Annotated in this window: 39 protein-coding genes, 1 tRNA gene and 2 pseudogenes (2 of these 42 cut by a window edge); 28 read left to right on the plus strand and 14 right to left on the minus strand. The window is 68.5% G+C overall.

Annotated features, from left to right (window positions below; all coding sequences use genetic code 11):
• Nucleotides 1-493, minus strand: the 5' portion of a protein-coding gene (locus HMPREF9058_RS07990) for an alpha/beta fold hydrolase (protein ID WP_009406733.1). It extends 332 nt beyond the left edge of the window; 493 of the gene's 825 nt are visible here — the first part of the coding sequence; it begins with the start codon at nt 491-493; the stop codon falls past the left edge of the window.
• 40 nt (nt 494-533) lie between these two features.
• Between HMPREF9058_RS07990 and HMPREF9058_RS07995 the strand changes: the two genes are divergently transcribed.
• Both HMPREF9058_RS07995 and HMPREF9058_RS08000 read left to right on the plus strand, forming a co-directional pair.
• Nucleotides 534-1,016, plus strand: coding sequence for an S-ribosylhomocysteine lyase (locus HMPREF9058_RS07995; protein WP_009406873.1), 483 nt, complete (start codon nt 534-536; stop codon nt 1,014-1,016).
• Nucleotides 1,017-1,628: 612 nt separating this feature from the next.
• Nucleotides 1,629-2,597 carry a helix-turn-helix domain-containing protein gene (locus HMPREF9058_RS08000; protein WP_009406934.1) on the plus strand — a complete coding sequence of 323 codons (969 nt, stop codon included), beginning with the start codon at nt 1,629-1,631 and terminating at the stop codon, nt 2,595-2,597.
• A gap of 346 nt (nt 2,598-2,943) precedes the next feature.
• On the opposite strand, the gene HMPREF9058_RS08005 is transcribed toward HMPREF9058_RS08000, so the two are convergent.
• Nucleotides 2,944-5,292: an MMPL family transporter gene (locus HMPREF9058_RS08005; RefSeq protein ID WP_009406754.1), complete on the minus strand. Its 2,349-nt coding sequence runs from the start codon at nt 5,290-5,292 to the stop codon at nt 2,944-2,946.
• A gap of 129 nt (nt 5,293-5,421) precedes the next feature.
• On the opposite strand from HMPREF9058_RS08005, the gene HMPREF9058_RS08010 reads away from it, so the two are divergent.
• The 3 genes from HMPREF9058_RS08010 (at nt 5,422) to mtnN (ending at nt 8,424) form a co-directional block, all read left to right on the plus strand.
• Complete coding sequence (locus HMPREF9058_RS08010) at nt 5,422-6,045, plus strand: TetR/AcrR family transcriptional regulator (protein ID WP_009406823.1); 624 nt, start codon at nt 5,422-5,424, stop codon at nt 6,043-6,045.
• A 323-nt stretch (nt 6,046-6,368) separates the two neighbouring features.
• Nucleotides 6,369-7,322, plus strand: a complete 954-nt coding sequence (locus tag HMPREF9058_RS08015) for a hypothetical protein (RefSeq protein ID WP_009406780.1) — start codon at nt 6,369-6,371, stop codon at nt 7,320-7,322.
• Nucleotides 7,323-7,680: 358 nt separating this feature from the next.
• On the plus strand, nt 7,681-8,424 hold the full coding sequence (gene mtnN, locus HMPREF9058_RS08020; RefSeq protein ID WP_009406882.1) for a 5'-methylthioadenosine/S-adenosylhomocysteine nucleosidase: 744 nt from the start codon (nt 7,681-7,683) through the stop codon (nt 8,422-8,424).
• 110 nt (nt 8,425-8,534) lie between these two features.
• Here the strand turns inward: mtnN and HMPREF9058_RS08025 are convergent, their stop codons facing one another.
• Nucleotides 8,535-8,843 (minus strand): thiamine-binding protein, encoded by a 309-nt coding sequence (locus tag HMPREF9058_RS08025; protein ID WP_003788613.1) that lies wholly within the window; start codon nt 8,841-8,843, stop codon nt 8,535-8,537.
• A 29-nt stretch (nt 8,844-8,872) separates the two neighbouring features.
• On the opposite strand from HMPREF9058_RS08025, the pseudogene HMPREF9058_RS13130 reads away from it, so the two are divergent.
• Nucleotides 8,873-9,016: pseudogene (locus tag HMPREF9058_RS13130) on the plus strand (carboxymuconolactone decarboxylase family protein); the annotation flags it as partial.
• Nucleotides 9,017-9,260: 244 nt separating this feature from the next.
• On the opposite strand, the gene HMPREF9058_RS08030 reads toward HMPREF9058_RS13130, so the two are convergent.
• Complete coding sequence (locus HMPREF9058_RS08030) at nt 9,261-10,844, minus strand: aspartate:alanine exchanger family transporter (protein WP_009406719.1); 1,584 nt, start codon at nt 10,842-10,844, stop codon at nt 9,261-9,263.
• A 271-nt stretch (nt 10,845-11,115) separates the two neighbouring features.
• Here HMPREF9058_RS08030 and HMPREF9058_RS08035 point away from each other — a divergent pair, with 271 nt between their 5' ends.
• The 3 genes from HMPREF9058_RS08035 to HMPREF9058_RS08045 all read left to right on the plus strand — a co-directional run bounded on the left by HMPREF9058_RS08035 (nt 11,116) and on the right by HMPREF9058_RS08045 (nt 14,428).
• The gene (locus tag HMPREF9058_RS08035) at nt 11,116-13,506 is read left to right on the plus strand and encodes a carbon starvation CstA family protein (protein ID WP_043538001.1); all 2,391 of its coding nucleotides are present in this window, start codon (nt 11,116-11,118) and stop codon (nt 13,504-13,506) included.
• Nucleotides 13,503-13,790: a YbdD/YjiX family protein gene (locus HMPREF9058_RS08040; RefSeq protein ID WP_009406913.1), complete on the plus strand. Its 288-nt coding sequence runs from the start codon at nt 13,503-13,505 to the stop codon at nt 13,788-13,790. Before HMPREF9058_RS08035 ends, HMPREF9058_RS08040 begins: the two co-directional genes overlap by 4 nt.
• Before the next feature lie 89 nt (nt 13,791-13,879).
• Nucleotides 13,880-14,428, plus strand: a complete 549-nt coding sequence (locus tag HMPREF9058_RS08045) for a VanZ family protein (protein WP_254654105.1) — start codon at nt 13,880-13,882, stop codon at nt 14,426-14,428.
• A gap of 120 nt (nt 14,429-14,548) precedes the next feature.
• Here the strand turns inward: HMPREF9058_RS08045 and HMPREF9058_RS08050 are convergent.
• A tRNA-Leu gene (locus HMPREF9058_RS08050) sits at nt 14,549-14,632 on the minus strand.
• Between the two features lie 257 nt (nt 14,633-14,889).
• On the opposite strand from HMPREF9058_RS08050, the gene HMPREF9058_RS08055 reads away from it, so the two are divergent.
• The 8 genes from HMPREF9058_RS08055 to HMPREF9058_RS08090 all read left to right on the plus strand — a co-directional run bounded on the left by HMPREF9058_RS08055 (nt 14,890) and on the right by HMPREF9058_RS08090 (nt 25,514).
• A complete protein-coding gene (locus HMPREF9058_RS08055; protein ID WP_003788601.1) occupies nt 14,890-15,597 on the plus strand; it encodes a DUF3662 and FHA domain-containing protein in 708 nt (235 codons plus the stop codon).
• The gene (locus tag HMPREF9058_RS08060; protein WP_003788599.1) at nt 15,594-16,070 is read left to right on the plus strand and encodes an FHA domain-containing protein; all 477 of its coding nucleotides are present in this window, start codon (nt 15,594-15,596) and stop codon (nt 16,068-16,070) included. The genes HMPREF9058_RS08055 and HMPREF9058_RS08060 overlap by 4 nt, the downstream gene beginning before the upstream one ends.
• Entirely contained in the window at nt 16,067-17,488 is a 1,422-nt protein-coding gene (locus HMPREF9058_RS08065; RefSeq protein ID WP_009406819.1) for a PP2C family serine/threonine-protein phosphatase, read from the plus strand. Before HMPREF9058_RS08060 ends, HMPREF9058_RS08065 begins: the two co-directional genes overlap by 4 nt.
• 1 nt (nt 17,489) lies before the next feature.
• Entirely contained in the window at nt 17,490-19,187 is a 1,698-nt protein-coding gene (locus HMPREF9058_RS08070) for an FtsW/RodA/SpoVE family cell cycle protein (protein WP_009406895.1), read from the plus strand.
• Nucleotides 19,184-20,686, plus strand: coding sequence for a penicillin-binding protein 2 (locus tag HMPREF9058_RS08075; RefSeq protein WP_009406764.1), 1,503 nt, complete (start codon nt 19,184-19,186; stop codon nt 20,684-20,686). Before HMPREF9058_RS08070 ends, HMPREF9058_RS08075 begins: the two co-directional genes overlap by 4 nt.
• Nucleotides 20,683-21,810, plus strand: a complete 1,128-nt coding sequence (locus tag HMPREF9058_RS08080) for a serine/threonine-protein kinase (protein WP_009406845.1) — start codon at nt 20,683-20,685, stop codon at nt 21,808-21,810. Before HMPREF9058_RS08075 ends, HMPREF9058_RS08080 begins: the two co-directional genes overlap by 4 nt.
• Complete coding sequence (pknB, locus tag HMPREF9058_RS08085) at nt 21,807-23,852, plus strand: Stk1 family PASTA domain-containing Ser/Thr kinase (protein ID WP_009406930.1); 2,046 nt, start codon at nt 21,807-21,809, stop codon at nt 23,850-23,852. The genes HMPREF9058_RS08080 and pknB overlap by 4 nt, the downstream gene beginning before the upstream one ends.
• Nucleotides 23,853-24,332: 480 nt before the next feature.
• Nucleotides 24,333-25,514 (plus strand): Fic family protein, encoded by a 1,182-nt coding sequence (locus tag HMPREF9058_RS08090; RefSeq protein WP_254654106.1) that lies wholly within the window; start codon nt 24,333-24,335, stop codon nt 25,512-25,514.
• Between the two features lie 188 nt (nt 25,515-25,702).
• Here HMPREF9058_RS08090 and HMPREF9058_RS08095 read toward each other — a convergent pair whose 3' ends face one another.
• Both HMPREF9058_RS08095 and serC read right to left on the minus strand, forming a co-directional pair.
• On the minus strand, nt 25,703-26,893 hold the full coding sequence (locus HMPREF9058_RS08095) for a phosphoglycerate dehydrogenase (protein WP_009406788.1): 1,191 nt from the start codon (nt 26,891-26,893) through the stop codon (nt 25,703-25,705).
• 141 nt (nt 26,894-27,034) lie between these two features.
• Nucleotides 27,035-28,114 (minus strand): 3-phosphoserine/phosphohydroxythreonine transaminase, encoded by a 1,080-nt coding sequence (gene serC / locus HMPREF9058_RS08100; RefSeq protein ID WP_009406859.1) that lies wholly within the window; start codon nt 28,112-28,114, stop codon nt 27,035-27,037.
• Between the two features lie 388 nt (nt 28,115-28,502).
• On the opposite strand from serC, the gene HMPREF9058_RS08105 reads away from it, so the two are divergent.
• Together HMPREF9058_RS08105 and HMPREF9058_RS08110 are read left to right on the plus strand one after the other, a co-directional pair.
• Nucleotides 28,503-29,942, plus strand: a complete 1,440-nt coding sequence (locus tag HMPREF9058_RS08105; protein ID WP_254654107.1) for a DUF4832 domain-containing protein — start codon at nt 28,503-28,505, stop codon at nt 29,940-29,942.
• Between the two features lie 135 nt (nt 29,943-30,077).
• Complete coding sequence (locus HMPREF9058_RS08110; RefSeq protein WP_009406745.1) at nt 30,078-31,004, plus strand: ADP-ribosylglycohydrolase family protein; 927 nt, start codon at nt 30,078-30,080, stop codon at nt 31,002-31,004.
• A 740-nt stretch (nt 31,005-31,744) separates the two neighbouring features.
• Here the strand turns inward: HMPREF9058_RS08110 and HMPREF9058_RS08115 are convergent.
• The 3 genes from HMPREF9058_RS08115 to HMPREF9058_RS08125 all read right to left on the minus strand — a co-directional run bounded on the left by HMPREF9058_RS08115 (nt 31,745) and on the right by HMPREF9058_RS08125 (nt 36,107).
• Entirely contained in the window at nt 31,745-33,253 is a 1,509-nt protein-coding gene (locus HMPREF9058_RS08115) for a glycoside hydrolase family 36 protein (protein WP_009406828.1), read from the minus strand.
• A 156-nt stretch (nt 33,254-33,409) separates the two neighbouring features.
• The gene (locus tag HMPREF9058_RS08120; protein WP_009406727.1) at nt 33,410-34,609 is read right to left on the minus strand and encodes a Gfo/Idh/MocA family protein; all 1,200 of its coding nucleotides are present in this window, start codon (nt 34,607-34,609) and stop codon (nt 33,410-33,412) included.
• A gap of 10 nt (nt 34,610-34,619) precedes the next feature.
• The gene (locus HMPREF9058_RS08125; protein ID WP_043538005.1) at nt 34,620-36,107 is read right to left on the minus strand and encodes a CCA tRNA nucleotidyltransferase; all 1,488 of its coding nucleotides are present in this window, start codon (nt 36,105-36,107) and stop codon (nt 34,620-34,622) included.
• A gap of 203 nt (nt 36,108-36,310) precedes the next feature.
• On the opposite strand from HMPREF9058_RS08125, the gene HMPREF9058_RS08130 reads away from it, so the two are divergent.
• The 9 genes and pseudogenes from HMPREF9058_RS08130 (at nt 36,311) to HMPREF9058_RS08165 (ending at nt 49,246) form a co-directional block, all read left to right on the plus strand.
• Nucleotides 36,311-36,820 carry an NUDIX hydrolase gene (locus HMPREF9058_RS08130; protein ID WP_003788538.1) on the plus strand — a complete coding sequence of 170 codons (510 nt, stop codon included), beginning with the start codon at nt 36,311-36,313 and terminating at the stop codon, nt 36,818-36,820.
• Nucleotides 36,821-36,888: 68 nt separating this feature from the next.
• Nucleotides 36,889-37,674 (plus strand): annotated as a pseudogene (locus HMPREF9058_RS13835) (DUF6049 family protein); the annotation flags it as partial.
• 314 nt (nt 37,675-37,988) lie between these two features.
• Nucleotides 37,989-39,293: a DUF6049 family protein gene (locus HMPREF9058_RS13840; protein WP_254654108.1), complete on the plus strand. Its 1,305-nt coding sequence runs from the start codon at nt 37,989-37,991 to the stop codon at nt 39,291-39,293.
• Nucleotides 39,290-43,582 carry a lipid II flippase MurJ gene (locus HMPREF9058_RS08140; protein ID WP_009406803.1) on the plus strand — a complete coding sequence of 1,431 codons (4,293 nt, stop codon included), beginning with the start codon at nt 39,290-39,292 and terminating at the stop codon, nt 43,580-43,582. Before HMPREF9058_RS13840 ends, HMPREF9058_RS08140 begins: the two co-directional genes overlap by 4 nt.
• Before the next feature lie 87 nt (nt 43,583-43,669).
• Nucleotides 43,670-44,596: a thioredoxin-disulfide reductase gene (trxB, locus tag HMPREF9058_RS08145; RefSeq protein WP_009406790.1), complete on the plus strand. Its 927-nt coding sequence runs from the start codon at nt 43,670-43,672 to the stop codon at nt 44,594-44,596.
• A 109-nt stretch (nt 44,597-44,705) separates the two neighbouring features.
• Nucleotides 44,706-45,032 (plus strand): thioredoxin, encoded by a 327-nt coding sequence (trxA, locus tag HMPREF9058_RS08150; RefSeq protein ID WP_003788529.1) that lies wholly within the window; start codon nt 44,706-44,708, stop codon nt 45,030-45,032.
• Nucleotides 45,033-45,307: 275 nt separating this feature from the next.
• Entirely contained in the window at nt 45,308-46,747 is a 1,440-nt protein-coding gene (gene thrC / locus HMPREF9058_RS08155) for a threonine synthase (RefSeq protein WP_009406718.1), read from the plus strand.
• Nucleotides 46,748-46,976: 229 nt separating this feature from the next.
• On the plus strand, nt 46,977-48,290 hold the full coding sequence (locus HMPREF9058_RS08160; RefSeq protein WP_043538007.1) for a PLP-dependent aminotransferase family protein: 1,314 nt from the start codon (nt 46,977-46,979) through the stop codon (nt 48,288-48,290).
• Nucleotides 48,291-48,298: 8 nt separating this feature from the next.
• Nucleotides 48,299-49,246: an ATP-grasp domain-containing protein gene (locus HMPREF9058_RS08165; RefSeq protein WP_009406777.1), complete on the plus strand. Its 948-nt coding sequence runs from the start codon at nt 48,299-48,301 to the stop codon at nt 49,244-49,246.
• A 5,004-nt stretch (nt 49,247-54,250) separates the two neighbouring features.
• Here the strand turns inward: HMPREF9058_RS08165 and HMPREF9058_RS08170 are convergent.
• The 4 genes from HMPREF9058_RS08170 to HMPREF9058_RS08185 form a co-directional block, all read right to left on the minus strand.
• Nucleotides 54,251-55,828 carry a ParB/RepB/Spo0J family partition protein gene (locus HMPREF9058_RS08170; protein ID WP_009406798.1) on the minus strand — a complete coding sequence of 526 codons (1,578 nt, stop codon included), beginning with the start codon at nt 55,826-55,828 and terminating at the stop codon, nt 54,251-54,253.
• Nucleotides 55,828-56,730 (minus strand): ParA family protein, encoded by a 903-nt coding sequence (locus tag HMPREF9058_RS08175; protein ID WP_003788519.1) that lies wholly within the window; start codon nt 56,728-56,730, stop codon nt 55,828-55,830. The genes HMPREF9058_RS08170 and HMPREF9058_RS08175 overlap by 1 nt, the downstream gene beginning before the upstream one ends.
• A gap of 107 nt (nt 56,731-56,837) precedes the next feature.
• Nucleotides 56,838-57,482: a 16S rRNA (guanine(527)-N(7))-methyltransferase RsmG gene (rsmG, locus tag HMPREF9058_RS08180; protein WP_009406779.1), complete on the minus strand. Its 645-nt coding sequence runs from the start codon at nt 57,480-57,482 to the stop codon at nt 56,838-56,840.
• A 2-nt stretch (nt 57,483-57,484) separates the two neighbouring features.
• Nucleotides 57,485-57,671 carry the final stretch of a R3H domain-containing nucleic acid-binding protein gene (locus HMPREF9058_RS08185; protein WP_009406769.1) on the minus strand. It continues 428 nt past the right edge of the window, so the window shows 187 of its 615 coding nt (coding positions 429-615); the start codon falls outside the window, past its right edge — the gene reads right to left on this strand; the stop codon is at nt 57,485-57,487.

Raw genomic sequence — 57,671 nt, forward strand, 5'->3', positions numbered from 1 at the left:
GGCCGACGGCGGCCGGCAGGTCGGCCACCTCGGCGGCGCGGGCCCGCTCCCGGGCGGCGCCGCGGGCCAGGAGCTCGCGCGGGCTGCGGGTGCCGAAGCGGGCCGGGTCCTCCAGGACGACGCCGCAAAGCAGGTCGGGGCGACGGACGGCGGCCACCATGGCGGTGGCCGCGCCCATCGAGTGGCCGATGACCACTGGGGCGGGCGGCGTCGGCAGGCCCAGGGCGGCCCGGCCGCGCGAGGCTGCCTCCAACTCCTCCAGGACGGCGATGAGGTCCTCCACAAGGACCTCCCCGGCCCGCTCGAGCTGGGCCGGCTCCCACCGCGGGGACAGGCCGTGCCCGCGGGCGTCGGCCGCTATGACCCGGTAGCCGCGGCCCACCCAGTGGTCGATGGCCTCGGCCAGGGAGACCGCGGAGCCGGTGATGCCGTGGAGCAGGACCAGGGTGGGGGCGTCGTCGGGCCCCGCGATGATGCGCGCCAGTGAAGTCATGCCCCCATCCTGCCTCGTGACCGCCCCGTAGGCTGAGCCCATGAGCGAGACGAGCCAGCAGAGCACGCCGAGGATGAACGTCGAGTCCTTCAACCTGGACCACACCAAGGTGGCCGCGCCCTACGTGCGCGTCGCCGACCGCAAGGAGCTGCCCGGCGGGGACGTGCTCGTCAAGTACGACGTGCGCTTCTGCCAGCCCAACCACGAGCACCTGGAGATGGAGGCCGTGCACTCCATCGAGCACCTGAGCGCCGAGCTCATGCGCAACCACACCGACCGGCTCATCGACTTCTCCCCCATGGGCTGCCAGACCGGCTTCTACGCCCTCATGCTGGGGGTGGAGACCGAGGAGTTCCTGCCGCTGCTGGAGGCGACCTTCCGCGACATCCTCACTGCTCAGGAGGTGCCGGCGGCCAACGAGGTCCAGTGCGGCTGGGGGGCGAACCACTCGCTGGCCGCCGCCCAGGAGGCGGTGCGCGACTTCCTCGCCGCCCGCGAGGAGTGGACGCAGGTCATGGCCTGACGCAGCCGCGCGGCCCTGTGTCGCCCGGCCGGGGACACTCCCTCCCAGCCGGGGACAACCTGCGCGTGCGGGGACACTCCCTCCCAGCCGGGGACAACCTGCGCGTGCGGGGACATTCCCTCACGGCCGGGGACATCCTGCGCGCCCGGGGACACTCCCTCCCAGCCGGGGACAACCTGCGCGTGCGGGGACATTCCCTCACGGCCGGGGACATCCTGCGCGCCCGGGGACAGGATTCCGGTCCCCGACGGCGTCGAATGCCCCCGGCTGGAACGAGACGCACCCGGCCGCGCGGAATGCCCCCGTCGGCGGGACGAGGAGCCGGCACAACCAGGCGCCACCGAGACCAGGAACCACTGAGACCAGGCGCCACCGAGATCAGACACCACCGAGACCAGGAACCACTGAGACCAGGAACCGCGGAGAGGACAGTCCTCACAGTCTGGCAACACCGGGCCTGGCACAGTCATGGAGCGGGACGGCGCGCCGTCGCCGGGCTCCGACGTCGGGCCCGGTCCAACACCGACACCAACCGCATCCCGAATCGCACTCAGCCCCCGCCCACCCTGTGCCCGCGCCGCGAGGCACCGAGACGAAGAGAACCTGACGCACGTGGAGAGCATCGAGACCGTCACCATCACCAACCCTGCCAACCCCATCCTCATCTGGTGGGTCATCGCCCAGCCGCTGCTGCTCCTGCTGTCCTTCCTCGTGGGGCGGCTGACGCGGTTCCTGCTGCGCGGGCGAGTCTCCGTGTCGGGTGCGGCGGCCACGCTCATCGCGCTTGTCGGCCTGTGGCTGGGGCTGCTGCTGGCGGGGTGGATCTTCGACGAGGGCGACCTGTTCTCGTTCAAGATGCTGGCGACCTCCTGCGGCGTGGCGGTCGTGGTGCTGGTGGCAACCTCCGCGGTGCTGGCGCGCGTCCAGCACCATCCCACACTGCTGCCGATCGCGGAGGTCGCCCAGATGGGCGAGTCCGACCGCCTGGAGTTCAAGTCCTCGGCGCGCTGGAACCTGCGCACGGACAAGCGCGATGAGGCCATGGAGGAGATCGTGGCCAAGACGGTGGCGGCCTTCATGAACTCCGCGGGCGGCACGCTCCTGCTCGGCGTCGATGACGGCGGCAACCTCATCGGGCTCGGCCCCGACTACACGACCCTCAAGCAGCCCGACGCCGACCGTTTCGAGCTGTGGCTGCGCGGCATGTGGCGCACCCGCATGGGCACGAACGCGGCGGCACTGCCCCGGGTGGACTTCGCGCCCACCCCGGACGGGACCGCGGAGGTGTGCCGGGTGACCGCGCCCCCATCCCCACTGCCGGTCTACCTCAAGCCGGCCAAGGGGCGCGACGGGGCGGCGCTGTGGGTGCGGGTCGGCAACTCGACGCGGCACCTGGAGGTGGACGACGCGGTCGACTACGTCATGCTGCGTTGGCCGCGGATCAACCACGTGGCCTGGCCGATCCGGCTGGGGAACTTCCTGCTGCGCCGCGACCAGTCGCGCCGGGCACTGCCCATCAACCCGGCCGCGGCCGTCACCGCCGCCACGGGCTCCCGGGACGACGAGGGCGCGGGTCAGTAGGGCGTCGTAGACCATGGGGCACCGGAACACAGTGGGGCCCCGGACCTGGTGATGGGGTGCGGCAAGGCACGGCAGACACGGCAAAGCCCGGCAGTGGGGCGAAGCAGGACAAGGCCCGGCGGACGCGACGGACTGGCCCGATACGTACGGGGACATCTGCGCGTCCGGGGACACGTCCGCACCACCGGGGACATCCTGCGCCTGCGGGGACCGTATTCCTGTCCCCGACGGCGTCGAACGCCCCCGCCCGGAACGACACGCACCCGGCCGCGCGGAATGTCCCCGGCAAGGGCGGGCCGGCAGCGATCAACCTGCCCCGCCCTCGCCAGACCCCGCGAGTGCGGGCTCAGGACACGACAGCGGCCTGCCTGTCCTCGGCGTCCGCGGCGCCCTCAGCATCCTCGGCCTCATCGCCCGAGCTGTCCGTCACCGGTCGGGCGGACTCGCCTGCGGCGGCCTCCTCCTGCTCCAGTGCCTGCTCCAGGCCCTCCCCCTCGACGTCGACGACGGGGAGCAGCCGGTCCAGCCATGCCGGCAGCCACCAGGCCTTCTCTCCCAGCGCCGCCATGAGCGCAGGGATGAGGGTCATGCGCACGAGGAAGGCGTCGGCAGCGATCCCGACGGTCAGGCCAAGGGCGATGGGCTTGACGTACACGTTGTCGGTGTGGACGAAGGCCATGAAGACGCCGATCATGATGACGGCCGCCGCGACCACAACCTTCGCGCTGCCCAGGAATCCGGTCTCGACCGCCGCCACGGCCACCTCACGGCGAGCCTCAAGCGTCACATCAGTCGCGTCGCCGCGCCGTCGGCTCCACTCCTCGCGCATGCGTGAAACGAGGAAGACCTGGTAGTCCATGGCCAGCCCGAACAGGACTCCCATGACGATGACCGGCAGGAAGGAGATGACGGCGCCGACCTTGGAGACGGCCAGGAGGTCGGCAGCCCAGCCCCAGCCGAAGACGGCCCCCACGGCGCCCATGCCCGCGCCCAGAGACAGCAGGTACCCGAGGGTCGCGGTCACGGGAACGGCGATGGAGCGGAAGACCACCATGAGGAGGATGAGCGAGAGGCCCACCACCACGATGCCGAAGGGGATGAGGGCGGCGTTGAGCTCCTCGGCGACGTCGATCGCGACAGCGGTCTGACCGGTGACCATGACGTTGCTGAGCCCATAGCGGCTCTCATAGTCACCGGCGTGGGAGCGGATGTTGCGCACGAGCTCCATCGTGGAGGGGTCGGCCTGCGATTTCTCGGGGCGGAGCTGGACGAAGGCGAGGGTCCCGTCCTCGTTGGGAGTGGCCAGGGAGACACCCTCGACGCCGTCGAGCTGGGAGAGGTCACGGGCCAGACCCTGGACCGCGGCAACGGAGCCGGAGGGCTGAGAGATGTCAGCGATCACGACGATCGGAGAGTTGTAGCCCTCTCCGTAGGCCGCGGCGACGGCGTCGTAGGTCTCGCGCTGCTGCGATCCCTTCTCGGCAAAGCCGTTGTCGGTCAGGGCGAGGCGCAGGCCGCTGACGGGGACGGCGCACAGTCCCAGAAGGACGACGACGGCGCCGATGGTCACCCAGGGGCGACGGGTCACCGTGCGCACCCAGCGGGAGGCCGGCCTCCGGTCCACGTCCGCGCCGACGCCGGCGGCCCTACGACGCCGCGGGAGCAGGCGCTGACCGAGGAGGCCGATGAGAGCGGGCACGACCGTCAGCGCCACGAGCACGGCCACTGCCACGACCGCCGCCGAGGCCAGCCCCATCGTGGTCAGGAACCTGATGCCTGCCACGCTCAAACCACACAGGGCCACGATGACCGTGGTGCCGGCGAAGACGACGGCCCCTCCGGAGGTGGCGGTGGCCCGCCCCGCGGCCTCGGCCGGATCGACACCGTCGGCGAGGTACTCGCGCGCCCGCGAGACGATGAATAGGGCGTAGTCGATGCCGACCGCCAGTCCGATCATGACGGCCAGGACCGGGGTGGTGGAGTTGATGTCGGTGAAGCTTGCTGTCGCGAGGATGCCGAGCATGCCGACGCCCACGCCGACGGCGGCGGCGATGAGCGGGGTACCCGCGGCCACGAAGGAGCCGAAGGTGATGAGCAGGACGATCGCGGCGATGGCGACGCCGACGAGCTCAACGGCGGAGATGCCGATCCCCACCTCCTGGTCGATGTTGCCGCTGCGCTGGACCGTCAGAGACGGGTCCATGGCCTCGGCGCGCTCGGCGAGGGTGTCGAGGTCCTGGGCGACGGTCTTGGCCTTCGACGTGGTTCCGGTGGTGATGGAGCCGACCGAGGCGTCCGTCTGCACCTGGACGAGTACGTGGGTACCGTCCGCGGAGACGGATGACGCAACGCCGGCGGTCTTGTCACCGAAGGGCGGGGAAACCGTGGCGACGCCGTCGATCTGCGATGCCCGAAGAGCAAAGGCGTTGACCGCCGGGGCGTGGTTCTCGATGCGGCCGTTGGAGCTGGTGATGAGGACCTGCTCGCTGGTGCCCGCCGCCTGGGGAAGCCGATCGGTGAGGACCTCCAGGCCGCGCATCGACTCAGTGCCGGAAATGGTGAAGGTGTCGTCGAGCTGGATACCGGTGGTGGCGACGACGCCGCCGAGGGCAGCGATGAGCAGCGCCCAGGCCGCGAGGACCCGGGTGGCGTGACGAGCGCACCATCGCCCCAGGGATAAGAGGAAAGTGGACATGACGGACCTTTCAAAAGGTACGGAGATGATCGAATTCGATACGCAAACGTACTGGATACATTTATGTATTGAAACCCAGGACGTTGTGACTCCTCGCACCCCTATGGCGCCGGTAAGGTGGGCGGTCTCATGACACCGAGCACCGACCCGCCCGCCGCCGAGCGCACGCTGCGCAAGCGGGAGAACACCCGCGCCCGCCTCATCGAGGCGGCTGCGGACATCGTCGCCTCCAAGGGCATCGCCAGCACTCGCATTGACGACGTCGTCAAGCAGGCCGGCTTCACCCGGGGCGCCTTCTACTCCAACTACTCCTCGCTCCAGGACATCCTGACCGAGGCCATCGTCATGCGCTCCAACACCTTGCTGTCACGGGTCACGCAGGCCATCGACTCCTTCGAGGGCACCCCCACGATGGACTCGCTCGTGGAGCTGCTCGAGGCCATCCGCCCCGAGGCCCGCACCATCTACCTGCTGACCACCGAGTACTCCCTCTTCCAGCTGCGCAACCCCGACAGCCCGACGATCCCCGGGACGGCGCGCGCCGACTTCACCGCCAGACTGTCCGGAACGGTCGAGAAGGTTCTCGCCCGCATGGGGCGCCGCCCCACCGTCCCCACGGCGAGCCTGGCCGACCTCGTCAGCCTGCTCTTCATGGACTCGATCACTGAGAACACGGACTGCGACAGGCTGCGAGACCTCATCGAGGCGGTCATCACCGGGCTGAGCACGCCGACGCAGACCGGCGACGCCTGAGGTCGCTCCACACCAGAGCTTGCCTACTGGCGAAGCGAGGATTCCACCCCGACAGAAGGCCACCGCCCCACCGACCCCCACTGCACGCTCTCTACAGCGCCTCGACAGAGTTGCCGTGCGGCGAATCTGTCCAGATGGGACGACTTTGAATCACGGCACCCGCACCGCGGTCTACAAAAGCCCAGGTCATCGCCCTGTTACTTCCTGATAGTGGCTGCGATCGGCCGTCAAAGCCGTCCCCTCTGGACAAAACGGACACACCTCAGTCCACAACCCCCCACTCCAGCAAGGCGCGTTTTGATGATGTTTGACATCATTTAGGTATGGATAAGTCATCCAGGATCGAGGGACTGCTGGCGCGTCTCGCCGCTTACCAGGGAGCAGCGCGCCTGAGCACGCTGTGCAGCACGCGGACCGAGCGTCGTCTGGTTGCCCGAGCCGCCGCCGACGGGCTCGTCACTCTTCACCCGAACCACGTGGCCGCGCTGAAGGGCGCCGACCCTCGTTTCATCCTCTGCCGACGCATCAGGGGTGTCATCACCTGTGCCCACGCGATGCGGCACTACGGCCTACCGCTGCAATCAGCGCCCACAACGTTGCATATCGCCATCCCCTGCAACCAGGGTCACATACCGGACGCAATCGGACGCGTCGTCACCCATCGGTTGAGTGGACTCATTCTGCCCGCCGCAGATGCGGCACCGGTGGCACCCGTGGAGCCAGCACTCATCTGTTACCTGCGTTGTGCGGATGAGCTTGATGCACTCATCGCGCTCGATGCGGCCCTTCGACTTGGTCTGACGACCCGTTCTCAGCTTGAGAGCCTCCTACGGGGTCCGCGAAACCACCGCTCCCGCACGCTTGTGTCGCGGTCGCTCCCCGATGCCCGCTCTCTTCTGGAGACGATCGCTCGTTACGAGCTGGAAGAGGCGGGATACCGGCCGGCGACGGCAGTGTTCGTCCCGGGCGTTGGAGAGGTGGATCTGGTGCTGACAGCTCATCCACACGACCTCATCCCCGGTCTCACGCCCGACACCAAGGCGCTTCGAGCAGACAGTCACCCAGCACTTCTCATCGAGACGGACGGCTACGCCTTTCATTCCTCCCATCTCGACTGGGAGCACGACCACCTGCGCGACCAGGCCGCACTCACCGCGAGTCACGTTCCAGTGCGTCTGACTAGCCGACAGGTCCTCCAGCACAGCACGGTCGATATTGTCGCCCCCATCGCCATGCGCATGGGGATCACCCCGATCATCCCGCTCCAGGCAGGGTGATGGCACTCTTACCTCATAGGTTCCGAGTGCGACGGGCACGGCAGATGAACCGGAGGGAACCGTCACCTGGATCGTTGGCGGGCGCATCCCGCCGCATCTGCCCCGCCCAGGAACCAGACGCCCCAGCTCTTGACCCGCGGACGTATGACGGCAGCATGTCTTCAGAGCAACGACACCGGCAGAGTCACCATGCAGCGATTCTGTCCATCTGGGACGACTTTGAATCACGGCACCCGCACCGCGGTCTACAAAAGCCCAGGTCATCGCCCTGTTACTTCCTGATAGTGGCTGCGATCGGCCGTCAAAGCCGTCCCCTCTGGACACTTTCAGGGCTCGGCCGCCCCTGTAGGCTCGGCGCGTGAGTCGCACCAGTGCCGCGCCTGTCATCGTCTCCTGCGCCATGGCCGAGGAGGCCCAGCCCTTCCTGGACGCCCTGCCCAAGCGCGCGGCTGCCCAGGCGCCGACCCTGCCGGGGGCCGCACGCGCCTGGTCCCTCCAGCTTCCCGACGGCGAGCGCGAGCTCATCGTCGTGCGCAGCGGCATTGGGCTCGTGGCGGCCGCGAGCGCACTGGCGACGGTCCTGGCTCAGGTCCGCCCCAGCGCCGTCGTCTCGGCGGGAACCACCGGCGGGCTCAGCCGCCAGGTCGAGGTCGGCGACGTGTGCGCCTCGGCGACCCTGGCCTACACCGACGCCGACGCCACCGCCTTCGGCTACGCCCGCGGCCAGACCCCGGGCCAGCCGGAGACCTTCGCCGGAGATGCGGCCCTGCTGGAGCAACTGGAGCAGGTGGGCCAGGAGGCCCTGCGCGGCGCCACGGCGTCGTCGGGCTCGGCGCGACTGCGCGTCGGTCAGATGCTGGCCGGCAACTCCTTCGTGACGGCCGCGAACGTCGCCGACACCCGTGAGGTCTTCCCCGCGGCACTGAGCACGGACATGGAGTCGACGGCGCTGGCGCAGGTAGCAGCGGGCGCCGGCGTCCCCTTCGTCTCGGTGCGCGGCGTGTCCGACCTGTGCGGCCCCGAGGCGGGCCAGGACTTCCACATCGCCGCCGAGGAGGCCGCCGCCCGCAGCGCCGCGGTCGTCCTGGCCCTGCTCAGCTGAGTCGCTGACGCCGCCCGCGCCTCCCTCCCCACCCACACTTCGACAGAATCTTCAGAATCGACCCGGAGCCGCGTCGTTTCTGAAGTTTTGGTCGATTTGCCGGGCGCCGCTCAGTCGGCCTGGCGCAGGCGGGCCTCGACGCGCTCGACCTTCGCGGTCATCTGGCCGGTCCAGCCGGGGCGGATGTCGGCCTTGAGGACGAGCGCCACGCGCGGGCTCACCTCGGCGACCGCCTCGCAGGCCCGCTTGACCACGTCCATGCACTCATCCCACTCGCCCTCGACCGTGGTGAACATCGAGGTCGTCTCATAAGGCAGGCCGGAGTCGCGCACCACGCGCACGGCCCGGGCCACCGCCTCGGAGACAGACCCGTCGGGAGCGTCAGTGGTGGTCGGGGATACGGAGAAGGCGACAAGCATGCAGCCAGGCTAGCCCCGCGCCGCCGCCCGGGGCCGCCCTCAACGTGGGGCTGACCCGTGAGGAGATCGTCGAGGCAATCCTGCACGCCTCGGTCTACGCAGGTTTCCCGCGCGCACTCAACGCCACTTTCGTGGCCCGCGAGGTCTTCGCCGGGCGCGACGCGACCGACTGATCGTCCGCACCGCCCCGTCGCACGGCCACAGCAGGTCGCCAAAGAGGCGTGCGTGTCCACATCGGAGACAAAGGCGGGCTCCACGTGCACACCGCCGCCAAGAAACCGCATGATTCCGCGGTTCTATTGACGGCCTCATCGGGTCGCGGGCTTCTTTGTCTCCGATGTGGACATCGAGGGCTCACTCGGACCGGCTCCGGCGGCCCGGAGACGCTCCCCCTCCCACCGCCACCAGGTTCCGCGCCTACAGCGCCACGAGGACCTGAACCATGACGATCTTGACGACGATGGCCAGGGCGAACAGGGTCGCGTAGCCGGCCTCGATGCGCTCGTCATCGCGTTTGGACAGGGCGAAGGCGAGGATCGCGGGCTGCCCGACGAGTCCGGCCAGGCCACCGGAGGCGCGCTGCGCGGACACCCCGGCCCACCGCGCCCCGGCCAGCAGGACGATCGCGTTGACCACCACGATGAGCGCGGCGAGCACCCCCACCTTGAGCCCCGTCATCGAGAAGGCCGAGGCCGCGAAGTCCGGCCCCGAGGCCAGCCCGATCGCGGCCAGGAAGAACAGCAGCCCCAGCTGGCGAATGGTGGAGTTGGCGGCATGCGGCAGCCCCCACACGAAGGGCCCGGTGCGCCCCACCCACCCCAGGACCATGCCGACGACGAGCGGCCCGGCCGCCACCCCAAGCCGCAGCGTGATGCCACCGGGCAGCGGTATCGCCACCAGCCCCAGGAGCACGCCGAGCGCCATGCCTGCCCCGACGGAGAAGGCGTCGATCTGGGCGATGGAGCGCTCGGAGTCGCCGAACCAGTCGGCGGCCTTCTCCAGCTCGTCGCTGGGGACGACCGCCAGCACCCGGTCGCCGAGCTCCAGGACGAGGTCCTCGCGGGCCAGCAGGTCCAGGTCACCGCGCTTGACGCGGGTGATGACGCCCTGGAAGCGCCCGGGCATATCCACCTCGGCGATCGTGCGCCCGGCCACCCGTGTCGAGGAGACGGTCAGGCGCCGGAAGTCGACGGCGGTGCGGTCCTTGGCCAGGCAGTTGTGGAGCCCGGTGCCCAGGTCGTGCATGGCGGACTCGACGGCGGCCGGCGCCCCGACGATGACGACCTTGTCCCCGGGAAGCAGCTCCTCACCGGGGGCCACGACCCGGGTCTCGCCGTCGCGCTCCAGGTAGGATATGCGGATGCGGCCCTCCTTGAAGGCCTTCATCTCGCCCAGGGCCACCCGCTGCAGGAGGTAGACGCTGGTGGCGGTGATGCCGTCGGCGCTGGCGGGCCGCGGGTCGCGCCGCCCGGGCCAGGTGCGCCCCACGACCCCGGCCACGATGAGGATGGCGACGGCGACGCCCACGGGGTATGCCAGGGCGTAGCCGACGGCGGGCTCCTGAGTCCCGGCCGCCTCGATGGCGGCGTCGAGCACCGGTGAGGTCAGGGCCCCCGCGTAGGCGCCGGAGTCCATGGCGGGGTTCACCCCGGTCAGGTGGGAATAGAGGCCGCCCGCCGCGCCGGCGATCACGAGCGCGACGACGCACAGGGCCATGAGCGGCAGCTGCCTGCGCAGGTCGCGGAAGAAGGTGTTGCCGGCGGCCAGCCCCACGGTGTAGCAGAACAGGGCCAGGCCGAGGCTGCGCAGCAGGGTGAGGTCGGCGCCGAGCCGGGGGTCGAGGGCGCCCACCGCGAGGCCCACGAAGAGCGCCCCGGCGGCGCCGAAGCGGATCGGCCCCAGCGGGATCTGCCCGACGGCGGTCCCCAGGCCGATGACGAGGAAGACGGTGAGGATCGGCGCCTGCGCGAGGACGTCGAGAACGGGATGAAGCACGGACACGACGCCAGGTTAGCCGCAGGCCCCGGGCACCCCGAACCCCGAGCACCGGTCCCGACCCGGGCCCGCCGGCATCATGCGCGACGCCGCACAGCAGCCACCGGAAGCATTATTCGATGGGTGGGATAAATGGTGCTGATATCGGAGCAGAAAGACGAACGCCCCGCCGTTGGTCTCACGATTGCTTCCTTTCCGCCACCAGGAGGAATACCCTGGGAGAGTCACCGCAGACGATGACGTCACACCTTTTCTCGACGACGAGAACGGAATCCCGATGCCCCAGAAAGAAGCCTCTCTGCCGACCTACTCACCGGAGGAGGAGAAGCGGATCATCCGCAACGCCGACGGCGTCCCCGTCGGCATACGTCCTGACAATCGATGGACACCCGCTCGGATCGCCACATGGGTGGCCATCACCGCCCTGGGCGTCCTGGGGTGGTGGATGCTGGCGGTCGTGCGCGGCGAGCACGTCAACACCATCTGGTTCGTGGTCACCGCCGTGTGCACCTACGCGATCGGGTACCGCTTCTACGGCCTCTACATCCAGCGGCGCATCATGCGCCCCGACGACACCAACGCCACCCCGGCCGAGCGCATCAACAACGGGCGCGATTTCGACCCCACCCACCGCGTCGTCCTCTACGGCCACCACTTCGCGGCCATCGCCGGCGCCGGCCCGCTGGTCGGCCCGGTCCTGGCCGCCCAGATGGGCTACCTGCCCGGCACCCTGTGGATCATCATCGGAGTGCTCGTGGCCGGCGCCGTCCAGGACATGCTCGTCCTGTTCTTCTCCATGCGCCGCGGCGGCCGCTCCCTGGGCCAGATGGCCACTGACGAGATCGGCCGGATCGGCGGCATCGTGGCGACCATCGTCGTCTTCGTCATGCTCATGATCGTCCTGGCGGTCCTGGCCATGGTCTGCGTCAACGCCCTGGCCGCCTCCCCCTGGGGAGTCTTCTCGGTAGGCATGACCATCCCGATCGCCATCGGAATGGGCCTGTGGCTGCGCTTCGTCCAGCCCGGCAAGATCACCCAGGTCTCCTTCGTCGGCTTCGGCCTGCTCATCGCCGTCATCATCGGCGGGCGCTGGGTGGCCGAGTCCTCCTTCGGCCACTACCTGCACCTGTCCCCCAAGACCCTGGTGTGGGCCATGATCATCTACGGCTTCCTGGCCGCGGTCCTGCCGGTGTGGGTCCTGCTCACCCCGCGCGACTACCTGTCGACCTTCATGAAGGTCGGCACGATCACGATCCTGGCCCTGGGCATCATCATCGTGCGCCCCCTGGTGGAGATGTCCGCCGTCACCGAGTTCGCCTTCAACACCGCGGGCCCGGTCTTCGCCGGCACCCTCTTCCCCTTCCTGTTCATCACCATCGCCTGCGGCGCCCTGTCCGGCATGCACGCCATGGTCTCCTCGGGCACCAGCCCCAAGATGGTGGAGAAGGAGACCCAGGTCCGCATGATCGGCTACGGCGGCATGCTCATGGAGTCCTTCGTGGCGATCATGGCGCTGGCCGCCGCGGTCTCGCTGAGCCCGGGCATCTACTTCTCCATGAACACCTCGACGGCGACCATGAACAAGCTCGCCGGCCCCGAGACGGTGGCCGCGGCCCCCTGCAAGACCACCGACGACCCCGAGCACCACTGCGAGAAGCTCGCCGAGGTCGCCGTCGGCAACCTCGGTGTCACCGACGCCCAGGGCCACAAGCCCACCCCCAAGTGGGACTCCTGGGACGACAACGGCAACCCCAAGACCTACACGGGTGCCGAGGCCCTGGAGCGCCTGGCCAGCGACGTCGGCGAGCCCAACGTCGTCTCGCGCACCGGCGGCGCCCCCACCCTGTCGGTGGGCATCGCCCACATCCTCCACCAGATCGGCGGAGGCCGGGCCATGATGGGCTTCTGGTACCACTTCGCCATCATGTTCGAGGCCCTGTTCATCCTCTCGGCCGTCGACGCCGTCACCCGCGTGGCCCGCTTCCAGCTCTCCGACGCGCTGGGCAACGCCTTCCCCAAGTTCAAGGACCCGTCCTGGCACGTGGGCGCCTGGGGGACCACGGCGGTCGTCGTCGCCTCCTGGGGGGCGCTGCTCCTCATGGGTGTCACCGATCCGCGCGGCGGCATCCAGACGCTCTACCCGCTGTTCGGTATCGCCAACCAGCTCATCGCGGCCGTGGCGCTTCTGGTGGTCACCGTCATGGTGGTGCGCAAGGGCTACACGAAGTGGGTGTGGATCCCCGCGATCCCGCTGGTCTTCGACACGGCCGTCACCTTCACGGCCTCGTGGCAGAAGATCTTCTCCAGCGACCCGCTCGTGGGCTACTTCCAGCAGCATCAGGAGGCCGTGGCCAAGCTGGGCACGCTCACCGACCCGGCCAAGATCGAGGAGACCCGGGCGATCGTGCGCAACACGATGATTCAGGGGACGCTGTCGATCATCTTCCTGGTCATGGTGGCCTTCGTCATGGTCTGCGCCCTCATCCGTATCGTCCAGACGCTCCGCAACCGGGACACGACGACGTCGGAGGACCCGTACCAGGAGTCCAACTTCTACGCGCCCGAGACGATGATCGCCTCCTCGCTCATGAAGAAGGTCTCCCGGGAGTACGAGCAGGTGGGCGACCCGGCCCTCATCCCGCACAAGGCCCACGCGGAGAAGTCATGACACCTTCTCCTTCGACGCCGCAGCAGGCGGATCGGGCAAGCGCCCGACATCGGGTCCGCCAGGTCCTGACCCGAGCCCGCACCCTGTGGCGGGACATGACCGGGGAGTCCGCCTATGACCGCTACCTGGAGCGCTACGCCCGCGAGCACGCGCAGTGCCCCCACGGACACGGGGGCGCCCACGGTTCTGAGCACGGCTCGGGGCACGGTCCCATGAGTGAGCGCGAGTTCTGGCGCGCCCGGGCCAAGCAGGCCGAGACGGAGATCAACGCCAGCTGCTGCTGAGCCGGGACACGTTCCTGCGCCCCGATGTGCTCTGATCGTTACCGCCCGCCTTCCGGGGTTCCCGGAGGGCGGGCGGTAGCGTCGTGAGCGTGCCCGCCCAGCAGCCCGTGCCCGACGCACTGACGTCCGCCGAGTCCCCTGACACCTCCTGGGGGACATCACCGGCGTCGGCCGCTTCGCCGTCGGCCGGCCGCGCCACGGACCTCCAGCCCTCCAAGACTCATCCCCCGGACCGGGCCTCCTACGAGCGGATCGCCCGTGTCGCGGCGGTCATCCTCCTGGCCATCGTCTGCGTGGCGGTGGTGTGGCCCTCCGGGCGCGAGGTCGCCGAGCTCAAGGACACCATGGGACCGGGCTTCCTCAGCTCCGAGGGCAAGGACATCGTTCTCAACCTGGTGATGCTGGCGCCGGCCACCTTCTGCGCGGTCGTGGGCTGGCGGGACATCCCCTGGTGGATGTGGGCGCTGGTCGGCTGCGTGGTCGGGCTGAGCGCCGAGGTGCTCCAGAGCCTCCTGCCGATGCTGGAACGGCGCCCCTCGCTGGCCAATGTCGGTCAGAACGCCGTCGGCGCCTGGATCGGGGCCCTGGCCGCCTGGTACCTCCTGCGCCGCCTGCACGCGCGCCCCGTCTCCGCCTGACTCCCCCGTCACACGGGAACGACGCCGCACCGTCCCGCAGCGGGCCCCGAACAAGGCGGCCAACCAGGAACCGGAGACAGCGAAAGGCCCGGACCATGTGGTCCGGGCCTTTCCGTTCTGTGCGCGGGGGGGGACTCGAACCCCCATGATCGTAAGATCACACGGACCTGAACCGTGCGCGTCTACCAATTCCGCCACTCGCGCGAGAAGCGAGCATGAGACTAGCCTGCCATCCCCGCCCGCGTCCAATCCTCACCGCCATATCCGGCCGTGAGACCGCTCACGACACAATTACCTCACACAGAGGGGGCCGTCTTCCCTGCGATGGCTTCGCTACCGTTACGATGGGAACGGTATCGGCCTGCACGCAGGTCCGTGCAGGCCCATAGCGAGGCGGGACAGTCCCGTCTCCCGGCTCCATCCCGGGGGCCGCCACACCATATTTGGGGGAGGTACTGTCCATGGGATTCCTGGACAAGTTCGAGAAGGGCGTCGAGAACGTCACGAACCGCGCCATGTCCCGTTTCTCGGACGACATCGAGCCCATCGAGATCGCCTCGAAGCTCCGCGAGACCATGGACAAGCGCGCCGCGTCCTTCGCCCGCGACCGCTCCGTGGTTCCCAACATCTTCCGCATCCACCTCACCCCGCCGAGTATTGAGCGCATCACCGCCTGGGGCCAGGACGAGATGGTGCGTCAGATGGAGGAGGTCGCCACCTCGCACGCCGCGGACCAGGGCTACTCCTTCGTCGGCCCGGTCGAGGTCTCCTTCCTCGTCAACAACAACCCCAACGCCCCGGCCATCGAGATCGAGTCCTCCACGCGACGCGGCGCCGCCGCCCCGGCCGCCTCCGCCACCGCCACCCCGGCGCACCCGATCGTCGACATCAACGGCCAGCGCTACCTGCTCACCGGGCCGGTCACCGTCATCGGCCGCGGCTCGGAGGCGGACATCATCGTCGACGACTCCGGCGTCTCCCGCCGTCACCTGGAGATCCGCCTGACGCACGGCAACGCCATCGCCAGCGACCTGGGTTCCACCAACGGCACCTTCGTCGAGGGCCAACGGGTCGACGCCGTCACGCTCGTGGACGGCAACACCCTCACCATCGGCCGCACCCAGATCCTGTTCTGGGATGGCACCCAGAACAGCGGAGTCAACGGTTGAGCGCACTCGCCTTCACGATCCTGCGGCTGGGCTATCTGGTCCTGCTCTGGTTCTTCCTGTACCTCATCGTGCGCGTCATGCGCCGCGATATGGCCGACTCCCCCGTCGCCGGCCCGTCACGTCGACGCTCCGCGGGCGGCTCCGAGCAGCCCTCGGGCCCACCCCCCAGGGGCCGACGCCGCAGCGCCACCCGCCTGGTCATCACCGAGGGCCCCCTGGCCGGCTCGACCGTGCCCCTGAGCCCCTCGTCGATCATCATCGGCCGCTCACCCTCCTGCACCCTGGTCCTCGATGACTCCTACGCCTCATCGCGCCACGCCCGCGTCTTCCCCAAGGACGGCGCCTGGTGGCTGGAGGACCTGGGATCCACCAACGGAACCATGATGGACGGCCGCCCCGTGCACGGCGCCGTGGAGCTCCCCATGAACATTCCTGTCCGAATCGGCCAAACGACGCTGGAGCTGCGCTCATGACCATCTCCCTGCGCTTCGCCGCACGCTCCGACGTCGGCCTGGTCCGCCAGTCCAACCAGGACTCGGGCTACGCCGGCCCCCACCTGTGCCTTCTGTGCGACGGGATGGGCGGACCTGCGGGCGGAGACATCGCCTCGGCGGTCGCCGTCGAGCACCTCATGCCCCTGGACGCCGACTCCCACCAGGCCGGTGAGCTGTTGGGCCTCATGCGCGACGCCGTCCAGGCCGCCCACACCGAGCTCGTCACCCTGTCCTCGCAGGACCCCGACCTCGCCGGCCTGGGCACCACCTGCATCGGCGTCATGCGCAGCGGCAACAAGCTCGCCATGGTCCACGTGGGCGACTCACGCGCCTACATGCTGCGTGACGGCACCCTCACCCAGGTCACCACCGACCACACCTTCGTGGAGTACCTCGTGGAGACCGGGCGCCTGACCCGGGACCAGGCCCGCCAGCACCCCCAGCGCTCCGTCCTCCTGCGCGTCCTGGGGGACACTGAGGGCGAGGTCCAGCTCGACGAGTCCATCCGCGAGGCCGTTCCCGGCGACCGCTGGCTGCTATGCTCCGACGGCCTGAGCGGCCCGGTGACCGCCGAGACCATCGGCGAGGTCCTGGCCGGCGTCGCCGACCCCGGTCAGGCCGCCGACCAGCTCATCGACCTGGCCCTGCGCGCCGGCGGACCGGACAACGTGACCGCCGTCGTCTTCGACGTCGTCAAGGACGACCCTGAGCCCCAGACCGTCCCGCAGGTGGTGGGCAGCGCCGCCACCGAGCGCCTCGCCCAGGAGCGCGCCGCCGCCGCCCACCGTGCCGGTGAGGAGCAGGCCGAGACCAAGGACACCGAGGCCGCCAGTCCCGCCGCCAAGGCCGCGGCCCTCATGGCCACCCTGGAGGACAAGCCCGAGGCCGCCTCCGCCAAGGAGTCCTCCGAGGTCGACGAGGCCATCGCCGCCGAGGCCGCCACCCAGGAGAAGGCCCGACGCCGCCACCGCCGTCGGGTCCTCGTGGGCAGCCTCGTCCTGCTGGCCACGCTCGTCGGCGCCAGCGCCCTGTTCTACCGCTGGACCCAGACCCGCTACTACGTCTCCACCTACAAGGGCGAGGTCGCCATCTACCAGGGGATCCCCCAGTCCGTCGGCCCGCTGAAGCTGAGCCACTCGGTCAAGACCTACGCGGACCTGCCCGTGGAGTCCCTCGATCACAACATCCGTGAGCGCCTGGAGGCCACCGTCACCCAGTCGTCGATGAGCGCCGCGGAGACCTACGTGGACAAGACGGTCCGCTCCTACCGCAAGCAGGCCCCCGCCCCGCAGGGCACCGCGAGCCCCACGGCCAAGCCCTCCTCCTCGTCCTCCTCCACCCCGTCGCCGGCCTCCGCCACACCGACCCAGCCCGCCAAGCCCGGGCAGGAGGGGTGAGATGACTGCTGCTCCCGGTCCCCTGGGCGCCCCCGCGGGCGTCGCGACCATCCAGCCCGCCGGCGTCGCCCGATACTCGGGACGCTGGGCGGAGGCGGCGCTGCTCGGCGTCGCCCTGGTCCTGGGGCTGGGCGGCTTCGTGCTCACCGCTCTCAACCGCACCGGCTCCTCCCCGGCGCAGACCGTGGGCGTGGCCATCGCCTTCCTCGTCCTGACCGTCCTCATGCACCTGTGTGTGCGCTACGCCGCCCCGTGGGCCGATCCGGTGCTCCTGCCGACGGCGGTAGCGCTCAACGGGATCGGCCTGGCCATGATCCGGCGCCTGGACCTGGCCTATGAGGTCAACGAGCAGTGGCAGTTCTACGTGGGCTCCAAGCAGCTGGTCTGGACGCTGCTGGGCGTCATCCTCTTCGCCGTCACGCTCCTCCTGCTGCGCGACTACCGGCGCCTGCGACGCTGGGACCGGTGGGCCATGTGGTCCGGCCTGGTCTTCCTCGTCCTTCCCTTCATCCCAGGGATCGGCCAGAGCATCAACGGCGCCCGCATCTGGATCCGGATCGGCCCGATGAGCTTCCAGCCGGCCGAGCTGTCCAAGGTGCTGCTGGCGGTCTTCTTCGCCTCCTACCTCGTGGCCAACCGGGACAACCTGGCCCTGGCGGGCCGCAAGGTCCTGTGGATGAGCCTGCCGCGCGCCCGGCACCTGGGCCCCCTGTTCATCGTGTGGGGCGTGAGCATCTGCGTCCTGGTCCTCCAGAAGGACCTGGGTTCCTCGGTGCTGCTGTTCGGCCTGTTCGTCGTCGTCCTGTACGTGGCCACTGACCGGCCCTCCTGGCTGCTCATCGGTGCCGCCCTGTTCCTCCCGGCGGCCTGGTTCGCGGCCACGCACCTCAACCACGTCCAGCAGCGCATCAACGGCTGGCTCCACGCCACCGACAATGCCGTGTACAACGCAGCGGGCGGCTCCTGGCAGCTGCTGACGGGCATGTTCGGGATGTCCACCGGCGGGCTCATGGGCGCCGGCTGGGGCAAGGGCTCACCGACCCTGGTCACCTTCGCCAACTCCGACTTCATCTTCGCCTCACTGGGTGAGGAGCTGGGGCTGACCGGCACGCTCGTCCTGCTCATGCTCTACCTGGTCCTCATCCAGCGGGGACTGCGCACCGCCGTCTCGCTGCGCGACGGCTTCGGCAAGCTCCTGGCCGTGGGCCTGTCCTTCGCCATCGCCCTGCAGATCTTCGTGGTCATCGGCGGTGTCACCCGGCTCATCCCACTGACGGGACTGACCCTGCCCTTCCTGGCCTACGGCGGCTCCTCACTCATCGCCAACTGGATCATCCTGGCCCTCCTGCTGCGCCTGTCCGACGCCGCCCGGCGGCCGGCCACCCACGCACCGCGGATCATCGACACCGCCGAGCTGCCGCTGTCCCTGCGCCGTCGGGTCCAGGACGCCGGGGCCGAGGAGTCGATGGCCCAGGCCGCTGATGACGCACCGGCTGGAGGCGCACCGGCCGACGCCGGGGGCTACACCTCCCCGTCGGCCGCACCCGGCTTCGGCAGCCTGGAGGATGACGCCCGCCCCGCCGTCGCCGTCAGTCCGGAGGCGCCGCCTCCGCCGCACACCGCACCGGACGGGGAGACCCTGCGCTCATCGCGGGCCCCGGGCTTCACCGACGACACTGACAGGAGGCAGCTGCCATGAACCGACAGATCCGTCAGGTCGCCTTCCTGGTGCTGGTCATGTTCGCCACGCTGGCCCTGTCCGTCACCAGCGTCCAGGGCCTGGCCCGCCCCTCCGTGTGGGAGTCGTGGTCGGCCAACGGGGCCCTCAACTCCGACCCGCGCAACCGCCGTACCGTCAGCCGCAACTTCGACACCGAGCGGGGCCCGATCCTCCTGGCCGGCGGCACCACGATCGCCAGCACCCAGAAGTCCGACGACGGCCAGGGATCTGAGGACTATCAGCGCGTCTACGCCAACGGACCGCTCTACGCTCCGGTGACCGGGTACTTCTCTCCCGCCTTCGCCTCCATGACCGGCATGGAGAAGGAGGGCAACTCCGTGCTCAACGGGGATGACCCCTCCCTGTTCTCCTCCCGGATCAAGACCCTCATCACCGGTGACTCCCAGCGGGGCGGGGCCGTGGAGCTGACCATCAAGCCCGAGATCCAGCAGGCCGCCTACGACGCCCTGGCCGGGCGTGAGGGCGCCGTCGTCGCCCTGGACCCGAAGACCGGGGCCATCCTGGCGCTGGTCTCCACCCCCTCCTACGACCCCTCGGCCTTCGCGACCCGCAACGGGAACGCCGCCAATGAGGCCAATGCGACCCTCAGCCAGGACTCCTCCCGTCCCCTGGACAACCGGGCCATCGCCGGCAACCGCTACCCGCCGGGGTCGACCTTCAAGATCCTCACCACGGCGGCGGCGCTGCGCACCGGCAAGATCAAGCCCGATCAGGAGGTCGACGCCCCCGACACCATCACCCTGCCGGGCACCAGCCACTCCCTGGAGAACTACGGCGGGGAGTCCTGCGGCGGTGGTCGGACCACCTTCTCCCACGCCTTCGCCGAGTCCTGCAACACTCCTTTCGCGCAGCTGGCCATGAACGTCGGCGAGGAGGAGCTCTCCAAGGAGGCGAAGAACTGGGGCTTCGACTCCGACCTGTCCATCCCGTTGAAGGTCACGCCGTCGACCTACCCGCACAACGACTCCCAGGCGCAGACCGCGATGGCCGGCATCGGTCAGGCCTCGGTGCAGGCGACCCCGCTCATGATGGCGATGGTGGCCGCCACCGTGGCCAACAAGGGCGAGCAGATGACCCCCTACCTGGTCTCGCGCATCCTGGACCCCGACCTCAACGAGGTCAGCTCCACCTCCACGAAGGTGGCCCGCACCCCGATCGACTCGGCCACCGCCTCCTCCCTGTCCTCCCTCATGCAGACCGCCGTCGCCGAGGGCACGGGCACCAGCGCCCAGGTCAGCGGGGTCCAGGTGGCCGGCAAGACCGGTACCGCCGAGACCGGCACGGACAGCGGCCCCACCACCTGGTTCGTGGGCTTCGCCGGCACCGACATCGACAAGCCTGAGATCGCCCTGGCCGTCGTGCTCGACGGCAATGCGGAGACCGAGGACGGCGCCACCGGCGGCAAGATCGCCGGCCCCGTCGCCGCCCAGGTCATCGATGCGGCGGTGAACCAGTGAAACCTGTTGCCGGGCTCCAGCTCCAGGGCCGCTACGAGCTGGTCGAGCAGATCGCTCTGGGCGGCATGGGCCAGGTGTGGCGCGCCACCGACCTGCGCTCGGGCCGAGCCGTGGCCGCCAAGATCCTGCGCCCCGAGCTGACCGGTGATGAGATCTTCCTGTCCCGCCTGCGTGCGGAGGCCAAGAACTCCAAGGGGCTGCGCCACCCGAACCTCGCCGTCGTCCTGGACTCCGGGGAGAAGGACGGCACCGGCTGGCTCATCATGGAGCTCGTCCAGGGGCGCGCCCTGTCCGACATCATCGCCGAGAAGGGGACCCTGTCGCCCGCCGAGATCCTGCCGGTCCTGGCGCAGGTGGCCCGCGCCCTGCAGGTCGTCCACGACTCCGGCGTCGTCCACCGGGACGTCAAGCCCTCCAACATCCTCATCAACCGCGAGGGCCTGGCCAAGCTCACCGACTTCGGCATCTCCACCGGCATCAACCAGCGCCCGCTGACGGCCTCCGGCATGGTGATGGGCACCGCCCAGTATCTCGCCCCCGAGCAGGCCATGGGGAACATGGCCACCCCGGCCGGCGACCTCTACGGACTGGGCATCATCGCCTACGAGGCCCTGGTGGGGCGGCGCCCCTTCAGCGGAGCCACCCAGGTCGATATCGCCTTCGCGCACGTCAACGAGGAGGTGCCCGCCCTCCCCGACGCCGTCCCGCCCCAGGTCCAGGCCATCATCCTCAAGCTGCTCGCCAAGAAGCCCTCCGACCGGCCGCACTCCGCCCGCGAGGTGGCCCGCGCCCTGGACCGGGCGGTGGTGAACCTGCCCACGGACGCGTGGGATCCCCGTGAGGCACTCAGCTGGGAGTCCACTGGCCGCCGCGGCCCGCAGACCCGCGAGCTGCCCCGGCCCGCCACCGTGCGGCCCGGCCGTCACGCGGCCGAGGAGCCGACGCCGTCGCGCACCGCCCGGCACGCCTCGGGACGCTCCTTCCTCGGCCTCAACCTGCTGACGCTCAGGGCCCTCATCCCGGCGCTCTCGCTCATCACCCTGCACAGCACAGGTACGCTTGCCCATGCGCATCAGGTCGTGCCAGCCTTGATGCTGAGCATCCCTGTCAAGGAGGTACTGTGACCAGTCAGTTCCCCCAGGTCCTCGCGGGCCGTTACGAGATCCGCGACCTCATCGGACGTGGTGGTATGGCAGAGGTGCACCTCGGCTACGACACTCGCCTGTCGCGAGTCGTAGCCATCAAGCTGCTGCGTTCGGACATCGCCGGCGACCCCACCTTCCAGGCCCGCTTCCGCCGGGAGGCCCAGTCCGCGGCGGCCCTCAACCACCCCGCCGTCGTCGCCGTCTACGACTCCGGGGAGGAGGAGCTCCTCCAGCCCGGTGGCGCCAGCCGCACGGTCCCCTACATCGTCATGGAGTACATCGAGGGGCACACGGTGCGTGAGCTCCTCAGCGAGGGCGAGGCCGTCCCGATCGCGGAGGCCGCGGAGATCGTCTCCGGGGTCCTGGACGCCCTGGAGTACTCCCACCGGGTCGGGATCGTCCACCGCGACATCAAGCCCGGAAACATCATGCTGACCTCCACCGGCGCCGTGAAGGTCATGGACTTCGGCATCGCGCGGGCCATCGAGGACTCCGCCTCCACGGTCACCCAGACCCACACGGTGGTGGGCACCGCCCAGTACCTCTCCCCGGAGCAGGCCCGCGGCGAGTCCGTGGACGCCCGCTCGGACCTGTACTCCACCGGGTGTCTCCTTTACGAGCTGCTCACCGGCCAGCCGCCCTTCCAGGGCGACTCCGCCGTGGCCATCGCCTACCAGCACGTGCGGGAGATTCCCAAGCGCCCCTCCTCGCTGGCGGCCGATGTGCCCGAGTCCCTGGACCGGGTGATCCTCAAGTCGCTGGCCAAGAGCCGGGAGGACCGCTACCAGGACGCCGCCCACATGCGCGCCGACCTGCAGGCGGCCGCCCGGGGCATGTCCGTGGCCGCGCCGGCCGCCGACTCCTGGTCCCCGGCCACCTCAGTCATGGCCTCACCGGCCGCCGAACCGGTTCAGCCCACCTCCTCCTTCGCCCAGGTGCCCTCCGGGGCCTCTCCGATGCAGGCGGCCAAGGAGGCCGAAGAACCCGAGGAGAAGCCCAAGAGCCACGCCTGGATCTGGGTCCTCGTGTTCCTGCTGTTCGTGGCGCTGGCCGTCGTCGCCGGACGGTGGGCCTCGGGGGCCTTCGACAACGTACCCACCCCGACGCCGAGTCCGACCATCAGCAAGGTGGAGGTCCCCGACACCTCCGGTCAGGACGAGGAATCGGCCAAGAAGACCATTGAGGACGCCGGCCTGAAGTTCGCCAAGGACGAGGTCGCCAACGAGGAGGTCGGTGCGGGACTGGCCGTCTCCTCCGACCCGGGCAAGGGCACGAAGGTCGAGCCGGGCTCCACCGTCACCGTGCACTTCTCCACCGGATCGGCGATGGTCAAGGTTCCCGACCTGTCCGGCAAGACCCAGGAGGACGCCCGCAAGGCCCTCAAGGAGGCCGGACTCGAGGGCGGAAACACCTCCCAGGAGGACTCCGCCACGGTCGCGAAGGACCGGGTCATCTACACCAACCCACAGGCGGGTAACTCCGTTGCGCGCGGCACCACGGTGGACCTGGTGCTCTCCACCGGGAACACCTCCGTCCCCGACGTCTCGGGCCAGGACGAGGCCACGGCGAAGAAGTCCATCGAGGACGCCGGCCTGCAGTTCAAGAAGGGCGACGACGTGGCCTCTGCCGAGGTCGAGCGCGGCAAGGCCGTCTCCTCCAACCCGGCCGCGGGCACCAGCGTCTCCGCAGGAGACACGATCACCGTGAGCTTCTCCAGCGGCGCGGCCAAAGTGACGATTCCCAGTAACCTCAACGGGAAGACCGTCGAGGAAGCAACTGCCGATCTGCAGAAGCTCGGACTTAACGTCACCACGGTTACCAAGACCTCTGACACGGTGGAGCGCAATAAGGTCATTGGTACCGACCCGACGGCTGGTACTAAAGTGAGTGCCGGTTCCACCGTCACGCTCACGGTCTCCTCCGGTAAAGACGGTGACAACAACAACAATAACAACAACAACCAGCAGCAGCCGGGCAACCCCAATCCCGGCGGTGGGGGCGCCAACAACGGCGTCGGCTGAGCGCTTGACGGTCCATGGCGCCGTGCGAGGGGTGTCCCCTTCGCCCAGGTGACTGGTGCTCCAGGCTTTCCTGGCCTGGGATACCAGTCACGTCCTTTCAATGGGGTCGTATGGTGACGATCAACGTCAGCCCCGGAGGTGCGGCTGTCCTGCGCAGGATGCACCTCGCCGGTCCTCTGGCATTCCGTCTGTGCGGACAGCTGCCCCAGGTTTCCGTCGCGGAGGCACCCCCGCCTACGACGGGGACATTCCACGCGGCCGGGTGCGTGTCCTTCCAGCCGGGGGCATTCGACGCCGTCGGGGACAGCAATCCCGTCCCCGCACGCGCGAGACGTCCCCGGCCGCACAGAAATGTCCCCCGCTGCAGTACCGACAAGACTCGACACACATTCTGTTGACACTTATGGTGGTGAACTGTCATCGGATTAACCGGGGGTGTCAGAAATGGTTCATGCAGCCGCCACTTCCTCATGGCCGCGCGTGACCTGGGAGACCCTGCCCTGGCGCCCCCGGGACGGTGCTGCCCTCAGCGCTCGGCAACGCTCTCGTCTGCCACGTTCCTACGACTCGGCCGTCGTACCGAACATCGCCGACGCCGCGGTCGAGCTCCCCACCGAGGTCATGGCACGTGAAGCGGCTGCGGTATCGGCGGTAGCACGCTTCGATGCGACTGCGGCCTGCGCCCTGCTTCCCTTCACACCCCTGCTTCTGCGCAGCGAGTCGAGCGCATCCTCACGCATTGAGCGCCTGACGTCGTCGGCACGCCGCATCGTGGAGGAGGAGACCTTCGGCAGCGACCGCAACAGCGGAAACGCCGCCCTCATCGTGGCCAACACCCGGGCGATGGAGACAGCCACCGGAGCACCCTGGCCCCTGGACCTCGGCTCCCTGCTGTCCATGCATCAGGCCCTGCTGGGGGACTCCGCCCCGACCATCGCAGGCCGTCTCCGGCAAGAGCCGGTATGGATCGGTGGCTCGGACCTGTCCCCGGCAGGAGCCATGTTCGTCCCTCCTCACCATGAACAGGTACCGACCGCACTGGAGGATCTGCTCTCCTTCTTGCGGCGCTCGGACCTGCCGCCCTTGACCAAGGCGGCGCTGGCGCACGCCCAGCTGGAGACGATCCATCCTTTCGCGGACGGCAACGGCCGCACCGGGCGGGCGCTGATTCACGTCATCCTGTCGGGGGAAGGACTGTCCCTCAACGCGCCGCTGCCGCTGTCGGCGATCCTCCTGACCAATGTGGGGACCTACTTCCGAGCCCTGGACAAGTACCGAGCAGGGGCGCCGCTCGCGATGGTTGACCTGTTCATCGATGCGGCACAACGCGCCGCGGAGCTCGGGGCCTGGGCGGGCCGGGAGCTCGACGACGTGCACAGGCAGATGCAAGCTCGTGTGTCCTCCCGTGCCGGGACCCCCGACCGCGACCTCATACGTCATCTGGTCTCCCAGCCGGTGACGGATGTTCGCGGGGCGGCCGCTGCGGTGGGAGTGTCGGAGCAGGCGGCGCGGCGCGCGCTGGAGCGCTTGGAGAACGCCGGCGTCGTTCGGGGCTACCAGGTCTCCCGGGGTCGCCGAGCCTGGAGGGCTCAGGACGTCCTGGACCTCATGGATGAGGTGGCCGAGGGACTCGGGCGCCGGCAGGCTCCCGCGGACGTCTGACAGGACGTCGTCACGGCGGGGACATTCCACGCGGCCGGGTGCGTGTCCTTCCGGGCGGGGGCATTCGACGCCGTCGGGGACAGCAATCCCGTCCCCGCACGCGCGAGAGGTCCCCGGCCGAAAGAGAATGTCCCCGCACGCGCAGGACGTCCCCGGCCACGCGGGCCCCGGCCGCGCGGGACCCCGGCTCAGATGCCGCGCGCGGACAGCACGCCGTCGATCGCGCGCAGCTCCTCCAGGACCTTGGGCTCGATCTCGCCCTCGACGTCGACCAGCGTCACCGCCAGCTCGCCGCGCGACTTGTTGAGCAGGTTGGCGATGTTCTGCCCGTGCTGGGCCACGATCGTGGAGACCTGGCCGACCATGTTGGGCACGTTGCGGTTGACGATGACGAGCCGGTGCGTGCCCTCCTGGCGCGCCATGACGGCTTCGGGGAAGTTCACCGAGTTGTGGACCTGGCCGTCCTCGAGGAAGCCGCGCAGGGAGTCGGCGGCCATGATGGCGCAGTTGCGCTCGGCCTCCTTGGTGGAGGCGCCCAGGTGGGGCAGGGAGATGCACTTGGGGTGCTTGTGGACCTGCGTGGAGGGGAAGTCGCACACGTAGCCGCGCAGCGTGCCCTCGTCGAGGGCGGCCACGACGGCGTCGGTGTCGACGATCTCGGCGCGCGCGAAGTTGAGCAGCACCGCGGTCTCCTTCATGAGGGCCAGGCGCTGGGTGCTCACGAGTCCGCGCGTGGCGGGGATGAGGGGCACGTGGACGGTGAGGATGTCGGCGCGGCGGAAGACCTCCTCCATGGAGTCGGCCCGCTCGACCTCGGCGCTCAGGTGCCAGGCGTGCTCCACGGAGATTCCCGGGTCGAAGCCGACGACGTTGAGCCCCAGCCCCAGGGCGGCGTTGGCCACCTGCACGCCGATGGCCCCCAGGCCGATGACGCCGAGCGTGCGGCCGGGCAGCTCGAATCCGACGAACTGCTTCTTGCCGGCCTCGACGGCCTTGGCGATCTCGGCGTCGTCGCCCTCGAGGGTGTGGGCGAAGCGGGCCGCCGGGATGAGGTTGCGCGAGGCGATGAACAGGCCTGCCAGGACCAGCTCCTTGACGGCGTTGGCGTTGGCGCCGGGGGTGTTGAACACGGGTACGCCGCGCTCGGTGAGCGCCTCGACCGGGATGTTGTTCGTGCCGGCGCCGGCGCGGGCCACGGCCAGGACCGACTCCTCAATGGGGGTGTCGTGGAGCTTGGCCGAGCGCACTAGGAGGGCGTCGGGCTCCTCCACGGAGCCGCCGACCTCGTAGAGCTCGTCGGGCAGGCGGGACAGGCCGGCCCCGGAGATGGCGTTGAGGGTGCGGATGCGGAACTTGTGGTCAACGCTGCTGGTGGTCACGGAAGTACTTTCTGCAGAGCGGTCCGGGTGGGGGAAGGTCGTGGCGGACAGGTGGTCGGGCCCGCAGGCCGATGGCCGGCCCGCAAACCGGTCGGGCCCGCAGGCCCGGCGAGACGGCCGGGATGGCGAGCCGGCGGGCGCTCAGGCCCGGGCGGCGAAGTCGGTCATGTAGTCGATGAGGGCGCGCACGCCCTCGATCGGCATGGCGTTGTAGATGGAGGCGCGCATGCCGCCCACGGAGCGGTGCCCCTTGAGATTGGTGAGCCCGGCGGCCTCGGCGCCGGCCAGGAAGTCGGCGTCGCGGGCGGGGTCGGCCAGGGTGAAGGGCACGTTCATCCAGGACCGCGAGCGCTCCTGAACCGGGTTGGCGTAGAAGTCGGAGGAGTCGATGTAGCCGTAGAGGAGCTCGGCCTTGGCGCGGTTGCGCTCGGCCATCGCCTCCAGGCCGCCGCCGTCCTCGATCCAGTGGCCGATGAGCCCCAGCAGGTAGATGGCGAAGGTGGGGGGCGTGTTGAGCATGGAGTCGGCGTCGGCCATCTTCTGGTAGTCCAGGACGGTCGGGGTCACCGGGCGGGCGTGCCCCAGCAGGTCCTCGCGCACGATGACGACGGCCAGGCCCGAGGGGCCCATGTTCTTCTGAGCCCCGGCGTAGATGAGGCCGTAGCGGGAGACGTCGATGGGCCGCGAGAGGATCGTGGAGGAGAAGTCGGCCACCAACGGGACCTCGCCGGCATCGGGCACGTAGTCGAACTCGACGCCGCCGATGGTCTCGTTGGGCGTGTAGTGCAGGTAGCGGGCCGCCTCGGGCACCGTGAAGGAGCCGGGCTCGGGGGTGGTCGTGTAGGAGGAGGCGGCCTCGTCGGCGGGCACGACGACATCGAGCTCGTAAGCGCCGGCCTGCTTGATGGCCTTGGCGGACCACTGGCCGGTGTTGAGGTAGGCAACCGTGTCACCGGGGGCGGTCAGGTTGAGGGGGATGCCAGCGAACTGGGCGCTGGCCCCGCCCTGGAGAAAGAGCACACGGTAGTTGTCAGGGACGGACAGGAGGCGGCGCAGGGTGGCCTCGGCGTCGGCCGCGCAAGCCACGAAGTCGGCCCCGCGGTGGGAGACCTCCAGGACGGACATTCCCGATCCGCCCCAGCTGGTGAGCTCGGAGGCGGCCTGCTCGAGGACGGGCAGGGGGAGCTGGGCAGGACCGGCGGAGAAATTGAAAACGCGCACGGAGTCATCATGGCCGCTTATGCGCGCGGCGGCAATGTCGTCCCGCATGGCGTCGCCCGCCGACGTCGGAACGCAGCCGGACCGCTGCCGGAATGCGGCCGGAACGCGACCAGAACGCGGCACAACACGAAATTCTCATGTCCTCCAAAAGTACGGGTGGCACAGGCCCTTCACCCCGTCAACCGAGCACGTTGTCAGCGATAGCACAGGTGGACCGCTCAACTGGCCGGTAGGGTTTACCCACGCCCAAGTCCCTACCTGACAAGTTTTTATGATCGATTCACAGCACGACGAGACCACTTCTGTAGCAGCTTCCGGCTCCACGTCGGCGGCCGCGCAGCAATCGCACGGCCCAGGTTCCGATCGCACTCCCTCCCTGGGACACCAGGTGCTCGACCGGCTCCGCAGAGGGCGCAAGCCGCGCTTGGGCGCCATTCTCATGGCGCTCGTCGCCGTGGTGTCCCTGGCCACCGGGTTCCGGGCCTGCAACTGCAACCGGGCCTGGATCGAGGTCTCCGCGGCGGCCACGCCGGAGGCCAACCCGCTCAAGGGGATGATGCCCTTCGCGCCGGCGGACGCCTCCCACTCGCCGGCGCTGCAGGAGAACGCCCCGCCCCACACGATGGAGTGGCTGACGCTGCCGGTCAGCGACGTCGTCGCCGGGCCCGGCTCGTACTCTTGGGACAGGCTCGATGCGCACCTCAATGCCATCGCCTCGCGCGGACACCAGGCGGTGCTGCGCTTCTACGTCGACTACCCCGGGCGCCCCAGCGGCATCCCGGCCTATCTGCTGAGCTCCCACGCGGTGCCGACCCACGACTACACGTTCCACGGCAACGCGCCGGGCCAGTCGCTGGCGCCGGACTACAACGACCCCGAGATGATGTCGATGCTCACCGGCTTCGTCTCGGCCCTGGGCCAGCAGTACGACGGCGACCCGCGCCTGGCCTTCATCACCCACGGCCTGGTGGGCTTCTGGGGCGAGGGGCACACCTACCCGATGAACGGCAAGGTCTCCGGCGAGAACCCCTCCGGCGAGAACTGGATGCCGTCGGCGGCGAACCAGAACACCCTCGTTGACACCTGGGACAGCGCCTTCCAGGTGACGCCGACGCTGGCGCGCTACCCGTCCGCGGAGACGGTCAAGCGCGGGGTCGGCTACCACGACGACTCCTTCGGCTACGCGACGATGGACACCGCCGACTGGCACTTCCTGCCGAAGCTGAAGGAGGCCAAGGCGGATCAGGCCTGGCAGCAGCACCCGATCGGCGGCGAGGTCTACCCGGGCATCCAGGAGTGCTCCGTGCGCAACCCGGGCACCTGCATGGCCTCGGGCTCCAACGGAGGAACGGTGGACATCAACGCCTCCATCAAGGCCACGCACGCGAGCTGGCTGGTGGACAACTGGGCCTTCACCACGACCCTCAACGGCTCCGAGCGCGAGCGGACCGTGCAGGCCTCCGCCGAGACCGGCTACGACCTGGCGGTGGCGCGCTGGCGGATGCGCAACGGCAAGGTCGAGGTGCAGATCGCCAACAACGGGGTGGCGCCCTTCTACTACAACTGGAACGTGGAGGCGGTGGCCATCAACACCTCCAACGGCATGGAGCTCGGGCGCACCACGCTCAGCGGTGACCTGCGCAAGGTCGCGGTCGGCAAGTCCCAGACCTTCTCCGGGCAGCTCCCGGCAGACCCGGACGGACAGAACACGATCCTGGTGCGCGTGGTCAACCCGCTGGACTCGGGCCAGCCGCTGCGCTTCTCCAGCGCCGGCCAGGACCAGACGCTTCCCGGCTACCTCACCCTGGGCCGCACCCCCACCAAGTAGGCGGGGCCCGACGGCGGAGTCCTGGCGGGCGCCCGGCCCCCACCCGGGGCCGGGCGCCCCGACCCGGGTCCGGGCGGCCGCGCTGGGGGCCGTCATCCTCCGGTCATCCACCGGCATCCTCTGTACTGTGACCCCATGCATGAGGATCGGATTCTGGGCAGCCTCCTGGGGCTGGCAGTGGGCGACGCCCTGGGCACCACCGTCGAGTTCCAGGCCCGCGACTCCTTCCCACCCGTCACCGACATGGTGGGCGGCGGGGTGTTCGGTCTGGCACCCGGGCAGTGGACTGACGACACGTCGATGGCGCTGTGCATCGCCGCGAGCCTGGTCGAGACCGGGGCCTACGATCCCCGCGACCAGCTGGCCCGGTTCGTCCGCTGGTATCGCGACGGGTACCTCAGCAGCACGGGCCGGTGTTTCGACATCGGCAACCAGACCCTCATCGCCCTGGAGGAGTTCGAGGCCACCGGCGAGCCCTACCGTGAGGAGGTCGGTGGAATGAGCGCCGGCAACGGGTCGCTGATGCGCCTGGCACCGGTCGCGATGGCCTTCTGCGACGACCTCGAGGCAGCGGGACGGTTCTGCGCCGACAGCTCGCGCACCACCCATTCCGCCGTCGAGTGCGTCGAGGGGTGCGGGGCCTACGGCCGGCTGATAGCAGCCGCGATCCAGGGGGCGTCGCACGCCCAACTGTATGCACTGGCCGCAGGCCTGGCCGAGCAGGTGACCAGCCCCGCGCTGGCGTCGATCCTGAGCGGCTCCTACCGGGTTAAGGAGCGCGAGGACATCTCGTCGTCGGGCTACGTCCTGCACAGCATGGAGGCGGCACTGTGGGCCCTCGCCCGCACCGACACCTTCCTCGACGGGGCGCTGCTGGCCGTGAACCTGGGCGACGACGCCGACACCGTCGGGGCCATCTATGGGCAGCTGGCGGGGGCGCTCTACGGGCGCAGCGCAATCCCGGAGGGCTGGCGGACACGCCTCCACGACGCCAGGATGATCGAGGACCTAGCGGCGGGGATCGCGGAGCGGGTCGGAACCTTCGAGGTCGCAGCCGGCTGAGGAGCAGGGCGTTCACGGCGGCCTGGCGGGGCGTCAGTGTCCACAAGGCTGACATTAACGCCACACCGATGCCATAATCCAAGAAAGAACCGCGGAATTCCAACGATTCCCGCTGGGCGATTCGACGGCGGGACCGCTAATGTCAGCTCCGTGGACACTGAGCTGCCGACGTGCTCGACTCCGCGAGGTCTGGCGAGGTCCTGGTGGCCGGGCCGGGCGCCCTCACCTCAGGGGCCGGCCCCGCCTTCCCCAGCCTGACCTCTGACCGGCCGTCTCTGGTTCTCGCCTGGTTCCCGCGCAGCCTCCCGGCGGTGGCTCGACATCGGCGCTAGCCCGCCCCGCCTCGGACCGGCCCACTCCACGAGGGTGGGGATCTACTGGCCGAAGGTTGTGCGTACTGCACGAACGCCCGCCCATGGTGGAGTATCCCCAACCCTCTTCCAGTAGCACCCGACCCTCGTGCAGTAGGCGCCCTGGCCCAGCCGACCGGGCCCAAGCACAAAACGGCCACCAACCGGTATCTCCTGTGCTGGCATGGAAATGACTTGCGGAGCCTCAAGAGAGCGATGCACACGCACCAAGGCGACCAAACAGATCATGAAAAGGCGACCAAACGGATTGCGAAGAGGCGACCAAACAGATCATCAAGAGAGGACCAAACAGTCGATGGAGCGATCCGCCTAGCCTCAACCGGCTCCAGCCCAGCCGACTCCCGGCCCCGACGCCGTCCCAGCCCCGCCTCACAGGGGGTAGGCCGACGGCGCCCCCTGGATGGCCTCGGTGAGGTCGATCTCGCGCTCACCCAGGCTGAAGCGGTAGCGGCCCAGGATCTCCAGGGGCTCGTCCTCGGCGGCCAGGTAGGCGCGCACGGCCTCCTTCTCCTCCTCGTCGAGCCAGGTCATCTGGTCCGACAGGCACCGGTAGCGGCTGGCCTCGGCCACGTCGCGCAGCCACTGCATCTGGGTGTCGTCCAGGAGGTTGCGGCGGTGGCGGAAGAAGACGACGTCGGGATCGACCCCGATGACCCGCCCCAGCCAGAGCCGGTTGATGCCGGCGTGCAGGGCATTGTAGGCCTTGGCGTCGGACAGGTCGTCGGAGGCGTAGTTCTCCCACATGGGAGCCGCATCCGGCCCCACCCGCACCGCGTCGAGCAGCCCGATGGAGGGCATGATGAGCGCCCCGGAGCCCAGCAGGAAGGTCTCCTCCCCGGCCGTGTCGCGCACGAGGCGCAGCCCGGTGCGGTAGGCCTCCTCCCGGTCGATCTGGCGGTGCCGGTAGCCGGGGATGGCGGCGGCGTTGATGAAGTCGAGCTTGAGGTAGCTGAAGCCCCACCGGTGGACGATCTTGGCGATGAGCTTGCGCACGTAGGTCTGGGCGGTGGGGTGGGTCGTGTCCAGCGCGTAGTAGTCGCCGCCCCAGTTGGAGCCGGCCACGGCCAGTCCGCCGTCGGCGTTGTGGACGAACATCTCCGGGTAGTCGCGCACGGCCCGCGAGCCGGGCAGGGCGATGAAGGGCGCCACCCACAGGCCCGGCTGCATGCCGGCCTCCCGGATCCGGGTCGCGGCGGCCTCCATGCCGTCGCCGAAGCTCTCGCCGGCCTCCCAGTCGCCGACCGCGACCTCCCAGCCGTCGTCGATCTGAAGCGTCTTGAAGCCCAGCTCGGCGACCTGCGGGATCTCCCGCTCGAGGGCCTCCTGCGAGATGCCCTCGTAGTAGGAGTACCAGGAGCACCACACGCTCTGCGGCTCGATCGCCCGGCCCCCCAGGCTCTCGCCGAGCTCGCGCGCGTAGCGGGCCATGACGGCGGTGGCCGGGCCGGGCAGGATCACCCAGCGCGCCGGGTCGCCGGACTCGGTGAAGGCCTCCAGGACCGCGGTGTCGGCGCGCAGCCGCGGCGTGCGCCCGTCCAGGCAGCCCACGAGCAGCGCCCCGGCAGAGTCCTCCAGGACCGCCATCCAGGCCGAGTGGTGGCGGGCCGGATCGTCCCAAGGGGCGTCGTCGGCGGTCCGACGGCGCTGCTCGTCGGCGATGCGCATGGGCGCCTCGCTCAGGCGGCGCCAGCCCGACGGAGACCAGGAGTTCTGGCCGGTACGGTAGAACTCGCCGTCGCGCATGTCATGCAGGAGAGTCAGGTGGGAGGCCTCGACATAGACCGCGCCGGTGGCGCCGCCGGCCCCGTGCTGGGTGGTCACCGTGCCGTCGCAGGCCAGGGCGATGCTCCGCCCGGTCAGGGTGATGTGGTGAATCATGCGCTCTCCTCGGCTCCGGCCTGTCCTGCCCGCGGCTCGGGTCCCCCGCGAGGCACCGGCACCGCCCGGCTCGCACTGTACGTGCTACCGACCGTACAGACCGACATTTTCTTCAAAGATGACGCGGAGCCGCGTCGTTGATGAGATTTCCGTCGATCAGTGAGAGTTGTGCTGCCCGCGGTGGAAGTAGTCCGCCAGCTCCGCGTCGAGCTCGGGCACGTCGAAGGGCACGGAGCCCGAGCGCAGGGACCGGGTGGCCAGCACCCCCGCCGCGACGGCGTCGCGCGCGCTGACCGGGGAGACCTCGGTGGCCCCGCCGTCGCGCACGAAGCGCAGGAACTCGTCGATGGCGAGCTGGTCGGCGCTGTCGTGCCCGGTGCCCTCCTCGGCGATGACGTACTCCTGGGTGGCGCGCTCGGCGTAGTGCTCGGTGCGCTCGGTCCACACCTTGACGACGTCGCCGGCCCCGTCACCGAGGTTCTCGGCCCGGCCGCGGGTGCCGATGACCGTGTAGCTGCGCCAGTAGTCGGGGGTGAAGTGGCACTGCTGGTAGGAGGTCATGACCCCGTTGCGCATGGTCATCATGAGCATGGAGTGGTCCTCGACGTCGATGACGGGGTTGAGCCCGTCCACCTCGTCGGCCGGCCAGTGCTCGAGGTTGAACCAGTCCTGCATGACGGTGCCCGCGCTCGTGCCAGCCGGGCGCCGCTCGGCCTCCCCGTAGACCATGAGTCCGCCCATGCCGACGACGCGGGCGGGCGCGGAGTGAGCCAGCCAGCTCATGACGTCGATGTCGTGGGCGGCCTTCTGCAGCAGCAGGCCGGTGACGTGGCGGCGCTCGGCGTGCCAGTCGCGGAAGTAGTAGTCGCCGCCGTTGCCCACGAAGTGGCGGCACCAGATGGCCTTGACCTCGCCGATCCGCCCAGAGTCGATGATCGACTTCAGCAGCCGCACCACCTCCATGTGGCGCATGTTGTGGCCCACGTAGAGGCGGGTGCCGGTGCGCCGGGCGGTCTCCAAGATATGGTCGGCGGCCTCGATGGTGATGGCCAGGGGCTTCTCCAGGTAGACCGGGATGCCGGCCTCGAGGAAGAAGTGGGCCAGCTCCTCGTGCGTGTCGTCGGGCGTGGTCAGGACGACGGCGTCGATCCCGAACCCCAGCAGGTCTCGGTGGTCGGCCACGACCGCCACGCCCTCGGGCAGGAGCCGCCGGGCGCGCTCGACGGCGTCGGAGGCGGTGTCGGCCGCGACCACGAGCCGGGCCGGAACCGGCGAGGAGTCCGCGAGCGCGGCCAGGTAGCAGCGGGCCCCGATGCCGACGACACCGACCCGCAGCTCCCTTGAGGCTTCAAGCACTCTGTCTCCCTCAGCTCTTCTGGCGGGCCGCCCACCAGGAGCGCAGTGCCTGGCGGGCCAGGTCCTCGCCGATGGGCCCCTTCTCCATGCGCAGGTCCATGAGGAAACGGTAGGCCTCGCCGACGACCGGCCCGGGGGCCACGCCGAGCTCGGCCATGATCTGGCCGCCGTCGAGGTCGGGGCGGATGGCGGCCAGCTCCTCGGCGGCGCGCAGGGCCTCGATGCGCTCCTCGAGGTCGTCGTAGGCGCGGTCCAGCATGGCGGCCTTGCGGCGGTTGCGGGTGGTGACGTCGGCCCGGGTGAGCCGGTGGAGGCGCTCCAGCAGGGGACCGGCGTCGGTGGCGTAACGGCGCACGGCCGAGTCCGACCAGGCGGCGTCGACATAGCCGTGGAAGCGCAGGTGGAGCTCGACCAGCCGGGAGACGTCCTTGATGGTCTGCTTGTCGAAGCGCAGGGCCCGCAGCCGCTTGGCCGTCATCCGGGCGCCGACGTGGTCGTGGCCGTGGAAGGTGACGGTGCCGTCGGGCAGGAAGCGGCGGGTGGCGGGCTTGCCGATGTCGTGGAGGATGGCGGCCAGGCGCAGCACCAGGTCGGGGCCGGGGACGGGCCCGTCGGGCCCGGTCTCCAGGTCGATGGCCTGGTCCAGGACGGTCAGGGTGTGCTCGTAGACGTCCTTGTGGCGCTTGTGCTCGTCGACGGTCTCGCGCAGGGCGCTCAGCTCGGGCAGGACGACATCGGCCACGCCGGTGTGGACCATGAGCTCCAGTCCGCGCCGGGGCCAGGGGCTGATGAGCAGGCGCTCGAGCTCGGCGCGCACGCGCTCGGCGGAGACGATCTCCAGGCGGGGGGCCATCTCCTCCATGGCGGTCATGACGTCCATCTCGACGTCGAAGCCGAGCTGGGCGGCGAAGCGGGCGGCCCGCATGATGCGCAGGGGGTCGTCGTCGAAGGACTGCTCGGCGCTGACGGGGGTGCGCAGGATGCCGGCGCTCAGGTCGGCCAGGCCGCCGCAGGGGTCGACGAGCTCGAGGTCGGGCAGGCGCAGCGCCATGGCGTTGACGGTGAAGTCGCGGCGGGTGAGGTCCCCGGTGAGGGTGTCGCCATAGGTCACCTGGGGCTTGCGCGAGCCGACCTCGTAGGCCTCGGTGCGGTAGGTGGTGACCTCCACGATGGTGGAGCCCTTGCGCGCGCCGATGGTGCCGAAGGCCCGGCCCACGTCCCAGGTGGTCTCGCCCCAGGCGGCCAGGATCTTCTCGGTCTGCTCGGGGCGGGCCGAGGTGGTCAGGTCCAGGTCGTGGGGGGCGACGCCGAGGAAGGCGTCCCGCACCGGCCCGCCGACCAGGGCGATCTCGTGCCCGGCGCGCACGAAGGCGTGCCCCAGGGCCGCCAGGGCGGGGGGCAGGCCCTCGAGCGCCTGACGGGCCTTGGGCGTCAGGCCGCGGTTCTCGGCGGCTTCCGGGGAGTCGGCGGGGTCAGCGGGAGCGGGGTGCGCAGTCATCGGCCCAAGCCTGCCATGAACCCTCACCGGTGCGCCGTCGTCCTCGGCCTCCGCCGCCCTGTGGTGAGGACCATCCCGCACCCCGGCCACGGCCGCCACCGACCGCCGTCGCCCCCTCACGTCCGTCCGCGGATGGCGCAGTTGTGTGCGACGACGTACTCGGCCAGCGGCGCCCGGCGGCCCGGACGCCCTAGAGTGTCCCCATGCCCTCTCCACGCACTCGCACGCCCCGCGCCGGAAACCCGGCCCACCGGGCGAGTGCACGCGCCCTGCCCATCGTCAATGAGACCAGTGCCGGCGGCCTGGTCGTCGACGTTCAGAACGGGCAGGCCTTCACCGCGGTCATCGCCCGGCGCAACCGGGGCGGGCGCCTGGAGTGGTGCCTGCCCAAGGGGCACCTGGAGGGCGCCGAGACCCCCGAGCAGGCCGCGGTCCGCGAGATCATGGAGGAGACCGGGATCACCGGTCGGGTTCTTCGCCACCTGGCGACCATCGACTACTGGTTCGCCGGCCACGAGCACCGCGTCCACAAGGTGGTGCACCACTTCCTGCTGGAGGCGGTCAGCGGCACGCTGACCACGGAGAACGACCCGGACCATGAGGCCGAGGACGTCGAGTGGGTCGCCCTCGACGACGTCTCCCATCGCCTGGCCTACCCCAACGAGCGCCGTATCGTGGCCGCGGCCTGGGACATCCTGGTGGGGGATGGATGACGGGCACCGCCGCCTCTGTGTACGCGAAGGTGGTCACCACGCTGGGCTCCCGGCTGCGGAGCAGGGCGATGGTGACCATTGCCGCCCTACTGGGGGTGGCCGGCCTGGTGCTGTGGCCGGTGGCCGCCCTGCCCGTGGCCGAGGCGGACCAGGGCTCCGGCACACTCCCGCTCGCGCAGTCCGCCGGGCTCTCCGCTGAGATTGCCCCGGCCGCCCCGGCAGCTGTGGCGAAGCCGTCCGCGACGTCGGCCTCAACGACGGCCACCCCATCCGCCCCGGCGGAGAAGGACAAGACCACCAACCAGGTGACCGTGAGCATCGACGCCATGGCCCCCGAGGTGCTCCACAGCGACCAGGACCTCAACCTGACCGGCACCATCACCAACGGAACCGCTCAGACCATCACCGGGGCGGACCTGGTGACGCGGGTGCAGCGATCCACGGAGGCCACGAGTCGGGGCCTGAGCAAGTGGCTGACCGGGACCGACGAGTCGGGACTGTCCGACCCCTTCACGGTTCCACTGGGTCACGACCTCCAGCCGGGGGGCGTCTCCCAGTTCTCCATCACCATTCCCGCCGACGAGCTGCCGCTGGTCAGCACTGACCAGTGGGGGCCGCGCGGCGTCTCCGTCGCCCTGGCGACCCAGGACGTCTCCCTGGCCCAGGACCGCAGCATCCTCGTGTGGGACAGCGGCACCTCCGTCGCGCCGGTGCGCATGACCGTCTTCCTGCCGGTGACCGCCTCCGCTCAGGAGATGGCGGTGCTGTCCGCCCCGCATACCCAGGAGCGCACGGAGGCCCTCAGTCGCATCCACAACCGGGTCCTGGGCCTGGTGAGCATGGCCGGCGACGGCGTCGTGGTCGCCGTCGACCCGGCACTGATCGAGGCCCTCGGTGTCACCACGGCCAGCCTCGAGCAGGCCGCCCGCAACAGCAGCTCCCAGCCCTCCACGCCGGATGCCTCCCCTCAGGCGCCCCAGAGCGCCGACTCCTCCGCGTCGTCGGCCCCGACCGCGCCGTCGACGCCGGCCCCCTCGGCGAGCACCGCCACGTCCCCGCAGGCGGGGGCACCGCGACGTCGCCATCGGACAAGAAGGCGTCTCAAGTCTCCAACGAGGTCATCCAGCTCTCCGCGGCTCTCGCACGAGCCATCCACACCGACAGCCTCGTGGCTCTGCCATGGGGCGACTCCGACACCGCGGCCCTGGCGCACCTGCAGCAGACGAGCCTCATCGAGACCGCCGCACGGCGCACCCAGGAGTCGGCCATCGTCAAGGTGGGGGCCCCGACGTCGGTGTCCTGGTTGGCCTCCAGCGTCGCGGACGCCACCACGGTCAATGCGCTGGCGCAGCCGGATTCGACCATCATCGCCTCACCGGAGTCCTTGCCTCCGCCCGACGACCTCACCTACACCCCCTCCGGTCTGGGCGCCTCCGGGGACCACGCGGTCCTGATCCCGGAGCAGTCCCTGTCGGGGACGCTCACCGGTGAGGACGCCAAACCCACTGCCTCCGATCAGGGCACCCCGACCACCCAGAGCGCCCAGGCCACCGCGCTCGACACCCGCCAGCTGCTGCGCAGCGACAGTGCCATCCTGGCCCGCCAGGCCCCGGCGCTGGAGCGGGACATCGTCGTGGCGATGCCCCGCCAGGCCGCCTCCGCCGTGCAGTCATCGGTCGTGCGTGAGCGGGTGGCCGCCCTGCGCTCAGGCCCCTGGACCCAGTCCCAGTCTCTGTCCGCCCTCCAGGAGCGCGCCCAGCAGGAGGTCTCGGCCGTGGCCGAGGGCACCTCTCGGATCGATCGCTCCGAGACGCCGGAGACGGTGATCGACACCAACGAGCTGTCCGCCGACACCCTCGCCGCCGCCGGCCGTACCTCCGCGACCCTGCAGTCGATCTCCTCAGTGCTTTCCGAGCCGGCCGCCCTGTTGGGCGACTACACCAGCCTGGAGGCGGTGGTCTCCTCAGCGTCCTGGCGCTCGGACCCCAAGACCCGCAGCGCCCAGATCCCCAATGCCGAGGCGGCCGGCGCCGGCGTCACCTCATCGCTGGCCGCGGTGCCGTCGTCGACCATCAACGTCATCAGCTCCGAGGCCCAGCTGCCGGTACGCATCACCTCCTCCCTGAACCAGGACGTGACGGTTCAGGTCTACCTGGTCTCGAACAACAAGCGACTCCGGGTCCCGCGCACCACCACCGTGCGGGTCCCGGCCCACCAGCAGGCCAAGGTCACAGTGCCGATCCAGGCGGTCGGCTCCGGCGACGTCGCCCTGACGGTGCAGGTGCTCGCCGCCGACGGCGCCACCGTGGGCACCCCCACCACCGTCAACATGCGCGTGCGCGCCGACTGGGAGGGACGCGGCACCGGAGTCATCGTCGGGGTCCTGGTCGCCATCGTGGTGACCGGTACGGTGAGGACAGTACGACGAGGCCGCCGCACCTCAGTGGCCGCGGCTGCACAGGAGACGGCATGAGCATCATCAAGCGTGTACGGATCGGGCGATCCTCCTCCCAGGGGCGCAGCCAGGCCTCCCTGGCGCGCTCCTCGGCCGTCATGGCCTCGGGGACCCTGGTCTCCCGCATTCTGGGCATGGTGCGCAACGCCCTGATCGTCATGGCGCTGGGCGCCACCGGGTCGGGGGCCGCCGACGCCTTCAACACGGCCAACAACCTGCCCACCTACCTGTACAACATGATGATCGGCGGGATCCTCAACGCGATCCTGGTGCCGCAGATCGTTCAGGCGCTGCGACGGCGCAACGGCGAGGAGGTCGTCAACCGCCTCCTGACCGCCGCGGCCACGCTCATGCTGGCGGTCACGTGCATCGCGACTGCGGCCGCGCCCCTCATCTTCACCCTCAACGCCAACTCCTTGGCCCAGGGGCAGTGGCGAGCGCTGTCCTTCGCCTTCGCGTTCTGGTTCATGCCGCAGGTCTTCTTCTACGGCCTGTACGCCCTGTGGGGGCAGGTGCTCAACGCCCGCTCGAGCTTCGGGCCCTACATGTGGTCGCCGGTGCTCAACAACATCATCTCGATCGCCTCGATCCTGTTCTACCTCCATATCTACGGCCGCTACACCACCGGTGAAGGCGCAGAGGTCTGGGACTGGGGCCGGATCACCCTCATCGGGGCGACGACGACCCTGGGCATCGCGGTCCAGGCGCTGATCCTCTACATCCCCCTGGTGCGCTCCGGGTTCCGGCCGCGCATCATCTTCGGGGTGCGGGGCCTGGGGCTGGGCAAGACCGTCAAGGTGGCCCTGTGGGCGCTGGCCGGGGTGGGCGTGGCCAGTCTGAGCAACTGGATCACCTCCAACCTGGGCTCCTACGCGGTCACGGCCTCCGAGCAGCCCGAGTACGCGAACGTCATCGTGCCCTCCACGACCATGTGGCTCAACGCCTACCTGGTGTACATGCTGCCCCAGTCACTCGTGGTCACCTCCATCATCACGGCCCTGTTCACCCGGATGAGTGAGAAGGCCGCGGCCGGGGACGCGGCCGGCGTGCGCGAGGACCTCTCCTTGGGGCTGCGCTCGGCGGGCGTCTTCACGGTGCTGGCCACCGCGGGCATCTGCGTCCTGGCCGTCCCGGCCCTGCAGCTCTTCACCCCCTCGATCTCCCTGCCCGAGGCCCAGGCCAGCGCCCCCATGCTCATCGCTCTGGCACTGGGCATCGTCCCGCAGGGGATCTGGTTCGGGACCCAGCGGGTGATGCTGGCCTACTCCGATACCAAGCGGCTGCTGCTGGCCGACGTCGTCGTCGGCGTCATCCCCGTGATCCTGTGCGTCCTGGCCTACTTCGTCGCCCCGGCCAACCACTGGATGACCTGGGCCGGCGCGGCCAACACGATCAGCCAGATCGGGGGCTGCGTGGTGGTCATCCCCATGATGCGCTCCCACCTGCCCAGCCTCGACGGCCGCAAGATCGTCACCACCCACCTGCGTCTCATCATGGCGGTGGCGCCCGCGGTCGTCGTCGGGATCCTGCTCAACACGATGCTCGGTGACATCGACGCCGACTCCTCCCTGGCCAACATGACCGCGGCACTCGGACACATCGCCGTGGTCGCCACCGTCATGTCACTCATCTACCTGCTGATGGGGCGCATTGTCCGGATCGAGGAGATCACAGTCGCCTTCCGGCCCTTCTCGCGGATCCTGTCCACGCTCGGTCAGCGTCTGCCCGGCGCCCCCGGGCGAGCGGTCCTGGCGGCTGCGGCCTGGTTGTCACCGGCGCAGCCGCAGACCCAGGCAACCGCTCAGATGGCGGCCGTCCAGACGCCTGCACCCCCGCCGCCACCGGCTCAGGCGGCCTCAGGCCCCTCCGGTCTTTCAACGGGGACGACGGCGCATGGTGCTGTTGGCTACACCTCCGGGGGTGCTCAAGCGATTCCGCCCGCACCGCCGCCGCCTGCTCAGGCCCAGGCCCACTCCTGGGGACAGCCGGGTCAAATGGGGTCTCAGCCCGCGGGCGGCCACCCCTCTCAGGCCGTGGCGGGCCACCCTCACAACGGGCAGCCCGTCCAGCGTCTCGCACCGCCGCCCCCGGCACCCTCGCAGGCCGCGGCCGCACCTCCGCCCCCGAGCGCCGATGCCGCAGCCGGCTCCTCCCACCACTGGCCCACCCCGGGGCAGGTACCAGCCAACGCACCCGGGAGTATCCCGCCGTCGCTGCCGGCCAGTATTCCCCCGTCGCGGGGGGCCACAGGACGCTCCGCCGCCCACCCGTCACACAGCTCTGCCCACACCGGCCACATCACCCCGGTCTGGAGCCCGCGGACAGTTACGATGGGGTCAACTGGTTCAGAGGGACAACCATCCCAAGGAAGGAGACGCATGTCGGAGGCGACGCCGATCGGCAGTGGTCGCTACGGGCTCCTGGGAACGCTGTCCACCACCCTGCCGCGTATTGTCAGGCACCGTGGCGTCGACACGATCCTGGATCGAGACGTCACGATCCTGGTTCTCACCGACGCGACGCTTCATCGCGACAACGTCCTGGAGTCGGCCAGCAGGGCGGTGCTGGTCGAGGACCAGCGTCTCCAGCAGGTCTATGACGTCGAGCGCGCCGAGCCCTCCGTCATCGTCACCGAGCCGCTGACCGGACGGACCTTCTCCTCGTTAGTCTCCCGGGGCATGCCCCCGGCGCAGGCGCGCGCCATCATCGGTGAGACCGCGCAGGCGCTCGACGCCGGTGCTCGCCGGGGACTGCACCACCTCAACCTGTCGCCGGAGTCCATCCGCGTTCTTCCCGACGGAACGGTGAAGGTCAGTGGCCTGGGCATTGAGGCCGCAGCCCTCGATCTGGAGAGCCGGGTCGCCGGCCATGACCCGTCGGCCGCTGACCGTGCCGACGCCCGCTCCCTGGTGGAGATCCTCTACTACGGTCTGACCGGCCGGTGGCCGGGCAAGCGCCCCGGTATTCCCTCCGCACCTCGACTGGGCGGCGTCCCGGTCAAGCCCTCCACGCTCGTGCCGGGAATCGACCCGATCCTGGATGATCTGTGCGAACGCACCTGGAGCAGCCAGCCCCCCATTTCCGCTGCTGAGGTGGCGCGCTCACTGGGCACCTGGGACCAGGTGGCCGGCTACCACGACTCCGGGCCGGCGCAGCGCCCCTCGTCCCAGCACCCCTCGTCGAGCGGCGGCGCCACTGGTGGCGGTGCCGCAGGTGCCTCGGCCGCCGTCAGTGCCGCGGGAGCCGGTGTCGCCAACGCGGCGCGCGGAGTCCTGGACCGGCTGCGGCGCAGCGGTGCGGGCAAGAGCACCACGGTCAGCGCACCGGCGGGCCAGACGGCACCTGCACCGGTTCAGCCGGAACCGGCACCGTCCGTGCCCGCCGCCTCCGACGCGCCTGCCGAGCAGACCTCCGTCATCGAGGCGGCCTCGACTGCCACAGCACCGGTCACGCAGGCCCCTGATCCGCAGCAGCCCGAGTCGGCGGCCGCGCAGAAGCAGTCCACCGACGACGTCTACGTCCAGGTCACCGGGCCGACGAACCCGATCCCGAACGTCCTGTCGACCGCCTCCGAGACTGTTCCCGGGCCGGCCCCGGTCCCGGCCGAGCCCTTCACCGGCAGCTTCCCGGCCTTCGATGACGACGAGGATGAGGAGGTCGACCCCGAGGCCGCTCGCCGCGAGCAGCGCACGACCAGCTCGGTCCTGGTCACCTTCTTCCTCATGGTCATCGTCTTGCTCGTGGTGGCCAGCTACATCGTGTACCAGACGATCGGCATCCCCTTCGCGGACAAGGACCGCGCGGCCGCTGACACCGTCCCCTCGGCCAGTGCCCAGGAGAACGGCGGCGGCGGACAGCAGCCCGCGCCCCAGCCGGCTGAGGCCAAGCCCGAGATCGCCGGTGTCAACGTGGTCAACAACCCGAGCACGCAGCAGGCCAACAACCAGCAGTACCTCGCTGACGGGGACACGAGCCACGCCTGGTTCTCCCACAACAGCAGCAGTCAAGAGCTGCTCCAGCCGATCGACATCGAGATCAAGCTCAAGAGCCGCGCCAAGGTCTCTGAGATCGACTTGCAGGGAACCAACGAGGGCGGGCATCTTGAGATCCGCGCCACGGACCTCAGCAACGCGGGCGGCGGTACGGTCCTCGCCGAGGGCGCCTTCACCTCGGGAAGCACCACCTTCAAGGTCGACAACCCCCAGGAGGTCGACACCATCGTCATCAGGGTGACCCAGCTGCCCAAGAACAGTGATCCGACCGAGTTCCCCTACAAGGCAACAGTGACTGAGGTCACAATCAAATAAGACCTTCCCTGGGAACAGGCCGTACTGGTAACCAGTTACCTCAGGTAGCCGCGCACTGCGGCCCCCTATCCGCTCGTCAGGAGAGTCATGATTCACGACGTCGTCATCGTCGGCTCCGGTCCCGCCGGCTACACAGCTGCCATCTACGCGGCCCGCGCCCAGCTCAATCCGGTCATCCTGGCCGGTTCGGTGACTGCCGGCGGTGCCCTGATGAACACCACCGAGGTGGAGAACTACCCCGGCTTCGTCACGGGCATCATGGGCCCTGAGCTCATGACCCAGATGCAGGAGCAGGCCGAGCGCTTCGGTGCCGACATCCGCTACGAGGACGTCACCGCCCTCGAGCTGGAGGGCGACGTCAAGCGCATCACCACCTCTGACGGCGTCTACGAGGCCCGTACCGTCATCATCTCCACCGGCTCGGAGTACCGGCACCTGGGCATCGACGGGGAGGAGCGCCTCTCCGGCCACGGCGTGTCCTACTGCGCCACCTGCGACGGGTTCTTCTTCAAGGACCAGGACATCGTCGTCGTCGGTGGTGGGGACTCGGCCATGGAGGAGGCCACCTTCCTGACCCGCTTCGCCCGCTCCGTGACGGTGGTCCACCGCCGCGACGAGCTGCGCGCCTCGGCCGTCATGGCCAAGCGCGCCCAGGAGGACCCGAAGATCTCCTTCGCCTGGAACTCGCGAGTCGTCGAGCTCGACGGTGAGGACTCGCTGACCGGCGTCACCCTGGAGGACACCGTCACCGGGGAGCGCCGCCAGCTCGAGGCCACAGGTCTGTTCGTCGCCATCGGACAGGTGCCGCGCAGTGAACTCGTCACCGATGTCCTCGACCTCGACGAGGCCGGCTACATCAAGGTCGAAGCGCCTTCTCAGCGCACCCGCATCCCCGGGGTCTTCGCCTGCGGTGACGTCGCCGACCCCACCTACCAGCAGGCGATCACGGCGGCCGGGTCCGGCTGCCGAGCGGCCCTGGACGCCGAGCACTACCTGACCACTCTGCAGGCCTGAGGGCCGGCTGCCTCCACTCAGCACAGGGACGAGCCGGCACCGCCGACGTCGCATCGCCGGCCCCGTCCCATCCTGACTCACCCACCCACAACGTTCGAGGAGAACAATCATGTCCGAGGCTCTCGCCGTCACCGACGCCACCTTCGAGGAGGAGGTCCTCAAGTCCGAGGTGCCCGTCGTCATCGACTTCTGGGCCCAGTGGTGCGGCCCCTGCCGCCAGATGGCGCCGATCGTGGACGAGGTCGCCGCCGACTTCGGTGACAAGGTCAAGTTCGTCAAGGTCGATGTGGACGCCAACCCGGCCACGGCCCGCTCCTACGGCGTGCGTTCCATCCCGACCTTCGCGGTGGTGCGCGACGGCGAGGTCTTCCACCAGTTCGCCGGCTCGCGCCCCAAGGCCTCCTTCAAGGCCGAGGTGGAGAAGGTCCTGGCCTGAGCCCGGGCCCTCCGCCCTGTCTTCTGACTCTCACGCATCGGTCCCGCCGTGCTGCCCCCTCGCGGGCGTCTCGGTGGGGCCGATGTCCTGTCCCGACGGTTGTCTGATGTCTGGTTCCGTCGTCAAGCGGGCCGTCACCTCAGCTGGCAGATCATCGGACAGCTCATCTGACACAGCATCTGACACCGCACCTGTCACCCGCCGTCATAGCCCCGTAGAATCGCACCGGATTCGCACGCGGCACCAGGTCATGCGACACGGCAAGAAGGCGGCACATGCAGCACACCCAATACATCTCCACCCGTGGCCAGATGACGGCAGCGGGGTTCACGGACGTTCTTGTGGCGGGCCTGGCGCCCGACGGTGGCCTGGCGGTTCCCAGCCAACTGCCAGCCCTGAGCCCCGAGCAGATCGAGGCCTGGAGGCCCTTGGGCTACGCCGACCTGGCCACGGAAGTCATCGGCCTGTTCGCCACCGACATTCCCCGGGAGGACCTGGCCGAGCTGACCCAGGCCGCCTATGGCCCGCAGCGGTTCCCGCAGCCGGTCGTCCCTGTCACTGGGCTTGACGAGGTCGCCGACGGCCTGACCCTCGTGGGCCTGTCCGAGGGACCGACGATGGCCTTCAAGGACCTAGCCATGCAGTTCCTGGGGCAGGCGATTCCCTATGTGCTGGCCAAGCACGGACAGGTGCTCAACATTCTGGGCGCCACTTCCGGCGATACCGGTTCGGCGGCCGAGCACGCCTTCAGGGGGCAGGAGGGCGTCAGCGTCTTCATGCTCTCGCCGGCCGGGCGTATGAGTCCGGTGCAGCGCGCCCAGATGTACACCCTCCAGGACGCCAACATCCACAACATCGCGGTGCGCGGTGTCTTCGACGACTGCCAGGCGCTGGTCAAGGCGTTGAGCAACGATGCGGAGTTCAAGGCCGCTCATCACCTGGGCGCCGTCAACTCCATCAACATCGGCCGGATCGCCGCGCAGGCCGTCTACTACGTGTGGTCCTGGCTGCGGGTCACCGACGCGGTGGAGGAGGGGCGCCGCGCCGGCTACCGGGTCGATGTCTGCGTGCCTTCGGGCAACTTCGGCAATATCTACGCCGGCTTCCTGGCCCGGTCCATGGGGGTGCCGATCCGTCGTCTCATCCTGGCCACCAATGAGAACAACGTACTCGAGGAGTTCTTCACCACCGGCATCTACCGGCCCCGTTCCGCGGAGGACACCCTGGCCACCTCCAGCCCCTCCATGGACATCTCCAAGGCCTCCAACCTGGAGCGCTTCATCTGGGCGCTGCTGGGCCCCGAGGTCTTCGTGCAGCGCTGGGCCGAGCTGGAGGCCACCGGCACGCTCGACCTGCGCGATCAGCTCCCGCGCCTGCGCGAGGAGTTCGGCTTCGTCGCCGGCACGTCCACGCACGCCGACCGGCTGGAGGCCATCCGCAGCGTCAAGGAGCGCTCCGGCCGGCTCATCGACCCGCACACCGCCGACGGCGTGACGGTCGCTCTGCGCGTCATGGAGCCCGGTTTCCCCACACTCGTCATGGAGACCGCCAAGGCCGCGAAGTTCCCGCAGACGGTGGCCGAGGCGCTCGGGAGCGAACCGGAGACCCCCGACGTCGTCGCTGATCTGCTTGCCCGGCCCCAGAAGGTCGAGACGATCGACAACGAGGAGGCTCCTCTGCGCGCCCTCATCGAGGAGCGGGCCCTGACCCGCTGACCGAGGTCGGCCCGTAGGGCTACTGACACATCACCGCGCCGCGCATCGCACCCACGATGCGCGGCGCGTCCTTGTCCGGTGCGCGCGCCGTCCCAGCGATGAGGTGAGGAGCGTGTTTCACGTGAAACACCACGGAATACTCCTGCCCCAGCCGACTGCTGAGCACGGCTGGGTCCGTGGCAGACTTAGGGCCACGGACGCATCAGTGGCGACCAAGGAAGGACCGCAGGTGAGTGAGAGCAGTAACCAGGTGAAGGGCAACCGACTCGACCCGTGGCTGGACAGCTATGCGGCACGAGCCCACGGACTGCGTGCCTCGGAGACGCGGTCCCTGTTCGCCGTCGCCTCCCGACCCGAGGTCGTCTCCCTGGCCGGCGGCATGCCCAACCTCAAGGACCTCCCGCTGGAGCGTCTGGCCGAGGCCACTGCACGGATGATCCGCGAGGACGGCGGCCGGGCGCTGCAGTACGGGAACGGGCAGGGACTGCCGAGGCTGCGAGAGCAGATCACCGAGGTCATGGCCCTGGAGGGGATCAGGGCCGATCCCGAGGACGTCATCGTCACCACCGGCTCTCAGCAGGCCGTCGACATCATCACCGAGCTCTTCGTCGACCCCGGCGACGTCGTGCTGACCGAGGCGCCCACCTACGTCGGCTCACTGTCGATCTTCGCGACCTACCAGGCCGATGTGCAGCAGGTGCCCATTGATGCCGGGGGCGTCGTCCCGGAGGCGCTGGAGGAGACGATCGTCCGCCTCGAACGCGAAGGACGCCGTATTAAGTTCTTCTACTGCCTCCCCAACTTCCACAACCCCGCCGGAGTGACCCTCGCCGAGGAGCGCCGTGGACAGGTCGTTGAGATCTGCCGACGCCACCACATCCTCATCGTGGAGGACAATCCCTACGGTCTTCTGGGCTTCGAGGGGCAGACTTACACCGCGCTCAAGACCCTCGCGCCCGACGACGTCGTCTACCTGGGTTCTTTCTCCAAGATCTTCGCCCCGGGTTACCGCGTGGGCTGGGCGGTAGCCCCGCCGGCCGTGCGGGAGAAGATGAAGCTGGCCTCCGAGGCGGCGATCCTGTGCCCGTCGTCGGTGGGTCAGTTCTCGATCTCCATGTACCTGGAGCAGTTCGACTGGAAGCAGCAGATTGTGGACTTCCGGGCCATGTACCAGGAGCGGCGCGACGCCATGGTCTCGGCGCTGGAGGAGTTCCTGCCCATGTGCCACTGGAACGTGCCCGACGGTGGCTTCTACGTGTGGGTACGGCTTCCCAAGGGTCTCGACGCCAAGGACATGCTGCCGCGCGCGGTCACGAGCCTGGTCGCCTACGTCTCCGGGACGGCCTTCTACGCCGGCGGCAGGGCGGGGCAGGACCACCTGCGACTGTCCTTCTGCTACCCCGAGCCCGCCGAGATCCGTGAAGGGGTGCGCCGGCTCTCGGGCGTCGTGACCCGCGATCTCGAGCTGCTGAGCCTGTTCGGGCCCACCCACAGTCCCCATCCGTCCGAGGGCGTCCACGCGCCCGCACCCGACCAGATCTGAGGTTGACGATGAACCAGTCTCCACTCCGTATCGCTGTCCTCGCCGGCGGATTGAGCCATGAGCGCGACATCTCCTTGCGCTCGGGGCATCGTGTCGCCCAGGTGCTCAAGCACCTCGGGCACACCGTCCTCGTCCTGGACATCGACGCACGCACCATTGGATCGCTCAAGACTTTCGGGCCCGACGTCGTGTGGCCCTTGGTTCACGGCGGCCCCGGGGAGGACGGAGGACTTCAGAACGTCCTCATCTCCCTAGGACTGCCGTATGTCGGCACGCACTCCGACGGCTGCCAGCGGGCCTCATTCAAGCCGACCGCCAAGGCGAGTGTCCGCACCGGAGGAGTGATTACTCCTGATTCATTGACGCTTCCACAGTCCTATTTCAGTCAACTGGGGGCCCAGGAAGTTCTCACCGTCGTGGCGGGTCATTTGGGCCTGCCAGTGGTGGTGAAGCCGCATCAGGGAGGCTCCGGCCTTGGTGTCTCCTACGCATCGACGGCGGACGAACTGCGCTCCGCGATGGTGGCGTGCTTCGCCTACGACGAGCGCGCCCTCATCGAGCGCTACGTCGCCGGGACGGAGCTGGCGGTCTCCGTCGTCGACACGGGAGAGGGGCCACGTGCACTTCCCCCTGTTGAGGTCGTCACCGACGGGCAGTATGACTTCGATGCACGGTACAACCCGGGCCGTTCGGAGTACTTCGTGCCGGCTCGGCTGGATGAGGCGGTCATCGAGAAGGTGAAGAAGACGGCAATCACGGTTCACACCACTCTCGGGCTGGGCAATCTCTCGCGCACCGACCTCATTCTCGATGACGAGGCGACTCCGTGGTTCATCGACGTCAACGTCATTCCGGGAATGACGGAGACCTCCCTGCTGCCCATTGCCGCAGAGGCCGAGGGCTCCTTGGACGACCTGTATGACGCGTTGGTGAGGAACCCGCTGGTTCATCCGTAACGCCGGCTCGGTTTCACGTGAAACGGTGGCTCCACTCCTATTGAGTGGAGCCACCACTGTATTCATTGAACATTTCTCAGGGCGTCAAGCGGATATCGCCATCGGCCCCTCCTTCTCGACGACGCTCCATCACGAGTAACCGGAGGGCCTGCGGTTTCACGTGAAACCGGATGCGGTGTGCGTGTGTCATCGCCCTGGTGAGACACGTCTGCCGTACGGTGGTCGAGGCACGCTGCTCTCGGAACGAGGGCAGGGGCTAGCGCTACTCGGACCGGCCTCGATATCCCGTCAGAACGATCAGTGCTGGCATCGTAACGGGAGGCAGAGCATCGGGACATTCGGAACCCTCAGCGTTTCACGTGAAACCTGCTTATGAGCTTCCCGCCTCTCGTGCTGATGAGGGGGTTGACGGTTCCTTCGTTTGAGGAGGGGCGCGCTATGAACGCAAGGCGCTACCGCCCTCGTTGATGTGCTTCGAGCGCAGCGCACGGCAAACAATACTGCCCGGCGCGTCATAGGTATGGACGTCATCGCCCATACACAAGCGCCAGCACATCGGGACATGGAGCGCGCACGCTCAACGCAGCGCGATCATGTTTCACGTGAAACCAGGCGTGGGCTGTGCCCACCGACCACATCAGCATGTCTCAGCCACGTCCACCGGGTACGCACCCTACTCCCATTCACTATCTCATCGTGTGCCGCTGAGAGATGCTGGTGGCGTCAGATGCTCGGGACGCATCCGGTCTAGCCAGCGTTTCGATAAGACGGGCCGCACGGCTGCTACGGGGAGACACGAGAGTGGGCGGCCTCAGACGAGCAGGACACGAATCGGCTCTCATCGTCAACATGGGGCAATGCCACCGGCAAGGTCGACGCAGGGACACATGGAATTCACTCTGCCACCCACGACCCACTACCGATACTGCGTCCCTTTGTTTCACGTGAAACCTGCCGTCGGCTGCAGCCTCACTCAACTCTGCACATACGTGCGTCAGCTTCACGACGGGAGAGGGGCTCGATGCCGAACTGAAACGGTGGCCACCTATCGGGGTGCGTCCCGGCTCAACCTGACACCCAACGGTTCGCATAAAGGGAAGTCATCCCCGGGGTAGGGGTACTCCAAGCCAGCAGGTGCCGCGTCAGGATGGATCAGATTCGGATGGAGAACGCTTATGCCCACCACAGCCCCGGATCAACACTGGCGCACTATGCTCTCTGTACCGTTTGGGTACATTGCTTGTAGCCGACGACGATTGCCGTTCTCTACCCCTCCTGCCCTGATAGTGGGTGGCCGAACCAGCGAGGAATCCCTGCCGGGTAGGTGGGGAGGGGTGTCGAAGGCCCCGGAGATTCCTGTATCTGCCAATGAAGCCTGACGAACGAGCTCAACACCGATGGCCTCCGGTATCTGGAGCGGCCACTCCGCCTCTCCCGCGCGTCCGGTCGATCAGCAGGCCCACGATACCCTTCACGCCCTCTCATCGATCACCACGTATTCCAGACTGCCGTTCTGAAACGGAGCGCTCCGCGTACCCTGTTGATCTCGCGGTTTCACGTGAAACATGCTGCGCATTGCGTTGGTATAGCGTCAGCACAGTCAGGGCTCCGCTGTACCGTCTCCTCCGTCATCCTCATGCGCCGATGCGGAGGCGGATGCATTCACAATCCGAGTGAAGGAGTCAAGCCACCTGCTGCATGGCTCCGCGCCGAACACCGACGCCCGGCGCATGCGATCAGGTGCACGACAGGCTTCTATTCTTCGCGTCGGAACGCGCGCGGGACTCTCGCGTCGTACTCATCGCTCGGGGAGGGACGGGACGGTACCTCCCCCGGGGGAGGCCCGCGCATCCCGTTCCCGCACACCAGGATGAACCCTGGGAGCATTGACGTGACGCCGCTGGCCCAATCAGAACGAGAGCTCTTTTCAGCGACTTACGGCGGTTTCACGTGAAACCGGCTCACAGCCCCCAGGACGTGCACACAATATCTGCCCCTTCAGTCCGGCGGCGCACGTCGTGACTATCGGATTCGCTGTGCTTCCCCAATGCACGGCACTCGATCAGCACCTGCCAAAGCAGCCGTATCTTCCACACTCTTCCATCTCAGCACAACGCCTTCCATCCCATCGGACGCGACGTACTCGACGGCCGACCTCCAGTATCCACATAGCAGCGGCGTCCGGCTCGTCCTCCCGTGCTACGGCACATGACGGGTCTACCTCCGGGAAAGAGAGCCCATCAGTCATCAACGCCATCCGGTAACTTGAAGTCACGGACCTCAGTGCTCAGTTCCGTCTGCAGAGTCTTATGGAACGCTCCCGGCGGAGTCCTCGCCATTGGTTTCACGTGAAACCAGCCCCAGCCCCGAGAAACGGCTGCCATGCCGCCCACGCCAGTCAGGCAGCGCATGTTGTCTCTATCGGACTGCCGTGCTTCTCCAACAGACGGCACCCGATCTGTCCCGCCCGAAGCGGATGTGTCTGCCACGTTCATACGCGGCAGCAGGACGCCCTATCCCGTCGGGTACAACGAACTCGACGGGAGGCCGCTACCGGGCACTGGGAGGCGGCATCAAGTTGCTCCTCACGTGCTACGGCATACGCCCTACCCGCCTCCGAGGACGGAGAGGGCATCACGTCTCATCAGCAGCTTGAGATCACAGCTTCTGCGCTCGGTGACGTCTGCAGAGTCTCACGGAGCATTGCCGTCGGACGCTTCACCATTGGTTTCACGTGAAACCGGCCTCAGCCCCCGAGAAACGGCTGTCATGCCGCCCACACCAGTCCGGCGGCGCACGTTGTCTCTATCGGACTGCCGTGCTTCACCAACAGACGGCACTCGATCTGTCCCGCCCAAAGCGGATGTATCTGCCACGTTCTTCCGCGGCAGCAGGACGCCCTATCCCATCGGGCACGACGTATTCAACGGGAGACCCCTACCGGGCACTGGGACGCGGCATCACGTTGCTCCTCACGTGCTACGGCATACGCCCTACCTGCCTCCGGGGAGGGAGAGGGCATCACGTCTCATCAGCAGCTTGGAATAACGGCTTCTGCGCTCGGTGACTTCTGCAGAGTCTCACAGAACATTGCCGTCGGACGCTTCACCATTGGTTTCACGTGAAACTGACTCACAAACACGGCGCGGGCGTCATGGCAGCGCCGACGTCATTCCGCGGTCCGCTCTCCCAGGATAGGTAAGCACGGCGCTCCTCTTCGCGGTGTCTGCCACGCACATGACGCCTGTGAGTAGCCAGGAGCCACGCTCATGCCTCAGCACTGCGCCACGATGCAGAATTCCGCCCTTGACGCCGCGCTTGGTACGCCAACCGATGCGCTACAGAAGACGTGCGCAATACCAGCAGTCCTCACTGTTGGAATGCGAACCGATGCCTCCCCCGGGGAAGGGGCTGCGACGGCGTCACCGACCACTCATCGGCTAGGTACGCACGCACCGCGTCCGCTAGAAGACCCTCAACGAAAGCCACCCTCCATCGACCTCTTCTCGTTTCACGTGAAACCAGCGATCACGAGTATTCGGTATGAGTTCCCCTGTGTACTTTCCTCCGCTGTTCGTGGCCGACACACTGAGGTCAGCATGGCCCCGCGGTCGTAAGTCGCACCGGGAAGCGGCATTCTCCAGCCACCGATCTACCTGGCCACGACGAAACACTGATACCCCGCAGAGCGCCACCCCTACCCCACGGGGAGGGGAAGAACTTGCCTTGTGGTTTCACGTGAAACCACGGGAATCCACAGGCTCTCCATGACCGTCGGAACCGACGTGCCGGAGCAATCAACGATGCATAGGCTCATGACGACGAGCTCAGCATTTCAGGACCCACCGCCCCCGTTCTTTGAGGAGCTGACGCGGCGAACACTGACCGTTTCTCTGTATCCATGCGAGCGACCACGTCAGTTTCGAGCGGACCTAGCAACAGCTCTGAAGAGGGCGTACGCGTACAGCCTCATCCGGCGTCATTGCCCACACAACGCTGCACGGGAGGCGTCGTGACTCCGCGCTCCTTGCCATACGCACTCCTCTATCGCCGCCTGAGAACCACATCGACCAGTACCGCTATGCCTCGATACGGTCGCGCACACAGTTTCGGTGCAATGCAACCGCCACTTCCCGTGTTTCACGTGAAACCTTGGGAGTACCAGGACCTGTCTGCTTCTGGTCTCCTCACTTCTGAGGCTCTCCTCGGGTAGGAACGCGGGGTGGTTGTTTGTCATCTGGGGCCAAGCCAGCAAAGGCATCTGAGGACGCAGCGGCGTTCATGGAGTGGCATCAACCCCCGCTTCCGCGCCGCGATCCCGAAGCGACCGGTGGTTTCACGTGAAACCGAGGTCGTATTCCAGCGACGCTCCCTTCTCACTTTGCCCACGGAACCATGACAGTCAACGCTGCGGGCACTAAGCCGCGAGCTTGATCGACCCTGCGGCGTCATGGTGGCCTGGCCCGGCATTCTCAGCTGGGGGTCGGCCGCACCTTCCCCTACCTGCCCCCAGACTTCAGCACAGAGGCGCGAGGCGGACGGTAGAGGCCGGTTCCGACCCCCTCCCCAGGTCGACCCACTCTGCGAGTAGCGAGAGGCATTGGTCAGGCCTCGTGCGTGCTTCACGATGGTTCCAGGCGACGCCTCAACCAGCGGCTCGGTTGTCACGATACCCGACATTCTGGCGCGTCATGCATCCGCAACCGTTCCGCCTCAACTCATCAAGCATTCGCCGGTATCCACGTACCTCAGCAATGACGGGTAACTCGGTATCCACATGTTTCACGTGAAACCCTGGGCTGACACAATCAGCGTTGGACACCGTGAGTGACACCCTGAGCTCACCCCGAGTCATGGGATCACCGGTGAGTGCCACCGTGTTTCACGTGAAACACGACCGTCGACCCATCCACGAGCCCCCATCAATGGCTATTCAGTAAAGACGACGGTGGGGCCGAGACACTGAGTGTCTCGGCCCCACCACGCTCAAAGGATCAGAGCAGGCTACTCCTCGTCAAGAGACGTTCCCGGCGCCAGCGCATCGACCAAGCGGGCGAGGTCCTCATCGCCCGCGAACTCAATGGTGATGCGCCCCTTCTTCGCTCCACGTGTCACCTTCACACGAGTGTCGAAGGCATCGGACAGCCGGGTTGAAAGCGCCGGGAGAGGAGTGCTCCGAGCACGCAAGACCCTCGGCTGGTCCGGTCCCGGCTCAGGCTCCTCATGCAGCGCAACCAGCTCCTCCGTGGCACGCACCGACAGCCCCTCCGCCACCACGCGCTGAGCAAGTCGCTCCATCTCCGCCGCATTGGGAAGACCCAGAAGCGCACGAGCGTGTCCTGCAGAAATGACATTCGCAGCAAGCCTGCGCTGCACCAGCGGCGGCAGCTTCATGAGGCGCAAGGTGTTGGAGATCTGGGACCGAGACCGGGCAATCCGCTCGGAAAGCTCCGCATGAGTGCACTGGAAGTCCTCCAGCAGCTGCTGGTAGGCCGCAGCCTCCTCCAGAGGATTGAGCTGAACACGGTGCAAGTTCTCCAGCAACGCGTCACGCAGCAGATCGACGTCGTCCGTATCCCGAACGACCGCCGGAATCGTCTCCAGCCCGGCTTCTTTGGAAGCGCGAAGACGCCGCTCACCCATAATAAGCTCGTACCGAAGCTCCTCTCCCGGAGCAGTCGGCACCTGACGCACCACAATCGGCTGCAGCAGACCCACTTCTGCAATCGAGGCTGCCAGCTCCGCGATGTCCTCTTCATCGAAAACCTGACGGGGTTGACGAGGGTTCGGGTGGATTAGCTCCACCGGAATCTCAGCGAAGCGGGCACCCGGAACGGGAACAAGCTCATCGGCGCCTGTATCCGCCGTCTTCTCCTCGGCATCGGTCTCGTCGGGCGCCTCGGTTCCAGCATCGGCCGAGGCCGCCGTCAGGTCCTCCTCGGTCCTCTCCTTCTGGGCATCGGAGTTCCCGTGATCGGCAGCCTCAGGCTGCTCCTCCTCCGTTTCACGTGAAACCTCGGGGACCACGGGCGTAGATTCCGGTTGAGGAACCGACGTCGAAGCGCTCTCCTCCTGGACGTCTTCAGCCGTCGAGGCCTCATGCGAAGGCTCCTCCACCACAGCGGGGACTGCCTTGGTTGCCTTCTTGGTTACTCGCTTCGGCGCGGCCGATGCACTCCGCTTCGCTGAGCCGGCGGATGACGACTTCTTCGCGGTCTTCTTCTCCGTCACCTCCGCATCAGTCGTCGAATCCGGCGTGGTTTCACGTGAAACCGGCTTCGTCTGCTTGTTCTGAGCACCGGTCGTGGATCGAGTCGAGCGGCTCTTGGATCCACGCTTCCGCTGAGACGGAGCCAGGAGAGTGGCAGCCAGATCGCGAGTGCTGCGTGTTTCGGAGGCCGGCTCAGGCTCCGGAGAGTCATGCTTGGCCTGGGAGGCAGCGTCCTCATCACGCGACTCGTCCTTCCGGGAGTCGGGGAAGAACACATCGGAAGGACGAGACGCAGCAGGTACTTTCTCCTTCTGCGCCTCGGGAATCAGCGCCTGCAGACCTCGTCCCAGTCCGCGCCGTTTCTGAGCCATCAGGCTTCCTCGCCTTCAATTCGGGGAGCGCCCCGCAGAGCGACCTCACGAGCCATTTTCTTGTACGCAATTGCGCCGGTGGACCGGGGATCCCAGAACACCACAGGAGCACCGAAGGAGGGGGCCTCGGCAACACGGATGGAACGCGGCACCTTGGTGTCCAGCGTCGCATCAGGGAAATAGGAACGAACTTCGGACTCCACCTCACGGGCCAGGGTGGTGCGTCCGTCAAACATGGTGAGCACAATCATGGAGACTCCCAGTCCCGGATTGTGAATACGCGCGATCCTGTCAATGGAGCGCGTCAGCAGGGCGAGGCCTTCGAGAGCGTAGTACTCGGCCTGCATCGGAATAAGCACCTCGTCAGCAGCGACGAAGGCATTAATCGTCATAATGCCGAGGCTCGGCGGGCAGTCGATGATGACGTAGTCGAGTGGCTCCAGACCATCCGTTTCACGTGAAACCAGGTAGTCCACCAGCGCACGCCGCAGTCGTGACTCACGCTCAGCAGTGGAGATGAGCTCTATCTCAACCGCAGCCACGTCAATAGTCGCAGGCACACACCACAGGGACTCGCAGAATCGCGTCTTGGCAACGACATCCTTGATCGGCATGGCGTCAACGAGGACGTCGTAGATGGAGGCGCTGTCCTCATCATGCTCCACCCCCAGTGCAGTGGAGGCATTACCTTGAGAGTCGGCATCGATGAGCAGAACGTGCAGCCCACCTTCAGCTAAAGCCGCCGCGAGATTCACCGCGGTCGACGTCTTTCCAACGCCGCCTTTCTGATTGGCGACTGCGATGACACGAGTCCGCTCGGGATGTGGGAACTCTCCACCCGCTACCTCGTCTAACGCGAGGTGCTCGGCCTGGAGCTGATCGAAGATAGACGATCCGGACAAACCTGCTTCTCCTCGGACGGCGACCCAACAGCCCGAGCCAGTCGGGCAGTTACGAGTCTACGCGAGCAGGTCGATCCTTACGCGTTACACCGAACGCGCGCCGTATCTCAACGGCTCTTCGGGCGGCGAATCTCAACCACAGCCGTCGTTTCGTCACCGGCAGTGACAACCTCATGAACGACGGCAACTGATAACTTCGCCTTCTTAATGACATACTTGGCGTCGTCGACCTCATCCTGTGCCCTCATGCCTTTGAGGGCCAGCAGGGCGCCCCCCGGTCGGAGCAAGGGCGCCGTCAGCCGCACGAGCTTGGACAGGTTCGCCACCGCGCGAGCCGTCACCACGTCATAGCGGTCCTTGACCTCCTCGGCCCGGGCCCGCCTGATAGTCACATTGTCCAGGTCCAGCTCCTCGACGACGTCGGAGAGCCACTGCGTACGCCGCTCCATCGTCTCAATGAGCGTGACGTCGAGGTCGGGGCGCAGCAGCGCGACGACGATACCGGGAAAGCCGGCCCCGGAACCCACGTCGGCCACGCTTCCCCGGGCCGGCAGAAAGGGGACCACGGCGGCCGAGTTGACGATATGCCGGGTCCACAGGCGGGGAAGCTCGCGCGGCCCCACGAGACCGCGCAGCTCACCCTCCTCAGCGAGCATCTGCGCGAAGTGCTCCGCCGCGGAGAAGGAGACCCCGAAGATCTCCCGTATCTCCGCCGTCGGCTCCTCCACCTGGGCCCGCTGCTCCTCGCTCATGCTCAGGCCTGCTCCGAAACGGAGTCGTCAGCCGCGTCCTCGGCGTCGTCGTCCATGCCCTCCTCATCGGCGGGCAGGACCACGACGTAGCGGTGCGGCTCGGCGCCCTCGGACTCGGAGACCAGTCCGGCGGCGGCGACGACGTCGTGGCACACCTTGCGCTCGAAGGGGTTCATCGGCTCGAGGCTG

This window comes from Actinomyces sp. oral taxon 175 str. F0384 (assembly GCF_000223355.1).
Taxonomy (GTDB): Bacteria; Actinomycetota; Actinomycetes; order Actinomycetales; family Actinomycetaceae; genus Actinomyces; species Actinomyces oris.

Bases quoted from the DNA above. Each gene is read 5' to 3' on its own strand.
- thrC (WP_009406718.1), top strand. From the start codon at position 45,308: ATGCAGCACACCCAATACATCTCCACCCGTGGCCAGATGACGGCAGCG.
- trxB (WP_009406790.1), top strand. From the start codon at position 43,670: ATGATTCACGACGTCGTCATCGTCGGCTCCGGTCCCGCCGGCTACACA.
- trxA (WP_003788529.1), top strand. From the start codon at position 44,706: ATGTCCGAGGCTCTCGCCGTCACCGACGCCACCTTCGAGGAGGAGGTC.
- HMPREF9058_RS08140 (WP_009406803.1), top strand. From the start codon at position 39,290: ATGAGCATCATCAAGCGTGTACGGATCGGGCGATCCTCCTCCCAGGGG.
- HMPREF9058_RS08065 (WP_009406819.1), top strand. From the start codon at position 16,067: ATGACCATCTCCCTGCGCTTCGCCGCACGCTCCGACGTCGGCCTGGTC.
- HMPREF9058_RS08005 (WP_009406754.1), bottom strand. From the start codon at position 5,292: ATGTCCACTTTCCTCTTATCCCTGGGGCGATGGTGCGCTCGTCACGCC.
- HMPREF9058_RS08115 (WP_009406828.1), bottom strand. From the start codon at position 33,253: ATGATTCACCACATCACCCTGACCGGGCGGAGCATCGCCCTGGCCTGC.
- HMPREF9058_RS08035 (WP_043538001.1), top strand. From the start codon at position 11,116: ATGCCCCAGAAAGAAGCCTCTCTGCCGACCTACTCACCGGAGGAGGAG.
- HMPREF9058_RS08070 (WP_009406895.1), top strand. From the start codon at position 17,490: ATGACTGCTGCTCCCGGTCCCCTGGGCGCCCCCGCGGGCGTCGCGACC.
- rsmG (WP_009406779.1), bottom strand. From the start codon at position 57,482: ATGAGCGAGGAGCAGCGGGCCCAGGTGGAGGAGCCGACGGCGGAGATA.
- HMPREF9058_RS08055 (WP_003788601.1), top strand. From the start codon at position 14,890: ATGGGATTCCTGGACAAGTTCGAGAAGGGCGTCGAGAACGTCACGAAC.
- HMPREF9058_RS08075 (WP_009406764.1), top strand. From the start codon at position 19,184: ATGAACCGACAGATCCGTCAGGTCGCCTTCCTGGTGCTGGTCATGTTC.
- HMPREF9058_RS08110 (WP_009406745.1), top strand. From the start codon at position 30,078: ATGCATGAGGATCGGATTCTGGGCAGCCTCCTGGGGCTGGCAGTGGGC.
- HMPREF9058_RS08040 (WP_009406913.1), top strand. From the start codon at position 13,503: ATGACACCTTCTCCTTCGACGCCGCAGCAGGCGGATCGGGCAAGCGCC.
- HMPREF9058_RS07995 (WP_009406873.1), top strand. From the start codon at position 534: ATGAGCGAGACGAGCCAGCAGAGCACGCCGAGGATGAACGTCGAGTCC.
- HMPREF9058_RS08170 (WP_009406798.1), bottom strand. From the start codon at position 55,828: ATGGCTCAGAAACGGCGCGGACTGGGACGAGGTCTGCAGGCGCTGATT.
- HMPREF9058_RS08015 (WP_009406780.1), top strand. From the start codon at position 6,369: ATGGATAAGTCATCCAGGATCGAGGGACTGCTGGCGCGTCTCGCCGCT.
- HMPREF9058_RS08165 (WP_009406777.1), top strand. From the start codon at position 48,299: ATGAACCAGTCTCCACTCCGTATCGCTGTCCTCGCCGGCGGATTGAGC.
- HMPREF9058_RS08130 (WP_003788538.1), top strand. From the start codon at position 36,311: ATGCCCTCTCCACGCACTCGCACGCCCCGCGCCGGAAACCCGGCCCAC.
- HMPREF9058_RS08010 (WP_009406823.1), top strand. From the start codon at position 5,422: ATGACACCGAGCACCGACCCGCCCGCCGCCGAGCGCACGCTGCGCAAG.
- HMPREF9058_RS08025 (WP_003788613.1), bottom strand. From the start codon at position 8,843: ATGCTTGTCGCCTTCTCCGTATCCCCGACCACCACTGACGCTCCCGAC.
- HMPREF9058_RS08125 (WP_043538005.1), bottom strand. From the start codon at position 36,107: ATGACTGCGCACCCCGCTCCCGCTGACCCCGCCGACTCCCCGGAAGCC.